The organism is Williamsia soli (assembly GCF_017377795.1).
GTDB classification, from domain to species: Bacteria; Actinomycetota; Actinomycetes; order Mycobacteriales; family Mycobacteriaceae; genus Williamsia; species Williamsia soli.
On the sequence record NZ_JAFRDR010000002.1, the window covers coordinates 807,402 to 859,222 of the forward strand.

Here is a 51,821-nt window from a genome sequence, read left to right on the forward strand (position 1 = left end):
AACCCGAGGCTGGTCAGCAGACCGGCCTTGAGCGCGAACCGCTGTCCGAAACGCAACGGGGCGGTCGGCCAGACGAGGTGCTTGTATTCCTCCATCGCCTCGTCGACACAGTCCAGGCTGCGGTTCGGCGGGATGACCCCGTCGCGCAGAACCTGGCACAGCCCGATGAGCTGGAAGGCCGCGGCACCGCCCTTGGCGTGCCCGGTGAGCGACTTTTGTGACACCACGAACAGCGGCGCACCTTCGCTGCGACCGAGAGCCTCGGCAAGGCGCTCATGCAGATTTGCCTCGTTGGGATCGTTCGCCTTCGTGGAGGTGTCGTGCTTGGACACCAACGCCACATCGTCAGGGCTCACACCCAGTTGACGCAGCGACTTGGCGAAGCCGGAATCCTTCTGTCCGCGAGCCGCTCCCAGAGCACCGATACCGGGCGCCGGGATGGAGGTGTGGACACCGTCACCGAAGCTCTGCGCCCAGCCGACCACACCGAGCACGGGCAGACCCATCTCGGCCGCGACATCACCTCGGGCGAGCAGGATCGTGCCACCGCCCTGCGATTCGACGAAGCCGCCGCGACGGCGATCGTTGGCGCGGGAGAAGCGGCGGGCGTCGATACCCTGTGCTTCCATCTTCGCGGACTCCGCGGTGGCGGACATGTCACCGAATCCGACAATGCCCTCGATGCCGAGATCGTCGAAGCCGCCCGCCACCGCGAACAAGGCCTTGCCCAGCTTGATCTTGTCGACGCCCTCTTCCACCGACACGGCGGCGGTGGCGCAGGCGGCGACCGGGTGGATCATTGCACCGTAGCTGCCGATGTACGACTGGACGACATGAGCCGCAACGACGTTCGGCAATGCCTCTTGCAGGATGTCGTTCGCCTTCGCCTCGCCGGTGAAGGTGTCGAGGTAGAGCGAGCGCATGGACGTCATGCCGCCCATACCGGTTCCCTGAGTGTTGGCAACCAGTCCGGGGTGCACCCAGCGCATCAGTTCCGACGGCTCGAAGCCCGAGGCCAGGAACGCGTCCACGGTGGCGATCAGGTTCCACAACGCGACCCGATCCACAGACTCGGCCATGTCGGCCGACACGCCCCAGCGGGTGGGATCGAAGCCGGTCGGGATCTGACCACCGACGGTGCGCGTCAGGTTGAACCGGCGCGGGACGCGAATCTCGGTGCCCGCCAGGCGGGTCACCTGCCACTCGCCGCTCTCGGCGTCGACCTTGATCTTCGTCTTGTCGGGGCTCGACGACTGGAACGCCCTGGCCTCGGTCTCCGACGACACCGTGAAGGTGAGGTCGTCGTCGAGGAACACCGAGGTGAGCAGCGGCGAGGTGTTGTCGATCATGTCGCCGTCATCTGCGTACTTCCGGATGCCGCAACGCTCGACGACCGCATCGTGATAGCGATCGGCGATGTCCGCCTCGGCCACCGGTTCCGACGTCTCAGCGTCGTACCAGCCCGGCTTCGGAGTGGACTCCCAGACGATGAGCCCGGTGCTCCACGCCAATTCGAGGACACCGGCCGCCGACAGTTCGTCCTCGACCTCCATCTCGAATCGGGTACGCGAGCTGCCGTACGGGCCGAGCTCGCCGGCACCGACGATGACGACCAGGTCTTCCGGCCGGGCATCGATCTCGCCCCAGGTCGGAGTAGTCGACTCAGGCGCGCGGGCCGGTGCGGGCAGAGCTGCCAGCGTCGGCTCGTCGTCGGTGTCGTCGTCCTCCGTGCTTGCGACCGCATCGGCCTGGGCCCGCGCCAGTGCCTTCATGTCGAGAGTGGCGTCCGCGAGCCCACCGGTCAGATCCAGCTGGATCGGCTCGGTGCGCGCCTGCTGACGGCTGTCCGGGGTGACGGCCTTGAGCAACTCGGTCGCCATATCGCCCGTCGACCAGGTCTTGACACCCGCGGCCTCGACCGCTTCGACCAATCCGTCGTTGCCGCCCATCAGTCCGGTGCCCGTGACCCAGCCGATGAGGGCATGCGCCAGAGTCACCTTCGAGTTCCAGGAATCCTCAGCGCTCCAACGCTTCACGAGCGCGTCGAGAGCCGCCTTGGCCTCGCCGTAGGCGCCGTCTCCACCGAACATTCCGCGGTTCGGTGAACCCGGGAGCACCACGTGCAGTCGCGCCGCGAGATGGTGATCGGCCGCGATGTCGCCGAGACCGGCTGTCAGCCGCTCCACCGACCACAGGAGCACCTTCATCTCCAGTTCGGCGCGAGCGCCGGCGTCGGTGAGGTCACCGGCAACCCGCGGCGCGGCGAACGGGAACAGCAGGGTCGGTTTGAGAGCCGGCTTGACGACTCCGGTCTTGCCACCGAGGTTCTCGGTCTGCTCGCTACCGATCCACTCGATCAGCTCGTCGACATCGGTGTAGGACGACAGGTTCGCCGGGACGACCCAGAGCGCCGCGTCGCCGCGAGCACTGCGTCGGTACAGCGCCTTGAAGAACGCCAGCCGTGTGTCATCGAGTCGCGAGGTGGTGGCCACCACTGTCGCCCCGCCTGCCAGCAACTGCTCGACCACCGCGGCGGCGATCGAACCCTTGCTCGCGCCGGTCACGACAGCAATGTCCTCGGCATAGGTCGCGGGCTGCGGATCCTGTGCGGCATGGGCGATCTGGGCGTAGACCCGGGCATGCACCCGGTGTCCGTTCGCCAGAGCTTTGCCCTGCCACCATGAAGCCTGGTGGCACACCGTCTCGCCGGCGCCGATGAAGCGCGCGCTGATGTCGTAGAAATCGTTGTCCACGACGTGCTCGTCCTCGAGCCAGACCCGCGCGAGATCCTCGCGGGCACTGGCCCACCGGTCGTCGATCAGCACCGCCCGGCGCTCGTCGAATGCCGGTGCGACGACCCTGAGCCAATCCGAACCGAGTTCGGCGCTGACGCGTTCGAGGACGGCGGTGTTGTCTTCGGCCGGGGCGCCGACTTCCTGCTCGTCGGCCAGACCCAGCTTGGTCAGGATCGTCTGTGCAGCGGAGGCCAGGGCGCCCGAGCGACCGATGAACTGCTCTGTCAACTCTCCGAGGGCCGCGGCGTCGACGGTGCCGCCACCGCCGCCTCCCCCGACCGCCGGCTTCGACACCGAGATGCCCTTGTTGGAACCGACCTTCGAGACCGCAGCGTCGATCAACGCGTCGATCGCGTCGGTGTTGGCCGGGGCAGCGGAGATCAGATCGCCCAGGTCGCCGCCGCGAACACTCACGCCGTCGCGGCTGCCGAGGGCGACCGCGAGGCTGGTGTGCAGCGCCCAGCCGGGACCGAGCTGCCAGACCGAGGTGACCCGGTCCTCGATGTACGACGCCCGCTTGTTGATCGGTCCGAAGACCTTGCGGATCTGGTCGCCGATCGCATCGGTCAGCACCGAGCCGAACGGCTTGTAGCCGCGGGCGAGTGCGTTCACGGTCGACGCGAGCGCAGGCATCTCGGCCTCCGCGGCGCCGTCGATGGCGCCGAGACCCAATTCGCCGCCGATGTCGAGCAGCAGCTGATTGCGCCGCGACGACACGCCGTCGCACAGTGCCTCGATCGTGTCGGCCGTTCCGATCTGATCGATGCGGATCTTGGTCCACAGCGCGATCACCGCGTCCACCGCGTCGGCCGGGGTGAAGGAGATGTCATCGGGACGTGGACCCGAATCGACAGGCGCAGCGACCGGAGCCGGTGCAGCGGTGGCGGTTTCGGTGGCCGGGGAGGCCTCTGCCGCTGGGGCCTCGCCGGTCGCCTCGTCCTCGTCCACATCGGGCGCGGTGTCCTTGGCCAGGATGACGTCGGAATCGCGCTCGATGTTGAGGACCTGCACAGCGGACTGCGCGTAGTCGTCGAGCTTGAGGGTGTTACCCGCCAGACCGCTGAGCGTCGGAGCCGACTTGACGCCGACCTCCACGAAACGTTCGATGCCCGCGCCGCCGCGTTCGGCGGGCGTGAACAGCAGGTCCTGCGTCTCGATCCAGCGAACCGGGCTGGCGAACTGCCAGGCCAGCAGCTCGACCAGGATCACCCTGGTCAGCTCACCGGGCTTGGCGCTCCACGCATCCCAATCGGCGAGCACCTCGTTCAGCGGATCGGACGGTACGAGATCGGCGATCTCCTGGACGAAATCACGGCCGAGGTTGAACATCCGGGGCACCAGGTTGGGAACGTAACGTCCCACCAGGATCTCGGGGTCGATGTGCTCGGGAAGCAGGTCCTGTAGACGGGTGCGGAAATCAGGCACTCCGGCGCGCAGCACCGTGGAGTGGAACGGCACGTCGATGCCGGGCACCACGATGAACGAGCGTTTGCCGCCCGTCTTCGCCCGCAAGATCTCGATCTCGGCCTCGAGGGCTTCGAGACCCTTGACCGTGCCGGCGATCGCGTACTGCGAGCCCAGCAGGTTCAGGTTGACGACCTCGACGAACTCACCGGTCCGCTCGCCGATTCCGGCGACGAAATCAGTGACGTCCTCATCGGCCAGACCGAACTGGCTCGGCCGAATGGCAGCCATCTGGTAATCGCTGCGACCCTTGGCATCTCGCGGCACCAGGTGATGCATGGCCTCACCGCGCTGGAACACGACCTCGAGAACGGCCTCCAGCGGGAGAACCCCCGCACACGCGGCCAGCGCGTTGTACTCGCCCACCGAGTGTCCACAGGTGATCGCACCTTCGACGAAGGCCCCGGATTCCTTGAGCTCCGCGATCTGCGCGACGCCCAGGGTCGCCATCGCGACCTGGGTGAACTGGGTGAGGAACAGGACGCCGTCCGGGTGCTGGTAGGTGGTACCCCCGGCCGACAGCGTGGTCGGATTGTCCCGCACCACGGCCAGGATCGAGAAGCCCAGTGCATCGCGGGTGTGCTTGTCCGCTCGATCCCAGATCTTGCGGGCGGCCTTCGAGCGCGAGCGGGCGTCGAGACCCATGCCCTTGCTCTGGATGCCCTGGCCGGGGAAGGCATAGACGGTCTTCGCCGGGGCCAGCAGGCCGGTGGCGTTCATGACCAACAGGTCACCCACCTTGGCGCTGACCTCGATGACGTCGCGGCCGGCATCCATGCCGACGCGGTCGACGCGGACGATGATCTCGTCTCCCGGACGGACCATCCCCAGGAAGCGGGCGGTCCAGCCGGTCAATGCGCGCGGCACCGGGACGGGGTTCTTCGCGTCGGTGGCGGTCGCCACGTGCTGCGCGGCCGCCGAGAGCCACATTCCGTGGGCGATGGGACTGCCCAGACCTGCCATCTTCGCAGCCGACAGATCGGTGTGAATGGGGTTGTGGTCACCGGAAACCAGTGCGAACCCGTTCATCCGCGACGGCGCCGTGATGGTCGCCTGGCGGATCTTCTTACGGGTGGCTTCGCCGGTGCGAGCGCTCAGCGCACCGCCCGCCCGCTTCGGATCGCTCAATTCGCCACTGCCGGTGCGTCCGCGAACCGCGAATCGCTCGGTCATGGTGGCGACCTCGCGGTCTCCTTCTGCGATGCTCACATCGACTGTGACGACCCGACCGAGGTCGGTGTCGGTCACATCGGACAACGCGGCGGTGACGGTGAACTCGGCCTGTGTGCGGGGCAGCTCGGCCAACGTCGTCGCCACGTGATCGAGGTGGACCAGGTCGAGCAGACCTTCCACGACAGGCGCGCCATCAGTGGTGGTTGCCGCACCGATCACGCTGAACACAGCGGGCCAGCACAGGCCGACCAGCGTGTCCGGGTTGGCGAAACCGGTGACGCCTTGGGGAATCGAGGCACTGAGATGCTCAGGCAGGGTGTAGGCGGTGACGGCCGCGTGGTCGGCGACGAGGTCGGGGTCCCAGGTGGCGGTGCGCGTTGCGCTGCCATCGGTCACCTCTGCGAGCGAGCCGCCTGCGGCGACGGCCAGGAGCTGCCGCATGGCACCGGCCGCGGCATCGACGGTCACCGTGGGTGCTCCGCCGTCGAAGATCGAGTTGTCGACGATCATCGGGATCGAGACCGTGGCCTTGCCGATCGGAACGCTCAGCAGCACACCGTCTTCGGTGCGCTCCAGCACGGCGCCGGTCGGCTCGTGTTCGCCTCGGTCGGTGGACGGGAACTCCCACGCATCGCGATCCCCCAGCTGCGCAATCGGGTTCGGCACGAGCCGGCCCGACCACTGGACGCTGAGAGCCTCGATCGCGCTGCCGAGGACACCGTCGACATCAACCAGTCCGGCGCGCAGCCGGGCGCTGATCGCAAAAGGCTCGGAACCGATTCCGTGGAGATCGGTGACGACCTGTGCTTCGAAACGGTCGAGCAGTTCGCCCACCGGCTCGTCGACGCGGGTGATGCCGGCAACGGCAACGGGGCCCGGGATGATGCAGACCTCGTCGGCGCCATAGCGAGCATCGTGTGCCTGCCACAGCGAGTCGCTGCGCCACCAGCGCCGCACGTCCTTGTCGATGACGGGCACGAAGTTGACGGGCTTGCCTGGCGTACGGCAGAGCTCGAGGAAGAAGAGCAGGTCGGCCGGGTGCAGCACATCGGTGTCCGCAGCCGGGTACACAGCGACGAGCGCGTCGATGGCAGCACCGGGATTGTCGGTGGCCGCGGTGTGCCCGAACAGCGTCGGGATCTGGCCGCGATCGGCAACGTTCAAGCGGGCCTCGGCGCGCTGCAGCATCTCGATGAAGCGCTGACGCCAGGTGATGTCGACCCAGGTGTCGGGTCCGGTGGCCTCCCCGACGGCGAGCTCGACGTAACGGTCGAGCCACTGGCGGTAGGTCATCTGCGCCACATCGCCGAAGTGCGGCTTCGCAGTGCCGCTCAGGGCCTCGATGATCTCGTCCCTGCGCTCGGCCACGGCGTCCTCGTCGCCGGCCACCTCATCGAGCAGGCGGCCACAACGCGATGCCGCGTTGTCGACCTCGTGGATGTCGGCGCCGAGTTGGCTTCGACCCGAGGCCATTCCGGCGGTGGCGTAGCCGGCGCCGATCCACTCGTCGCAACCCGGGGTGTTGACGAGCAGTTCCTTGACCGCGGGTGAGGTGGTTGCTTCCTTGGTGGCCATCGCGGCCGTACCCACCAGGATGCCGTCGAGCGGCATCAGGGGGTAGTCGTGTGCCGCGGACCAGACGCCGGTGAGGTATTCGCTGGCGCGCTCGGCGGTACCGATGCCGCCGCCGACGCAGATGACGACGTTGGGCCGCGCCCGCAGCTCGGCGTAGGTCGCCAGTAGCAGCGAATCGAGGTCCTCCCAGGAGTGGTGTCCACCCGCGCGGCCACCCTCGATCTGGACGATCACAGGGTAGTGAGGAACCTCGGCGGCGATCCGGATCACCGAACGGATTTGACCGATGGTGCCGGGCTTGAACGAGACGTAGGGAATCTGCGCCTCGGCGAGCTCGGAGACGAGGGCAACCGCCTCGTCGAGCTCAGGGATTCCTGCCGAGACGATGACACCGTCGATGGGGGCGCCGTTCGCGCGCGCCTTCTGCACCAGACGCTTGCCACCGATCTGCAGTTTCCACAGGTAAGGGTCGAGGAACAGCGTGTTGAACTGCGCCTGGCGACCGGGCTCGAGCAGCTCGGTCAGTTTGGCGATGTTGTCGGCGAAGATCGCCTCGGTCACCTGACCACCGCCGGCGAGCTCGGCCCAGTGGCCTGCGTTCGCGGCGGCCGCGACGATGGCGGGGTCGACGGTGGTCGGAGTCATGCCGGCGAGCAGCATCGGGGACCGCCCGGTCAACCGGGTGAACGAGGTCTCCACGACCTGGCGTCCGTCTGGTAGTTCGACGATGCGCGGGCTGTAGCTGCTCCACGGACGCTGGACGTCGGGGATACCGCCGGGGGCGAACAGGTTGCGCTGTCCGCCGCGCTGGCTCACCGAGATGAGTCCGACACCCTGGCCGCGAACCACGGGAACGCTGAGACGGGTGGCGACATCGCCGGGGCCCAGGTCGAGGATCCACTTGGCGCCGGCACTCACGACGTCGTCGAGTGCGTCCACCCAGTCGACGCGGTCGACGAGCACGGCTGCGGCCAGGCGGCGTGCCGCCACCGGATCGATGTCGCAGGCCTGTGCCCACTCGGCGACCAGGTCGGCCGCGGCGTCGAGCGCAGGGTGATGGAAGGCGATGGACACCGCGAGGGGGTCGAAGACAGGCGCGAAGGCGGAACCACCGGTGGTCTTCTTCTTGCGCTCGGCTGCCTCGGCCTCGGCGATGGTCTCGCACTGGGCGACGAACGCGGCGAGGTGGCGGGGAGCGCCCGACAGCACCACTGAGCGGCGACCGTTGAGGATGGAGAGGACGGGGGCCGACTCGCGGTCGCCGTCGCGCAGCGACCGGGCATAGTCGTCGACCAGTGTCTGGATCCGGGCCGGGTCGACGTTCGCGATCGACAGCATCGGACTCCCGGCGGCTTCGGCGGTCAAACCGCGCCGACGAGCCACCAATGCGCCTGCGGCGCCGATCAGATGCGCGACGGCCAGCAGCGCTCCGTCACCCAGTCCACTCTCGATGGTGGCGGCTTTGATCGCTTCAGTGGCGAGAACGCCCTGCGAGTGTCCGATGGCGGCGACGGGAGGCATCGCGGCGAGGTCGAGACCCTGCTTGCGCATGGCGCTCACCGCAGCCAACTGGGCGAGCAGGATGCCCGGCACGGAGACGGGGGCGGCAGCCAGCGCGGAGTCGGCCGGAGTGACCTCTTCGGCGTTGTAGGCGCGCACCCAGCTCAACGGATGGAATCCGTCGGGGCGCACTGCGGACAAGCGGTCGGCCACCGGCTCGATGAGCCGCTCGGCGGCTTCGACGATCTTGGCAGTGCTGCGATCGAGATCGGCGTCGATGACCAACTCGGCGAGAACGGGCAGCCAGGGGCCACCCTGTCCACCGAAGCTCACTGCGTACGACTCACCATCCCGCAGCCAGTCGATCAGGGATCCATCGGGCCGGGTGGCCCAAGCAGAGTTTTCTTCGGATCCGGTGCGGAACTGATGAATGGTCACGAGGCTCCCTCATGTAGCTGGTTGCGTGTGTTTTCTGCGGATGTGAGGACCGCGCTGTCTGTGGGCGGCGCAGCCCGGAGATTTCCACCCGCTGGTGGACCGAGCGACTCGCGTTGCGAATCCCTATGCAGCCCACTACGTTTCATCTCGACCGACAGGCATCATTGCCCGCCCCCTCCAGATGCGCTCGAAGACCATGTTGGCACACAAAAATGAGGTTTTCCTCATGTTTCGAAGTGACCCATGGGTATACCCGTCAGTAACATTCGACACCGGGGCACTAGCGATAATTAGAATTATGCGAGTAATAGTTCAACAAGCAGTTCACACCGCCCGAACGAGCGCTCACCTGGGAAAACGACGGGCTGTCGGCACCGTTATGCAATCGTGACAAACTAATTTGTCACTCCCGATGAGCGGGCTGTCCAAAGAAGCGCCACTAGGGTGGATGTATGAGTGACTGCGTCTTCTGCGCGATCGTTGCCAGAACCTCTCCCGCCCACGTCGTCTACGAGGACGACGACGTTCTCGGGTTTCTCGACATCCGTCCGGTACGACCTGGCCACACGTTGCTGATCCCCAAGCGTCACGCCACAAATCTCGCTGAACTCAGCCCCGATCAGGGCGGCAAACTGTTCCAGGCCGGCCAGCGCGTCGCCGCCGCCCAACGTGCATCAGCGATCGCCGCGGACGGTGTCAACCTGCTCGTCAACGATGGCCGCGCAGCGTTCCAGACCGTCTTCCATTCGCATCTGCACGTGGTGCCGCGACACGACGGGGACAAGCTAATCCTCGCCAAGAGTTTGCTCATCAGGCGCGACAACGACCTGCCGGGTACGGCCGAGATCCTGCGTTCCGAGCTGCAGGGATCCTGACGCCCATGGGCGCCACACACCTCGATCCGGCCGTCGCCGCGCTGGTCCGCGGGGCGCACTGGGTGACCGTGTGTTCGGGTGCGGGCATGTCGGCAGAGAGCAATGTCCCCACCTTCCGCGACGCCGAGACCGGACTGTGGGAGCGCTTCGACCCCACCGAGCTCGCAACGCCCGAGGCGTGGTCTGCCGACCCCGCGCTCGTCTGGGCCTGGTACCAGTGGCGCGCCCGACTCGTCCGCGGCGCTGAACCGAACGCGGGCCATCGCGCACTGGCGCAGTGGGCGCGGCGGCGAACCCTGATGGTCGTCACCCAGAATGTCGATGATCTCCACGAGCGTGCGGGCAGCACCGTGACCGCACACCTGCACGGCAGTCTCTTCGCGCCGCGCTGTTCCAACTGCGGGACCCCCTACGACGGCACCGATGCCGACCCGGATGCAGCGACCGAGACCCTGCGCGTCGAACCGCCTACCTGCCCGCGGTGCCTCTCCCCTGTCCGGCCGGGTGTGGTGTGGTTCGGCGAACCGCTACCACAGGATGCGTGGGACCGGGCCGCCGATGCCGCGGCCGGATGCGACCTGTTGATCGTCGTGGGGACGTCCGGGCTGGTGTATCCGGCCGCCTCACTTCCGGAACGGGCTCTGGCCGCAGGCATTCCGGTGATCGAGATCAACCCGGACCCGACACCTCTGAGTTCATCGGTCACACACTTCCTGCAGACCACCGCAGGTCAAGGCCTGCCGGCCTTGCTCGAGCACGTTCGAGCGGCCGACGACTGAGCGCCTGACAAATGAGCACCGGTCGGGTCGCAACCACCCCCTCGACCGTGCCCTTGTCGCCATCGAGCGTGCCCTTGTCGCCGTCGAGCGTGCCTTAAAGGCGCTCGACCGTGCCAGTACTCGCATCGACTGTGCCGAAAGCTCTGGTCTGCGTGGGGTATAGACACGCTCGACGGCCAGTTCGGCACGCTCGACGAGTGTTTCGGATTGGTCGGCGGCTAGTTCGGCACAGTCGACGGGTGTTTCGGATCGGTCGGAGGTCTAGTCTCCGCCGGCCAGCGCGAGAGGCTGCCAGGGCTCGACATCTGACGGGCCCGACAGCTTTGATGACACCGAATTCGGTGAGACGCCCCGTCTTTCGAGTTCATCCCACAGTCCGCGCATCGCGAGTTCTGGATCGAGTAGATACTCCGACTCGCGCACTCGCCAGAAACGCCAACCGCAGCGGCGTAATTCGCGTTCGCGCTCCATGTCGGCTCGCGCTTGTTCAGGCGTGCTGGTGAACTCGTCTCCGTCGCATTCGACGGCGAGCCTGGCGTCGCTACCGGTGACGACCAGGTCGATGACGCGGTTGTTGACGACCACCTTCGGATTCACATAGAAACCACGCTCGGCCAAATCGACGAAGATCTGCTGCTCGAACAGCGAGTCGAATGGTTCGTTGCGCGAGGTGGTCGTGATACCGACAGGCATCGGATCGACCAGCGCACCTTCGGTTTTCTGCATGTAGGTCAAGAGCGAGTACCGCAGATCGTTCGCCTTGAGGTCAGCGGCCTCGACCGAATGGACCAACCAGAGCTGCTCCATCGCGCGGGAGGCCGCCACGTTGATACGGCGCTGGGATTCACTGCGGGTCAGCGCATTCACGTTGGTCTCTGGGCACACAACCATCGACAGGAAGATGACGTGCCTCTCGTCGCCCTGGAAGTCGGGCGGAGTGCCCACGCGAAGCGCCCGCACGCGCCAGGTCTCGGGATCGATTGCATCGCGTAGCGACTGGCTCACGAGGTCGACCTGGCGCTGTCCCTGCAGCACCACGACGCCGAAGGACATTCCCGCATACCGCGGGTCGGCGTCGGCCTCCTTCAGGAGCTGCACCAATACGGCGGCTTCGTCCGGATTCACGAGCGATGAGTTCGACCCGGAACTCCTGGCCCCTTCGATATGTCGGGTCTGCAACGGTGGCAACCGATCTGCACCGAATTGTCGCACCGGGATCAGCGGGGAGTCGGGATAGAACTGCCGACTGGAGAACTCGATGATCTCGGGCATCGACCGGAAATGCTCGCGGAGCCGCACCACGTGTCCGAATCGGGTACGCAACATCGAGAACAGGCTCGAACGCGGTGTGAGGCTGTCCCGCATGTACTGCGGGATGTCGAACAGGTAGGTGTCGAGTTTGGTGAAGACCTCGTCCATGCCCGATCCCCCGAAACCTCCCGGAGCACACTGCCGATCGTCTCCGACGACGATCACACGGGGGGCAAGCCACAGCAGGAACAGACTGGAGATATCGGCTTGGCTGGCCTCGTCCACGATCACCACATCGAACGAATTCTGCTGGGGTGCAACAGAGCTGAGCACCTGTGAGATCGGCATGATCCACGCGGGTACCGCGGTCTGTGCTTGTGCCATCGCAGACCGCGCGGCGAGCCTGAAGCGCTCCGCGTGCTTTCCCGAACCCTTACCGATGTTCGTGATGTGATCTCTGTACGACTGCAGAGCCTGGACCTGGCTGACCGTCATGTGCTCGAGGCACTCGCGCCACGCGCAGGCGGCCGCCAGCCGCGCTGTGAAGTGCGCGATATCGGCTTCGACCTCGTCGAGATCCGCTTCGAGCCTCATTTCACGTTCGGGGTCGCTGCGGTCCTGCGCCCACTGATAGGCCCGGCGCCACGACCACGCGGCATCCATGTCAGTGAGACGGTCATCCCAGATGGCCTCACTCGAGGTCTCGATCAGCAGTTTGACGAGGTTGGGGGCCTTCTGCTTCAGGCGCAGCTCGAGCAGGTCCAGTGCTCCCTGACTCTCGCGCTCGATGCGGGCGGAGTTGAAGGCGCGGCGGGTCTCGAGGATTGCGTCGGGGTCGGCGGCACGCACTGCCGCGAGCAGTGCATCGCCCTCGCGCGACGGGCCCTTCTCGATCTCCGCCGACAACACGCGTGCAATGTCATCGAGTTCGCGGCGAGCCAACGTGCCGTCGTTCGCCGCTGCGATGGCACCTGCCTGCCGCGCCACCTCCTCGACCTCATCGATGCTCTTAGGACGGGGGCCACCTGGACTGATCGAGTTCAGCTCGCGCACCAATTGGTCTCGGCCGGTGAGCAATTCGGACACCCAGGCGAGTTGTCCGTCGAGCCGAACGAGACGTCCGAGCTGCACCGAACGAGTTCCGCTGGTGTCCATCGGAACGTTGACCTCGGCGAGGATCGACTGCACCCGGGCCACCGCGTCGAGCACCCCGAGGTGGTCGGCGACGAGCCTCAGCGACGGAGCATCAGTCGGCACACGACCATCGACCGTGTAGGACGCTCCCAGGTCCTCGACAGCTTTCTGCTGGGGGGCTTTCCGGAATCGACCGCGCCACACGCCACCCGATTCCAGGTACTCCGCGGCCTGTTCGAACAACACCGAATCGCCCGTGGCCGCACCGTCAACTTCGACGGTGTGTGTCCCGATGCGCTTGTCCCGCTCGGTCGCATCATCGATGACCTCCGACAATGCCGTCACGCGATTCCACAGATACGAAGCCTCGCCGGAGAGCAGACGCTGCGCCATCTGCTGTAGGTGTGGGGGGAATGTCCGGACTTCGCGTACCGCTGCACCGAGACGATCGCACCTGGTCTTGACCCGCAGCAGTCGCGCACTGTCCACATCGGCGAGAATCGCGAGAAGCGAACCGCTGCCGACCATGCCTTCAGAGGGGCGCTCTTGCACCCGCTTACAGATCTGCTCGAGTTCCACGGTGCCCGGCAGCACATCGTCCAGAGGGGGCAGATGCTGAGCCAATCGATCAGACCATCCGTCGCCCCGCGCACGCAGCAGTTCGAGGAGCCGCTCGAACTCTGCGGGCTCCAGTGCCGGCAGCGCACTGCTCAACGGTCCTGGAAGCCAGTCATGCTGCTCAGCAACCTCGTTGCACTGGCGCACGATGTGGGCTGCGGTTCCGCTGTACCCGGCCGCGACCCACTCGTGCTTCTCTGTTTCCGACTCCCGGAGCTGCCAGATCTCTCGCAGGATCTGTTCGCGCTTCGCGCGTGCCTGATCACGCTTGGACCGCAGGTTCTTGATCTCGCTGGTCGCAACTCGCGACTGGAAGCTGCCCTTACGGGTGGCGATCGCCTCCACGCTGTCGATCAGCGACTGGGAACCGTCCTTGGTCACATCGGTGATCGAGACCGCCAGTTCCTGGAGTTCGACGGGAAGCTTGTCTCGGAGTACGTGTAGGGCCTGAGCCTTTTCCGAGACGACCAGCACCCGCTGCCCCTTGGCCAGGAGAGCAGACATGAGGTTCGCGATCGTGTGGGTCTTGCCGGTTCCTGGCGGACCTTCGACGACGACCCCGCTGTCGAGGCCGAGTTGCGCGAGGATGTCGCGCTGTTCGACGTTCGACGGCAACGGGTAGAGCGCGTCTTCGACGAGTTCGGCCGCGGACATCGCGCCGGCCTCGCGCAGCCGATCGACCCGCTCGGACGCTTCGACGGGCTCGACCAGTTGCGCAAGGCCGATCGGGATGTCGTTGGATTCATCCCGAACCGTGGCCATCATGGCCTCGTAGTAATCGAGCAGCGGCGCCGAGCCGCGACGACGCAGGACGAGGGCAGGCGCCAAGTCCACCGTCACGGAGGCAGGGTCGTCGACGACCGCGCGTCGCCACTTGGTGAAGAATTTCTCGACCGATTCCGCGATCGGCGAGCGCGTGGTGCCGAGGGTGTCCGAGAGCGCTGTCGCCGCCGCTAGATCGAACCCGTCGAGGCCCGTGAGCAGATGGCCTGCGTGCAGTTCCGGTTGGGACCCTCCGGCGAGCCTGACGCTGATGACGCCGGTCGCATGGTCATGGTCGGCGATGACCGGCTGGGTCAGGAGGTGCTCGCGGATGGTCGTGGGCCCATGCGCCGTCAGCAGCCCCGACGCAACCACGAGCTCCAGCGATTCGGGACGCTCTGCCAAGTCGTCGATGGCCTGGGCCAGCAGGTCGTACGCGGTGTTCTGCAGAGCATTGCTGCGGGACAGTTCAGTGATCACCTGACCCACCGCTGCATCGCGATCGATCGGGATGTCGTAATCAGGCCCCAGCCAGACCACTCCGGCGTGATCCGAGACGTCCCGGATGACCGAGGATTTGGCCCGAACCAGCTCATGCAGGAACTGCAACAGGCGCAGTACCCTGCCGCGCCGGTCTTCGCCGGGCACAGAATCGGTCATCATGTCCTCGAGTTAAGCCTCAGGTTGATACTCACTAACCCAGAACGCTACCCGCTGCAGCGACCGTCTTCACGAGATGGCCGCCGAATGTCGGACTCGACTTCCCTACGTTCGCGCCGTTCTTCCCTCAGGCAGTTGTCGCGGAGCGCAAGGCGCGGAACCCGCCGTCGACATAGTGCACGTTGGTGTAGCCCAACGCGGCGATCCGCTGGGCGATCTGGGGTGCCTGAGAACTCACCGATACAACCGCGATCTCGGTGTCCAGGTCGTCGATCACAGGAATGCGACGCTTCGAAGACGGGTCGAACGCTGCGAGGAGTTCGTGGGGTTCGACCACCACCGCTCCGGGCAGACTGCCCTGGTGCCGGACGACCTGAGGTCGCATGTCGACCACGATTGCATCTCCGCGATCGCGATGCTCGGCACATTCTTGCGCCGAGATCGGATCAGCCATCATTACTGGACTCATCACCGTTCCTCTTACCTGCAGCTTGTGTGCGCTCTCAGTATGTCGTTCGCCACACCCGAATTGTTACGGGAGGATGACGCCGACTCTAATTTCGCACCACGAGAATCACGCCGCGGGCGATACTACCGATCGTCCTGGATGTTATCCACCCGGTGATCTCACAGCTCACAGCAGGTGATAAAGAGGAGTGATCTGGCCAGTTCGGACCCTATGGGCGGGCCCGGCCTGCAACTTTCTGTGACCCGCGGCGCTCGCGTCCGTACGACTTCCCGCCGCCGGCGCCCTTGTTGCCGTAAGACGATCGCGAGCGTGGAGCCCCGTCGTCTTTCTTGATGCCGATGGGCACGCCACCGATACGGGTACCACGAAGGCGTGTCAGCGTGTCCCGGTCGAGATTGCGTGGCAACTCGACCAGCGAGTGGTCTGCGCGGATGCTGATGTGGCCGAAATCGCCTCGCGAGAGGCCACCTTCGTTGGCGATCGCACCGACTATCGCGCCAGGGGTCACGTTGTTCTGACGACCGACGGCGAGCCGGTAGGTCGCGAACTCGGTGTCGCCGCCGCGGCCGGAACGCTCGGAACGCTCCTTGCGGTCACGATCCTTGCGCTCGCTCGCAGGCGGATCCGGCGACATCAAGAACCCGCCATCGCGCGTTTCAAGTGCGAGTGCAGCCGCGATGTCGGCCATCGTGACGTCGTTCTCTTGCGCGTAGCCCTCGATCAGCTTCCGGAACATGTCCAGGTGGTCAGAGCCCAGATTCTGGGTGATCGACTCGGCGAACTTCGTCTTGCGCTGGGCGTTCACGTCGTCGACGCTCGGCAGGCCGATCTCGTCGAGCGGTTGGCGTGTCGCCTTCTCGATGGCGCGCAACAGGTGTCGCTCGCGCGGGGACACGAACAGCAGCGCAGTACCGGACCGGCCCGCGCGGCCGGTGCGGCCGATGCGGTGCACGTAGGCCTCTGTGTCGTGCGGGATGTCGTAGTTCAGCACGTGGGAGATGCGATCGACGTCGAGTCCGCGGGCCGCCACGTCGGTGGCGACGAGGATGTCGACCTGACCGTTCTTGAGCTGTGCGATGGTGCGCTCACGCTGAGCCTGGGCGATGTCACCGTTGATGGCCGCCGCTGAGAACCCGCGTGAACGCAACCGTTCTGCGAGATCTTCGGTGGCCTGCTTCGTGCGGACGAAGACGATCATCGCGTCGAACTGCTCGACTTCGAGCACGCGCGTGAGAGCGTCGAGTTTGCGCTGGTGCGAAACCTGCAAGTAGCGCTGCGTGATGTTCGACGCGGTGCCCGTCTTGGCCTTCATGGTGACCTCGACGGGGTCCTTCAGATACTTCTGCGACAACCGACCGATGGTCTTCGGCATCGTCGCAGAGAACAGTGCGACCTGTTTGGTGTCCGGAGTGTCCTTGAGGATTCGTTCGACGTCCTCGGCGAAGCCCATGTTGAGCATCTCGTCGGCCTCGTCCAGCACGAGGTAGTCGAGCTCGGAGATGTCGAGCGTGCCTTTGTCGAGGTGATCGATCACGCGTCCGGGGGTGCCGACTATGATCTGTGCACCGCGCCGCAACCCTGACAACTGGACGGTGTAGCTCTGGCCGCCGTAGATCGGCAGCACCTTCACGCCGGGCAGGTGTGCTGAGTACCGGCCGAACGCTTCGGCGACCTGCAGCGCGAGCTCACGGGTCGGCGCGAGGATCAGCGCCTTGGGCTTACGGGCGGACGCATCGATTCCCGACAGGATGGGAACGGCGAACGCCGCGGTCTTACCCGTTCCGGTCTGCGCAAGACCGACGACGTCACGGCCCTCGAGGAGCGGCGGAATCGTCGCTGCCTGGATCGGTGACGGGGTCTCGTAGCCCACGTCTGTAAGCGCTTGGAGTACCCGGGCATCCATCCCGAGGTCTGCAAACGTGATGGTTTCTTCACTCGCAGCGGCCGCATCACTCACGGCGGCCGCATCAATACTGTCGGTCATTACTGTCCACTGTAGCCGTGAACAGCCCGAATCCGTTATTCGCAGCGTAGGGTGCCGCGGTCGGCCGTAGTGGCTTCGCAGGTCCCTTACTGACGAGTAATGACAAAAGGTAATCTATCGCACAGTTGCCGGTGTCCGATTTGGTCAGTCACCGGTTCTCCGCATTCCATGCCGCAGGAGGCCTACGTGCAAGAGATCACCGTCCCGTCCGACTTCGTTGTGCCGGACAAGGCATCCATCGTCGATTCGATGTTGCGGCACCGCGAGGAATCACCGACCAAGGCGCTGTTCAAGCGGCGCACCGATGACGGCGCCTGGGCCGACATCAGCACCAAGGAGTTCGCCGACCTCGTCGACGCGGTGGCCAAGGGCTTCATCGCCTCCGGTATCGGCCCCGGGGACCGGGTGTCGATCCTGAGCGCCACCCGTTACGAGTGGACCGTGATCGACTACGCCGTGTGGCGTGCCGGCGGCACCACGGTCGCCATCTACGAGACCTCGTCCTCGTCGCAGGTCCAGTACATCGTCGACAATTCGGAGACCTCACTCCTCGTGGTCGAGACCGAGGGCCAGAAGTCGGAGCACTCGCCTGCCCTCGCCGAGGCGGCGAGCCTGAAGGAGACGCTGGTCATCGATTCGGGTGCGATCGACGAACTGAAGAAGCGCGGCGAGACGATCGACGACGCGGAGCTGGACCAACGACATGCGAACACGCTGTCGAGCGACATCGCGACCCTCGTCTACACCTCCGGGACCACGGGTAAGCCCAAGGGCGTTGCGCTGACCCACGCCAACTTCCTGCACGAGTGCCACGCGGTGCGGGTGACGCTGGGCGACCTGATGTCCGAGGGCAGCTCCACCCTGCTGTTCCTGCCCCTGGCCCACGTCTTCGCGCGCATCATCTCCGTCGCGTCGATCGTGCACCTGGTGCAACTCGGCCACACCACTGTCGGCCCGACGCTCATGGATGATCTCGCCGCCTTCAAGCCCAGCTATCTGCTGTCTGTGCCGCGCGTGTTCGAGAAGGTCTACAACAGCGCCAAGCAGAAGGCCGAAGACGGCGGTAAGGGCAAGATCTTCGGCAAGGCCGCCGATACCGCGATCGAGTACTCCAAGGCTCTCGAGACCCCGTCCGGCCCAGGGCTCGCACTCAAGCTCAAGCACAAGCTGTTCGACGCCCTCGTCTACTCCAAGCTGCGCGCCGCGCTCGGTGGCGAGTGCACCAGCGCGGTGTCCGGTGGCGCAGCGCTCGGCGCTCGGCTCGGGCACTTCTTCCGCGGGATCGGGATCCCGATCTACGAGGGCTACGGCCTCAGCGAGACCACCGCCGCGGTGACCGTGAATGCCGAAGGTGCACAACGCATCGGGACGGTCGGACGGCCCATCTATGGCCAGTCGGTCGCGATCGCCGACGACGGCGAGGTCTTGCTCAAGGGACCGGTCGTGTTCGGTGGTTACTGGAAGAACGAGCAGGCGACTGCCGAAGCCCTCAAGGACGGCTGGTTCCATACCGGCGACATCGGCACGCTCGATGACGGATACCTCTCGATCACCGGACGCAAGAAAGAACTGATCGTCACCGCCGGCGGTAAGAATGTCTCGCCGGCACAGATGGAGGACGCGGTCCGCGCTCATCCACTGGTCAGCCAGGCGTTGGTCGTCGGTGACAACAAGCCGTTCATCGCGGCCCTGATCACCCTCGATCCAGAGGCCCTCCCGGGCTGGCTCGAGCGGCACGAGCTGCCCGCGGACACCTCGATCGCGGATCTGCTCGAGAACAAGGACATCCTCGCCGACATCGACGACGCCGTGAAGACTGCCAACACCCTGGTGTCCAAGGCGGAAGCGATCAAGAAGTTCCGGATCATCGACACCGACTTCACGATCGAGTCCGGAGAATTGACGCCCACGCTCAAGCTCAAGCGCAACGTCATCCACGACTCACATGCCGACGAGATCGAGGGTCTCTACACGAAGTAGACAAGAACCCGAAAGCGACGGGAGGCAGGCCACCGCGGCCTGCCTCCCGTTTCGCATTTCTGGGTTTACCAATGAACGTTGTTACTGTTACCGTTCGTTACATAGATCGATTGGTCTATCGAAACGGGGGTTGACATGGCGGGCGGGTACAGCGGGACGGGTCCACTACGAAAGTTGGGGACATGGTGCGCGCGGCATGCGTGGTGGATCGTCGCATTCTGGATCGCAGTTGTGGGAATGCTCAATATCGTTGTGCCTCAACTAGAGCAGACGGTGTCAGAGCGCTCGGCCCCCTTCCTGCCCGGCAACCTGCCGTCGGTGGACGCGCTGCGCGACATGTCCACCGACTTCGGTTCCCCGCCGTCGACCGCGGTCGGACATGTCGTACTCGCATCGGAGACCTCACTGGGCGAGGCCGAGGGCCAGTACTACAGCGAACTGGTGGACGCTCTCCTTGCCGACCGCACCGACGTGGCGTACATCCTCGACACCTACGGCAATCCGGTCACCCGCGACATCAGCGTGAGCCCGGACGGCAAGGCTCTGAACCTCATGGTGGTGGCCGAGGGTGACGTCGGCTCGACACGAGCGCACCACAGCACCCTTGGAATCCGCGAGATCATCGACTCCATCCCCAAACCTGCAGGGTTGCAAGCGTATTACACTGGCGCCTCCCCCACCCTTGCCGACCTGTTCTCGTCCATCGACTACTCGTTGCTGATCATCACCGCGGTCTCGGTGGTCCTCATCACCGCGCTTCTGCTCCTCGCCTACCGGTCCTTCGTCACCGCACTCATACCGCTGCTCACCATCGCGATCGCATTGGCCGCGGCCCGCCCGGTGGTGTCGGCGCTCGGGATGCACGACATGCTGCCCGTCTCCAACTTCACGATCGCATTGATGACCGCCATGGTCCTGGGCGCCGGCACCGACTACGCGATCTTTCTCGTCGCCGGATTTCACGATGCCCGCCGCGCGAAGCAGAATTCCGACGATGCGGTGGCCACCGCAAGTGCCAAGGTGTCCGGCATTCTCATCGCCTCCGCCCTGACGATCGCCGCCGCGGCCTGCGCGATGATCTTCACCCAGGTCGGTATGTTCAAGACGGCCGGTCCGCCGACTGCCATCGGCATCGGGATCACCCTGGCCGTGTCGCTGACGCTGACCCCGGCCTTACTTGCCATCGCCGGACGCCGCGGCCTGATCGAACCGAAACGATCCACCGAACGACGCTGGCGGCGTCTGGGTGCGCGCGTCATCCGCCGCGCCGGTCCACTGACCGCGCTGGCCCTGGCTTTTCTGCTGGGGATCTCGCTCCTGATACCGACATTCACGGTGAACTTCGACGAGAATGCAATGCAACTGCGAGATACCGGCTCGGCCAAAGGGTATGACGAGGTACTCGACCACTACGGCGTCAACGAGGTCCTTCCCGAATACCTGGTGATCCGCGCCGACCACGATCTACGCAACACCGGAGACCTGGCAGCGCTCGAGATGGCCGCGATGTCGGTGTCCAATCTCCCCGACATCGCCTACGTGAGGTCCATCACGCGTCCTGACGGAAAACCGTTACCGGAGGCCGCAATCGGCACGCAGACGAAGATCGTGGGCGACGGTCTCGGCGACGCTCACCGGCAACTGGTCGATGCGGCACCGGAACTGCGGCGGCTCGCCACCGGCGTCACACAACTGCGCGACGGCGCGGGCGAAGCCCAGGCCCGCATGCCTGAACTCGTCGCCGGCACTCAGCAGGTGGTCGGGATGGCCGATGGGGTATTGGCGGGATTGGAGACGGCCACTCGCATCGCGACCATCGCGTCGGACGGGCGCAGCACACTGCCCGACGGCATCGCACAGCTGTCGACGCTCACGGGCACGCTCGGCGCCCTGATCGAGTCGATCAACACCAGTGACGTGCAGACGGGCGCGGTGATCGGGCAGCTCGGCGCGGTCTTCGACCCGTTGCTCGAACCGTTGCCGGGCCCGGGCTGCGTCGCCGATCCGAATTGTCTTCGCGCGCGAACGGCCTTCGCCGAACTGGACAGGGCGACCGGTGGCAGGGCCGCCGCAGCCCTTCGGCAGAGCGCAGCCTTGGCGGGAGTCCCTGATGTGGTGTTGGCGAAGGCCCAGGCACTGTTGCCCGAACTCCAGACGGGGCTGGTGCAGCTGCAGTCGATGGTGGAGGGCCTCGGTGGGCGCACTCCGGAGCAACTACGCGCCGACCTGGACCGCCTGAGTTCCGGCGTCACCGAGTTGTCCACCGGCATGACCACGTTGGCCGACGGGCTACGACAGGTGAAGGACGGTACGGACACCACCGTCCGGCTCACCGGACAGCTGGCCGGCGGACTCGCGCAAGCATCTGACTATCTCGCCGAGATGAGCAAACACACCTCATACGGCCCCGGCGCCGGATTCTATCTGCCCGCGCAGGGCTTTTCCGATCCGAGGTTTGTCGAAGGCAGCAAACTCCTCATCTCCCCGAACGGCAAGACGGCTCGAATGCTCGTGGTACGCAGCATCAATCCGTACGGCGACGTCGCGTTGGACAACGTCGGCCTGATCACCGACGCCGCGCGAGCCGGGCTCAACGGGACGGTTCTCGCAGACGCGGAGGTGAGCAGCACTGGGCTGACGTCGCTGTCCGCGGACATGAACGAACAGGTCAAACGCGACTTCGCGTTGTTCGCTTCCGTCGCTGTGCTCGCGGTGTTCCTGATCCTGGCATTACTGTTGCGAAGCCTGCTGGCACCGGCGCTGCTGGTGGGCGCGGTGGTCCTGTCATTCGGAACGGCGATCGGCACGTCAATTCTGGTGTGGCAGCACATCATCGGAATCAACCTCGACTGGTCGGTGATGCCCATCTCGTTCATGGCACTGGTTGCGGTCGGAGCGGACTACAGCATGCTGTTCGCGTCCAAGATCCGCGATGAGTCGTCCCTGGGGATGCGTCGGGGAATCGTGCGGGCGTTCGGCACCACCGGCAGCGTCATCACGACGGCGGGAATCGTGTTCGCGATCACCATGTTCGCCCTGATGAGCGGGACCGTCGTAAATCTGCTGCAGATCGGTTTCACCGTCGGCGTCGGACTCTTGCTCGATGTGGCCATCGTCCGGACCGTCTTGGTCCCCGCTGCCATGTCATTGCTGGGCAACCGGGTGTGGTGGCCCTCGCGAGCGTGACAGGAACGAAAGCCTGAGGCGGGTGGGCTACTTCAGTATCAGGACAGCGACGACGAGAGCCAGCAATGCGACCAGGATCAGCCACTCCCATTTGTCGCCGCGACTCTTGCGCGGCGGCGGGATGTGGTCACTCGCGGCCTTCTTCGCTGCCTGCTGGGCACGGAAACCGGCCGTCCACGGTGGTGGCGGCGGAAAATCGCTCACTGTCTTCTACTCCTCGAACGCACTGCGTAAAACCTGCTCAGCTCTGAGCTTTTCGGTCAACGACCGATGCCGGGGTTCCGTTCCCCGCTACGGCGGCGGGGCGACCGAGATCACAGCCGAACGCACTCCAGCGCGTGTCAGTGCACTGAGGTTGCGGTGTCCAATACGTCACGGACGGCGGAGGCCACCGCGGTGAGGCGGCCCCTTTCCAGTTGCCAATCCTGGTCGAATGGTTGGCGACTCAGGAGCACCACCACGAACCGGCCGTCGTCACCGACGAGCCCCGCGCTGTGCAGGTAGCTCGTCTGATCGTCACAGCACATCCAGCCCTGCTTGGCGACGGCGATCCCGACCTGCCGTGGAGCAAGAAGCCCGAAGTCTTGCGCGAAGCCGTCGGCCGCGACGGGCGGCGCGGCGGCGAGAGCACCGATGATCAGATCTCGATCCATCCCCGGCATCGAGAGCACATGCCGATAGACCGTCGCGAGATCGGCAGCCGTGGTCGTCATCTGCCCCCAGTACGACGGGTCGACGGGCGCAGTCGTCCCGACCAACCCGAGTCGAGCACTTACGCGTGCCGCAGCACCTTGTCCATCGAATCTCTCCCACAATTGATTCATCGCAAGGTCATCGCTCGGCCCGAGGGCGCGCCGTAGCAACTCGAGGTCTGACTCCCCCACCACGAGGGCGTCGTCTCGCCGTCTGTCGATCACGTCCACGGTCACAACGAGTTTGGCGAGCGACGCAGCAAACATGGGCACGTGTGCAGGGGTGGTGGACGCACTCACCCCGGTCGTCGTGTCGAGCACCGCTGCCTCGAGGTCGATTCCACCCTCGGCGGTCGCGCTGGCCCGCGCCGCGGCGAGCGCTGCAAACGAGTCATCGGCTGACACAGGTCCTGATGGTGCCATCAAGAGAGAATTGGTGGGCACGGGGGCGGCGGCCCGTGCCGACCCGCACACGACAGCCCCGACCGACGCAGCAACGAGCATCTGCGCGGCGATCAGCGACGCCGCCACGACGGTGCGTAGGGGCGGTGCAGCGGGGGAAGATCGACCGAACATCGTAGGTCCAGCATCCGCCTGTCCGCTCCTTGCTGCCACTTCGCCGCCGGTGTACTTGACCACTACCGGGGACCGGGCTGCTCGGCAGGCCGCAGCGCCCACCCGGGAACCCAGTGCGTCACCTTCTCCTCGCGACCTTTTGCCGGGATCGTATAGGTCACCTTGCCGAACCACTCCCCCCATTCAGTCATGCCCCACTCGGTCAGGACCCCCAGCGTCTTCTTGCGAAATTGCAGTCCATCGGGGTGGTATGAGCCCGAATGGTGCGGCTGATAGGCGTAGAGCGTGATCAGGTCGACGGTCACCGCCATATGGCCTACGCGGACGAACGCCGGTCGTCGCGGTTGACCGCTGTCTCCACCGATGCTCGCCGTTTTCATCATTCGACCATACGTTCGAAGTACTGATAGTCTCAAGCGCGGCGGGGCGGCGATGCCTGCGGAGTCCGAATGGAGACGTGGAGACGCCGCTCTGCCTATCGACCTGGTCTTCTACCGACTGACCGCGGTGGTACGGAGAATCTCAGCGGGCAAACCAATCCCTACCCAGCCGGGGACCGAATGACTCGATGCCGGGGGACCCCCGACCCTCCCGGCACTACCGCCCCTCGGCCTTCGCTGGCCGGGGGGCGGTCATCTTGTTCCTGGTGCGCGAGGGGGGACTTGAACCCCCACGTCCTGAGACACTGGAACCTAAATCCAGCGCGTCTGCCAATTCCGCCACTCGCGCGTGTGCAGGGGACAGACTACCGGCTGACCAGCGAGTTGCGGCACTTAGGTACGGTCAAGACATGGCATCGAACAAGCAGCGGCACCGACCAGCACTCATCGCGCTGGTCATCGTCGCAGCTGTTGCCTGCCTGGCCATGGCCTGGTGGCAGCTCGACCGGTTCGAGTCCAGCGCGGGTACCGGGCAGAACCTCGGCTATGCACTGCAGTGGCCCGCGTTCGCGGCGTTCTTCGTCTACGCCTACCACAAGTTCGTCGTCCTCGAGGACAATCCGGACGAAGTCGAGAAGATGCATGCGGCGAACAACGGAATCAAAGAGATCCCCGCGGGCATCCTGCCGCCGCGGCCGAGTGCCGCGCCCACGCCGACGGTCGAGGACGGCACCACCGAAGGCGATCAGATCGCCGAATACAACCGGATCCTCGCCGAACTCGCAGAAGCGGACGCGGCCCGTCTGGCGCGACTGCAGGCCCAAGCGGCCCCATCCGACAATTCGCAACGGAGTAATCAGTGACCGAAACACCCGCCGAGTCGACCACCACCCCGAGGACGATCACCCCACCGAACAAGATCAAAGGGGCACTGCTGCGATATCGGGTGATGGCCTGGATCACCGGCCTGTGGCTGCTGCTGCTGGTTGCCGAGATGATCCTGCTCTACGGGTTCGACAACCACTCACTCGACTTCGTTCCGTTCGTGCACGGGTGGGTGTACTTCATCTACCTGATCATGGCGATCGACCTCGGCATCAAGGTCCGCTGGCCGATCGGCAAGGCGATCTTCACGCTGATCGCCGGAACAATCCCGTTCCTGTCGTTCTGGGTGGAACACAAACGCACCCAGGAGATCCGGGCGCAGTTCAGCCTCTGAACGCTACCGCGTCGCCAACTCGCGCAAGGCGGGCAACAGCTGCGCCAGTGCCCGCCCGCGGTGACTGAGCGCGTCCTTCTCGGCCCCCGACAACTCGGCCGAGGTGCGCCCCTCGCCTGCTGCGTCATCGGGTACGAAAACGGGGTCATAGCCGAACCCGTTGTCGCCGCGAGGTTCTGCGATGATCCTCCCCCGCCACTCTCCGCGGACAACGACCTCCGAGTCAGCCGTGACCAGCGCGCACGCAGAGACGAACGCGCCGCCACGCCGCTCCTCAGGTACATCTCTGAGTTGACCGAGCAGCAACGCAGTGTTGGCAGGATCATCACCATGCCGACCGGACCAGCGCGCCGAGAGCACCCCCGGCATGCCGTTCAGCGCATCCACCTCGAGGCCGGAATCATCGGCAACACATGGCAATCCGGTGGCGGCGTATGCGTCCCGGGCCTTCGCGAGGGCATTCTCCTCGAACGTGGCGCCGGTCTCCGGTGCCTCCTCGAACGGGGGCACCTCGTCGAGACCGATCACCTCGAGGCCCTCGATGCCTGCCTGCTCCACCACGCGCCGGAGCTCGGCCAACTTCTTGGCGTTGCGACTGGCAACCAGTAGACGACCACCCATCAGCTGCCGAATGCCTTGCGCTTGCCCGGGGTCTCGGCAACCGGTAGCTCACCCGGGTACGGAAGCGCCAACGCCGCACGCTGCACCTCGAAGAGTTGCTCGGTGCCCGCCATCGCCACGTCGAGCAACCGGTCCAGGGTCGACCGCGGGAAGGTCGCGCCCTCCCCCGTGCCCTGGATCTCGACAAGAGTTCCTGTGTCGGTGGCCACCACATTCATGTCCACCTCGGCACGAGAATCCTCTTCGTAGGGCAGGTCCAGGCGCACGCGACCGTCGACGACGCCAACGCTGACGGCGGAGATCATGCAGGAAATTGGCTGCGGGTCAGCGAGTTTGCCTGCGGCGTTCAGATAGGTCACCGCATCGGACAACGCAACGTAGGCGCCGGTGATGGCTGCGGTTCGTGTTCCACCGTCGGCCTGGAGCACGTCACAGTCGAGCGCGATCGTGTTCTCCCCCAACGCCGCGAGGTCGATGCAGGCACGCAGCGACCGACCGATGAGGCGGCTGATCTCCTGGGTGCGACCGCCGACCTTGCCCTTGACGGACTCGCGATCGGAACGGTCGTGGGTGGCGGCGGGCAACATCGCGTACTCCGCTGTGAGCCAGCCGAGTCCGGAGCCGCGGCGCCATCGGGGAACCCCCTCGGTGACACTCGCGGTGCACATCACTCGCGTCTGCCCGAATTCCACCAACACTGATCCGGCGGGGTGATTGGTGAATCCGCGGGTGATGGTGACCTTCCGCAGCTCGTCATCGACTCGGCCATCTACACGTCTACTCACACCGCCTACCCTATCGACTCTGGCCAGACCTGTGGTCGGGTGGCCGATACGCGGGTCGCCGGCGTCAGTCGATGTCGATCTGTTCGCCTTTACGGACGACCGTGATCGGGCCGTCGTACACCTCACGTGCTTCGGCGAGTACGTCATCGGGCCAGGTCCATGGCGGAAGGTGGGTCAGCGCAAGCTTCTTGACCCCCGCTTTGGCGGCGGCTTCGCCCGCTTCACGCCCGGACAAGTGCAGGTTCGGCGGCCGGTTGGCCGGATCGTGAGTCCACGATGCCTCGCACAAGAACACGTCAGCGCCCTCGGCCAGTTCGATCAGCTCATCGCACACACCGGTGTCCCCCGAGTACACGAGGACTTTCCCCCCGGGCGCGGTGATCCGAAATCCGAAGGTCGACGGCGGATGGTTGACCTTTCGCGCCAGGATCCTCATCCCGCCCAAGTCGATCTCTTGTCGGTCAGCCCATTCGCCCACCTCGAAGGTATCGGTGATGTCGTCGAGCTGACCCGCGTATTCCGACGACGCGGCGCCGATCCGCGCGGCGGTACCCGGAGGCCCGATGAGCGTGCCCTTGCCTGTCGCAGGCACCGGACTGTACCGGCGCCACACCAGCAAACCCGGGAGATCGAGGCAGTGATCGGCATGGAGGTGGCTGAGCACGATCGCCACGTCGTTCGGGTTCGCGTGCTGTTGCAGGGACCCGAGGACGCCCGGGCCGAAATCCATCACCACCGGCTGGTGCCCGGGCACGGTCAGGAGATACCCCGACGCCGGAGAGTCCGGGCCAGACAAACTGCCCGAACAACCCAGCACGGTCAAACGCATGCCGCCATGCTGCCACGCCTGAGGACCGTGGCGCCGCCGGACGGCAGATCAGGCGTGTTGAACTGCTCCGATGGCGGGTCCGAGGAACCTCGTCGCCAACCGCGCGAACGAGTCCGGGTCGCCGGTCGCCTGGAAGACGCGCTGCGCGGGCAGTTCCGATGGTTCGCGAAGCAGATCGTTCGCGGTGAGGACCCGTAGCACGTCCTTCGCCGTCTCCTCCGCACTCGACACCAGCGTCACGTCGTCGCCGACCGCCAACTGGATGACCCCGGACAACATCGGATAGTGGGTGCAGCCGAGGACGACGGTGTCGACCCGGGCGGCGGCCAACGGCTCGAGGTAGCCCTCCGCCAAGCCGAGAACCTGGCGACCGCTGGTGATGCCCCGCTCGACGAAGTCGACGAACCTCGGGCACGCAACGGACGTGATGACCGCGTTCTGCGCGGCGGCGAAGGAGTCCTCGTACGCCCGAGAGGCGATGGTCGCCTCGGTCCCGATCACTCCGATACGTCCCGACCTGGTCGCGGCCACAGCGCGGCGCACTGCCGGCAGGACCACCTCGATCACCGGAACCGGGTAGCGCTCACGCGCATCTCGCAGACACGCCGCCGACGCGGTGTTGCACGCGATCACCAGCGCCTTGACACCTCGCTCGACGAGTTCGTCGCCGATGGCGAGTGCGTGGGCCCGAATCTGCGGGATGGTCAGCGGCCCGTAAGGACCGTGCGCGGTATCGCCGATGTAGATGATGTTCTCGGCGGGCAGTTGGTCGATCACGGCGCGCGCCACCGTCAGGCCACCGACCCCGGAATCGAAGATCCCGATCGGTGCGTCCACATCTGTGATCACTGGGTCAGTGCCTTCTTCTCGTCGCGCTTGCGATCCTTCTTCGACAGGTACCAGGCGGCCAGGACGCCTCCGATCGCACCGAACAGGTGCCCTTGCCAGGAGACCCGGCCGTCTGTGGGGACCACGCCCCACAGCACACCTCCGTAGATCATGAAGACCACGACACCGAGGAGGACCTGCCAGATGTCGCGATTGAACAGCCCGCGCACCAGGATGTAGGTGAGCCAGCCGAAGATGATGCCGGACGCTCCGACGGTCACGGTGTACGGCGGCGCGAACATCCAGACGCCGAGGCCCGACACGACCCACACGATGGCCGTCGTGATGATGAAACGCCTCGCCATCAGGACCAGGAAACCCAGCACCATCCCGGGAAGTGTGTTGGCCGCCAGGTGTTCCCAGTCGGCGTGCAGAAACGGCGAGAAGAAGATGCCGGTGAGTCCGTCGGCCTCCCGCGGTTCGATACCCGCACTGTCGAGGTCGTGTTTACTGACGGCGTCGATCGCCTCGACGACGTAGAGGAGCGCAGTCAGGACGGCGATGGTGACGGCCGAGCGCGCCCACAGCGGCCACGACGTCCGCGCAGGCGCAGGGGGTCCGGCGGACGGCAGTCCACCGCCGTAAGAGCCGAGCGATCCGGTCATGGGTCTCCGATCAGATATCGCCGCGACCGTCAGGCCCAGAGCTGGCCCTCGAGATCGTCACTTGCCTTGTCGAGGCTACCTTCGTACGCCCCCGTGGACAGATACTTCCATCCGGCGTCGCAGACGACAAAGGCGATATCGGCGCGCTGACCAGCGGACATCGCCTTGCGAGCGACACCGAGGGCGGCGTGGACGATCGCACCCGTCGAGACCCCGGCGAAGATGCCCTCGGTGTCGATCAGCTCACGCATCCGGCGGACCGCGTTGCGGCCCTCCACGGAGTACCGCATGGTCAGGATCGACTCGTCGTACAACTCGGGAACGAAGCCCTCGTCGATGTTGCGCAGTCCGTACACCTCTTCGCCGTAACGAGGTTCGGCCGCGACGATCTGGATCTGCGGCCGCTGCTCACGGAGAAACCTGCCGGCACCCATCAGGGTCCCGGTGGTGCCTAGCCCTGCCACGAAGTGGGTGATCTCCGGTAGGTCTTCGAGCAGTTCGGGGCCGGTGCTCTCGTAGTGCGCCAGCGCATTCGAGGGATTCCCGTACTGGTAGAGCATCACCCAGTCGGGGTTGGCCGCGGCCAACTCCTTGGCCATGGCGACCGCCTTGTTCGACCCACCGACCGCGGGCGAGGAGATGATCTCGGCGCCGTACATCGTCAGCAGCTGTCGCCGTTCGACCGACGTGTTCTCAGGCATCACGCAGATGACCCTGTAGCCCTTGAGTTTTGCGGCCATCGCCAGCGAGATCCCGGTGTTGCCGCTGGTCGGTTCCAGGATGGTCGCGCCCGGCGTCAACAACCCGTCCGCCTCGGCCTGCTCGATCATCCGCAATGCCGGACGATCCTTGATGGAACCGGTGGGATTGCGATCTTCGAGTTTGGCCCACAACCGTACGGCGGGGCCGTCATCAGTGTCACGCCAGCGCGGTGACAACCGTTGCAGACCGATCAGCGGGGTGTGGCCGACCGACTCGATCAGCGATTCGTAGCGTGGCATGGACTGCTGGTCTCAGCCGCCGGCGACGGCAGGCAGAATCGTGACCTCGTCGCCGTCGGCAACGGCGGTGTCGAGTCCGCCGGAGAACCGGACGTCCTCGTCGTTGACATAGACGTTGACGAATCGGTGTAGCTTTCCGGAAGCGATGAGGCGGTCCTTGAGCCCGCCGTGGCTCGCATCGAGATTGTCGATCAGTTCGGCCACCGTCGCACCGGTGGATTCGACGCGCTTGTTCCCGTCGGTGTATGTCCGCAGGATCGTGGGGATGGAAACGGTTACCGCCATGGCGAACTCCTAGTTGATGTCGATCTCTTCTTCGGTGACCACTCCGTCGGCGATCCGGTAACTGCGGATCTCCTCGGTGTCGGGATCTCGGGTGGAGATCAAGACGTAGTGTGCGTTCGGTTCGGAGGCGTACGAGACATCGGTACGGCTCGGGTACGCTTCGGTCCCAGTGTGAGAGTGATAGATCACCACCGGTTCCTCAGCCGCTCTCTCCATCTCGCGCCACACCTTGAGCTGCTCGCCGGAGTCGAACCGGTAGAAGGTCGGTGAGCGTTCTGCGTTGACCATCGCGATGAACCGCTCCGGCCGATCCGAACCCTCCGGGCCCGCGATCACACCGCAGGCTTCGTCGGGATGGTCCGTACGAGCATGCGCGACCATCGAGTCGACCAGCGAACGGCTGATGGTGAGCACTGCTACCTCCGTAGTCGGTTCGGTGTAGGGCTACGTCGATGACGGGGCTCGTGACTCAAACGCTGATGGCAACGTCTGCCGGTAGGTCGGTATTCCGGCGACAGGAGCTGCCGCGATCACGGCTGTGACGATGGCCCGTTGCACGACGGTCGCCGCGGCCTCTCCGATTGCGGCGACGAGGGCGACATTCGGGTTCATGCCTCTCGGGATGACCGGGGTCTCTCGCGGTGTCGGGTTCACCGAACCGGTGGCGACCGCGAAGAGCGTGTCGCCGTCGAGCGGCGAATGTGCCGGACGGATGGCGCGGGCGAGCCCGTCATGAGCGGTCATCGCGACCCGCTGGGTTGATGCCGGGTCGAGGTCGGCGTCGGTTGCCACCACCCCGATCGTGGTGTTGAGCGGACTCGACTTCGCGGTCAGTTCTGACAGAGCGGCGGTCTCGACGTCCGAGGGCTTGCGCAGTCCGAAGTAGTCGAGCTCGATCGGCAGCGCACCCCAGGGCAATCCGCTGGCGGGGTCGATCACCGCCCCGACGGGGTTCGCGACGACCAGGGCGCCGACCGTGATCCCCGTCGCCGGACCCGAGGTGAACGTGATGCTCGCCGACCCGACACCGCCCTTGAGCGCACCCGCCCGTGCGCCGGTCCCCGCACCGACCGATCCCAGTTCCACGCCCGGGCCGGCCGCCTGCGCCGCGAGCCTACCGAAGTCGCGGTCGGGTCTGGCCGTCCATCTCCCGACCGCGAGATCGAAGATCACCGCAGCCGGGACGATGGGTACCACCGACCCACGGGTGTCCATGGCCAGACCGAGGCCGGCATCCTCCAGGTGGGTCATCACCCCGTCGGCTGCTGCCAGTCCGTACGCGCTACCGCCACTGAGCACGATCGCGTGCGCCGTCTGCACCGTGTTCGCGGGATCGAGCAGGTCGGTCTCCCGGGTGCCCGGTCCCCCGCCCCGCACGTCGACTGCCGCAACCGCACCGTCGGGAAGCAACACAACCGTGGTGCCCGTCGCCCAACCTTCGCCCGCCACGTCGTCTGTGCCCACCCGGACCTCGTCGTCGAGGCGATGATGGTGCCCGACCTGCACCCCTGCGACGTCGGTGATCGAATCGGATGCGCCGGGAATCACTTGTGGTGCCCTACCCTTCGAAGATGTCGCCGCGTGCCGCGAGGCGCGGCCGGAAGTCACTTACCGATCAGTGCGACCACCAGCAGTTCCTGCACCACCGTGAGCCAGTGGTACACGTCGAGATGAGCCGCCATCGGGTCCCCTTCCGGAAGTTGATCGGGGGTGGACTCGTCGATACCGATCATCGCGCCGAGCGCCAGCCGCACATCGTTGATCGCCGAGAGCCACTGGTCGGCCTCCTGCGGACTCAGCGAGATCTGACCGCCGCCGGCCGGCAACGAATCCAAGACCACCTGCGCCGCTTCCTGTTTCGCGTTGATGATGTGCGGTTCGTGCAAACTGCGCAATGCGCCGTTGAGGTCCCCGGTCACCGCGTCCACGGTGGTCGTCTCGTCCTGGTCGGGGCGGTGGAAGTCGGGGAACAGCCTCCCGAGAGTCGCATCCGTCGGCGGTGTCGAGTGTCCAGCCTCGATGCCTGTCAGGTCTGCCAGCGAATCGGTCGGTGCGGTCGACTGCCGCTCGTCGAGCAGCTCGGTCATCGACGTGACGAGTGAGGCGATGAGGTCGGACTCATGAGAGTCGAGTTCCGAGGTTATCCGCAGCCGCTCGCCCGATCCGCGCCGTTTCCAGTTGCGCACTGGTCAACTGTCCCGCTGCATGGTGGCCCACAGGCCTGCGGCATGCAGTTTCTGGACGTCGAGTTCAACCTTGTCCCGATCGCCGGTGGAGACGACGGCGCGGCCTTCGGTATGAACCTGCATCATCAGTTCCGACGCCCTCGTCTCGCTGTATCCGAAGAGCTTCTGGAACACGTACGTGACGTAGCGCATGAGGTTCACGGGATCGTCCCACACGATGGTCACCCACGGCCTGTCCACTGCCTGGTCACGTTCGGCAACGGCGGTACTCGACGGGGTAATCTCGTGCTGACCGTCGCCCGCCGCCAACCATGGTTCGCAGCGGGGCGGTGCGGTCATCATCTGTCCGCGCATGACGCCTAGGGTACCGATAGTGACCGCTTCGAAGACAGCCTGCTGCGCCCACACGCCGGTACGCGCCGCGGCCTAGGGTGTTGACGGTGACCTCAATGAACACAGCATTGTTGACAGACCAGTACGAGCTCACCATGGTTGCAGCCGCGCTCGCCGACCACACCGCCCATCGCACGTGCACGTTCGAGGTGTTCGCGCGTCGATTGCCGGATGGACGCCGCTACGGTGTCGTCGCAGGGACCGGGCGTCTGGTCGAGCAACTCTCGCAGTTCCGATTCGGTCCGGAGCAACTCGCAGTCGTGGAGAAGTTCCTGGACGCCGACACCCTCGAGTGGCTGCGCAACTACCGGTTCTCGGGAGACATCGACGGCTACCCCGAAGGCGAGCTGTACTTTCCCGGTTCTCCGATTCTCACAGTGCGCGGGAGCTTCGCCGAAGCCGTGGTGCTCGAGACCCTTGCCCTGTCGATCCTCAACCATGACAGCGCCATCGCCTCCGCGGCCGCCCGCATGGTCACCGCAGCCGGATCTCGCCCGATCATCGAGATGGGGTCGAGGCGTACCCACGAGCAGGCCGCGGTCGCATCGTCGCGGGCCGCGTATCTCGCGGGCCTGTCGGCGACGTCCAACCTCGAGGCGGCGCGCCGGCACGGCGTGCCCAGCGCGGGCACCAGCGCTCATTCGTTCACCCTGCTTCACACGAGCGCCGACGGCCCCGACGAGAAGGCCGCATTCGCGGCGCAGGTCGCAACACTGGGCGTGGGTACGACGTTGCTCGTCGACACCTACGACATCACCCAGGGCGTCGCCAGCGCGATCGAGGTCGCGGGCACCGAGCTCGGCGCGGTCCGCATCGACTCCGGTGACCTCGGGGTGCTCGCCCGGCAGGTTCGCAGGCAACTCGACGACCTGGGTGCGAGCAATACCCGCATCGTGGTCTCCGGCGACCTCGACGAATATGCGATCGCGTCATTGCGCGCCGAACCCGTCGACGTCTACGGGGTCGGGACGTCCCTGGTGACCGGGTCCGGGTCACCCACTGCGGGCATGGTCTACAAACTGGTCGAGGTCGACGGGATTCCGGTGGCAAAACGCGCCAGTCACAAGGAATCGCGGGGCGGTGCGAAAACCGCGATACGCACCGCGAAGGCCACCGGCACCATCGTGGAAGAGATCATCTACCCCACCGGTACCGCGGCGCCGGAGACGACACTCACCGCACGGCCGCTCCAGATCCCGCTGGTACGCGGTGGCGAGCCCGTCGTGGATCTGCCAACCCTCGATGACTCCCGAGAACACCTCGCTGCTGCCCTTGTCAGTCTTCCGTGGGAGGGTTTGGGACTATCGCGGGGGGAACCGGCAATACCGGTCCGGTTCATCGCGCCAGAAACGCACCAACCGGAGGGGTATCGACCGTGACCCAACACATTCGAACAGCTCTGCTCATCGTCGACGTCCAGAACGACTTCTGCGAAGGTGGCTCGCTGGCGGTGTCCGGAGGCGCCGCCGTCGCCGCAGCGATCGCGGCCTACACCGACCGCGATCATGGTTATCTGGCGGTCGCCGCAACCCGCGATCACCACATAGATCCCGGCAATCACTTCTCCGAGACGCCCGACTTCGTCGACAGCTGGCCGCCGCACTGTGTCGTCGGCACGCCCGGTGTGGATTTCCATCCCGCGTTCGACGCCGGCGTCGCCGATGAGGTCTTCTCCAAAGGTGAATACAGTGCGGCCTACTCCGGTTTCGAGGGCACGAACGCAGCTGGCGTCGCGCTCGGTGACTGGCTCCGCGAACGCGATATCAACGCCGTCGACGTCGTCGGACTGGCGACCGACCATTGCGTCCTGGCCACCGCACTCGATGCTCGGAAGGCGGGTTTGACGACCCGCGTGTTGCTCGAGTACTCCGCCGGTGTCAGCCCCGAGACGACCGGGGCGGCCATCGCGACGATGACCGGGGCCGGGGTCTCTGTGGTCTCCGCTGTCGCGGCCCGGCCGCTGTGACGCTCCCGGTGCTACGGACCACCGGGGCGCGATGACAGACATCCCCGAGGTGCCCGACCTGCTGTCGTCTGCGGTCGAGGCGCTCGGTGGGGCCAGGCGCGATGGACAGCTGAAGATGGCATCGGCCGTCGCCCACTCCATCGACACCGGTGAGCACCTGGCCGTCCAGGCCGGCACCGGCACCGGCAAATCTCTGGCGTATCTGGTGCCGTCGCTCCGTCATGCGGTGGACACCGGCAAGACGGTGGTGGTCTCGACCGCGACCATCGCGCTACAGCGTCAGCTCGTCGAACGCGACCTCCCCCGGACGGCCACGGCACTCACCGGTCCCCTCGGCCGCGCGCCCGAGTTCGCGATCCTCAAGGGTCGCGGGAACTACCTGTGCTTGAACAAGATTCACGCGGGCACCATCGAGGAACCGGATGGCGACCTGTTCGAGGCGATCGGCGGCGCAAAAGCCGACCCGTTTGCGGCTTCACGGCTCGGCCGGGAGGTCACCCGACTCCGCGAGTGGACGTCGGACACAGAGACCGGCGATCGAGACGATCTGACGCCCGGGGTGACCGACCGGTCGTGGCGCCAGGTCAGCGTCTCGGCACGCGAATGCCTCGGCGCCACCAACTGCTCCTACGGCGCGGATTGCTTCGCCGAGAAAGCCAAGGCCAGAGCGGGAAAGGCCGACGTCGTCGTCACCAACCACGCGCTGCTGGCCATCGACGCGATGAGCCCCGCCGCGATCCTGCCCGAACACGACGTGGTCGTCGTCGACGAAGCCCACGAACTCGCCGACCGCATCACCTCGGTCGCGACCGCCGAGATCTCCGGTGCGTCGGTGGCCGGCGTGGCCAGGCGGTGCGCAAAACTCGTCGACGACGAACTCGCGGACGACATCTCCGGCAGCGGCGAACTGATCGAATCACTACTCGAGGACAACGCACCGGGCCGGTGGACCGGGCTCCCCGACGGAGCACCCCTCGCCCTCTCGTCGTTGCGTGACCGGCTGTGGAGAGCGCACACCGCGATCGGACCGGTGCGACGCAGTGGCGAGGTCGACCCCGAGGCCAACGCGGCCCGGTCGGCAGCACTGACCAGCCTCGAGGAGATGCATGACACCGCGGTACGCATCCTCGCCGCGTTCGACGACCCCGACGAGGCAAAGCGACCTGACGTGGTCTGGATCGGCGAAGACCTCGTCCGCGGCGACCGCAAGCGCGTGCTGCGAGTAGCGCCACTGTCGGTCGGCGGACTGCTGCGGGCTTCGCTGTTCGCGCACGCGACAGTCATCTTGACCTCGGCGACGTTGACCGTCGGTGGATCGTTCGATGGCCTGGCCGCGAGCTGGGGACTGCCACCTCATCGCCCCAGCGCCAGCTCTGCCGACCAGGACTCGGACCCGGAGACGGAGGCGACCAGGTCCGCGCAGAGCATCACCGCGATCGGCAAACCCCCGCCGGCCGACGACAAGAAGGTCACGTGGAACGGTCTCGACGTGGGTTCGCCCTTCGACCACCAGAAAGCAGCCATTCTCTACGTGGCCAAGCATCTGCCCGCGCCGGGCCGCGAGGGGATGTCGGCCCGCACTCTCGACGAGGTGGTCGAACTGATCACAGCCGCGGGTGGGCGGACGCTTGGCCTGTTCTCGTCCATGCGGGCGGCAAAAGAGGCGGCCGAAGCGGTGCGCACGCGCATCGACCTACCCGTCCTGTGCCAGGGTGACGGCGCCACGGGCGCCCTGGTGAAGGAGTTCGCTGCCGACGAGAAGACGTGCCTGTTCGGGACTCTGTCGCTATGGCAGGGCGTCGATGTGCCCGGTCCGTCGCTCAATCTCGTCCTGATCGACCGGATCCCTTTTCCCCGACCCGACGATCCGCTGCTGATGGCCCGCCAGCGAGCGGTCGCCGCACGCGGTGGCAACGGTTTCATGGCCATCGCGGCAGGCCATGCTGCACTGCTGCTCGCGCAGGGAACGGGCCGCCTCTTGCGCGGCACGTCGGACCGCGGCGTGATCGCGATACTCGATTCACGTTTGGCCACAGCTCGCTACGGGAACTATCTGCTCGCGTCGCTGCCGCCGTTCTGGCGCACGACCGACGGACAGCTGGTGCGCGGCGCGCTGTCCCGACTGCAGGGGACGAACACCACCGATGGCGGCAGAGCCTGAGCCGGATACCTCGATGTCGCATACGGTGGGAAGCAGCACGACGACGTGAGCAACGCTGGCAACAACACTGTGAGAGGTGGCCGACAAGGTGATTGGGCGCATCGGGATCGATGACATAGCCCCAGTGGTTTCTTCGGGTCAGTTCGCCGCGAAAGCGGTTGTCGGAGAAATCTTTCCAGTCAGTGCAACCGTATGGCGCGAGGGCCACGACGCGGTGGCCGCCACCCTGCATGTCGAGGGTCCGAGTCGCGCGGGTGCTCTGGATGTTCGAATGTCGCCGGGTGCGGAGCCCGACACGTTCAACGCATTCTTCAGTCCCGACGCGACGGGCTACTGGTCTTATCGCATCGACGCGTGGAGTGATCCCTTCAGTACCTGGCGCGACGCAATGGACAAGAAGCTCGCGGCAGGTCAAGGGAGCGCGGAGCTCGCGAACGACATCGAACGGGGTGCACGGCTACTCGATCGCGCCCTCGAACTCACACCCCCGACAGATCGTGACACGTTGACGAACGCGGCCACGGCGCTGCGCGACTCGCATCTGGCACTGCCGGACCGCGTCGGACCCGCATTATCGGCGCAGACAGCTCACCTGCTGACGACCTATCCGGTCCGCGAACTCGTGACCAAGAGTCGTACCCACCGGGTGTGGGTCGACCGCACCCGGGCCCTGTTCGGGTCGTGGTACGAGCTGTTCCCACGCTCCACCGGAGGTTGGGACAACGAGGGACGCCCCGTACACGGGACATTCCTGACCGCTGCGGAGGATCTCCCACGGATCGCCGACATGGGCTTCGACGTCGTATACCTCCCACCCATCCACCCGATCGGTGAAGTCAACCGCAAGGGGCCCAACAACTCGGTGACCGCCGGCCCGGACGATGTCGGTTCACCGTGGGCCATCGGGTCGAAGGACGGTGGGCACGATGCGATTCATCCTCGCCTCGGTTCTTTCGAGGACTTCGAGTACTTCCGGCATCGCACGGAAGAACTGGGCATGGAGGTCGCACTCGACCTTGCTCTCCAGTGCGCACCAGATCACCCGTGGACCACCGAGCATCCGGACTGGTTCACCGCCGAACCCGATGGCAGTATCCGGTACGCCGAGAATCCCCCCAAGAAATACCAGGACATCTACCCCCTCAACTTCGACGACGACCGCAACGGAATCTTCCGGGGTGTCCTCAAAGTGGTTCTCGGCTGGGTTGCCAGGGGCGTCAAGATCTTTCGGGTCGACAACCCTCACACCAAGCCACCGGACTTCTGGGAGTGGCTCATCGTCGAGGTGAAGAAGCGCGATCCCGACGTCTTGTTCCTGGCTGAAGCGTTCACCCGCCCGGCCCGCCTGTACGGACTGGGCAAGCTCGGTTTCACGCAGTCCTACACGTACTTCACCTGGCGTACCGCGAAGTGGGAGATCACCGAGTTCGGGAACGAGATCGCGGGTAACGCCGACATCGCCAGGCCGAACCTGTTCGTGAACACGCCCGACATCCTGCATGAATCGCTGCAGCACGGCGGTCCAGGGATGTTCGCACTGCGCGCGGCGTTGGCCGCAACCCTGTCCCCCACGTGGGGCGTGTACAGCGGGTACGAGCTGTACGAACACCACGCCGTCCGAGAAGGCAGTGAGGAGTACCTCGACTCCGAGAAGTACGAGCTGCGTCCCCGCGATTACAAGGGTGCATCGAGCCGGGGCGAGTCACTCGAAGGCTGGATCCGGTCGCTGAACGAGATCAGGCGACGACATCCCGCGCTGCAGCAGTTGCGGTATCTGAAGTTCCACCACGTGGACAACGATGCGTTGATCGCGTATTCCAAGTTCGACCCGAAAACCGGGGATACCGTGGTGGTCGTGGTGAACATCAACCCGTACGGTGCGGAAGAATCCACGCTGTGGCTGGACATGCCGTCCATCGGATACGACTGGCAGGACCGGTTCAGCGGGGTGGATGAGGTCAGCGGCGAGAGTTTCCACTGGGGTCAGGCCAATTTCGTTCGACTCGAACCCTGGCGATCGGTGGCCCACATCGTCGCGCTGCCCCCCATGCCCGAAGCCGCCCGCCGTAACCTCGCGTTCAGGACACCCTCATGACAACATCATCTGACGCTGTACCCGACGCACTGCTGCCCGCAGCAGACCTCGACCGGTTACTCGCGGGCACCCACCACAATCCGCACGGCGTCCTCGGCGCCCATCCGGTCGGTGAACATACCGTGCTACGCACCCTCAAACCGGATGCGAGCGCGGTGAGCGCGATCATCGGCGGCACCGAGTACCCATTGACACAACAAGATTCAGTGCTGTGGGTCGCAGCGGTGCCGATCACCGACCTCATCGACTACCGCTATCGGGTCACCTATCCGAACGCCGACGACGGCGGCTCCGACCGCGAGTTCGTCGTCGCCGACGGCTACCGGTTCCTCCCCAGTCTCGGCGAGTTGGACATCCACCTGTTCACCGAGGGCCGTCATGAACGGCTGTGGGAGATCCTCGGCCCTCAGGCTCGGCTCTACACGACAGCCGACGGCGACGTCGGCGGCACCAGTTTCGCCGTGTGGGCGCCCAACGCCCAGGGCGTGACGCTCATCGGCAGTTTCGACGGCTGGCGCGGACACACCGCACCCATGCGTTCGCTGGGATCGAGCGGCGTGTGGGAGGTGTTCGTGCCCGACGTCGGACCCGGGACCACCTACAAGTTCCGGATCACGGGCAACGACGGCATCGTGCGCGAGAAGGCCGACCCCATGGCACGCGCCACCGAGATCCCCCCGGCGACTGCGTCGGTGATCCCAGAGACGTCGTTCGAGTGGACAGACGACGCGTGGATCGCAGACCGTGAGCAGATCGTGGCCACCGACGAGGCGATGAGCGTCTACGAGGTCCACCTCGGATCGTGGCGCCAGGGTCTGGACTACCGCGAGCTGGCGCAGCAGCTCGGCGACTACGTCATCCAACTCGGTTTCACGCACGTGGAATTGCTGCCGGTATCCGAGCATCCCTTCGGCGGCTCCTGGGGCTATCAGGTCACCTCGTACTACGCACCGACGTCGCGGTTCGGAAGCCCCGACGACTTCCGCTACTTCGTCGATCATCTCCATTCCCTCGGAATCGGTGTCCTCGTCGACTGGGTCCCCGCCCACTTCCCGAAGGATGCCTGGGCGTTGGCGCGGTTCGACGGCACCCCACTCTACGAACATGGCGACCCCCAGCGCGGCGAGCAATTGGACTGGGGTACCTACGTTTTCGACTTCGGCCGCAACGAGGTCCGCAACTTCCTGGTCGCCAACGCGCTCTACTGGTTCGATCAGTTCCACATCGACGGACTTCGCGTCGACGCCGTGGCCTCCATGCTCTATCTCGACTACTCCCGACCCGAGGGGGGCTGGTCCCCCAACATCTACGGCGGGCGCGAGAATCTCGAGGCAGTTCAGTTCATCCAGGAGATGAATGCCACCGTGCACAAACACCATCCGGGTGTCGTGACTGTCGCCGAAGAATCCACGTCCTGGCCCGGCGTGACGCGCACCACCACTCTGGGTGGCCTCGGTTTCAGCATGAAGTGGAACATGGGTTGGATGCACGACACCCTCGGCTACCTCGGCCGTGACCAGATCCATCGGAGTTTCCACCACCACGAGATCACCTTCTCGCTGATGTACGCCTGGAGCGAGAACTTCGTCTTGCCGATCAGTCACGACGAGGTGGTGCACGGTAAGGGCACGTTGTGGTCACGGATGCCTGGCGATTCCCGGGCCAAGGCCGCGGGCGTTCGATCACTGCTTGCGTACATGTGGGCGCATCCCGGCAAGCAACTGTTGTTCATGGGCCAGGAGTTCGCGCAGACACCGGAGTGGTCGGAGAACCGCAGTTTGTCCTGGGATCAACTCGAGGGCTGGGAAGGTGAATTGCACTCCGGGGTCCAGGCACTGGTCACCGATCTCAACAGCGTCTATCGGGCCCACCCCGCGCTCTACAGCCAGGACATCACGCCCAACGGCTATTCATGGATCGACGCCAACGACACCGCGGGCAACATCATCAGTTTCCTGCGCTGGGGATCGGACGGTTCGGTGGTGGCATGTGTGTTCAACTTCTCTGGCACCACCCGCACCGAATATCGCGTGGGACTGCCGTCGGCAGGCACGTGGACCGAGATCCTCAACACCGACGCACCGGCATACAGCGGCAGCGGCGAGGGCAACCTCGGTCAGGTGATCGCAGCGGAAGAGGAGTGGCACGGACGTCCTGCCTGCGCCCGGTTGACCCTCCCGGCCAACGGGGCCATCTGGCTCACCCCGGCCTGACGGCCGAGGCGCTAGATGACAACCGGTCGGGTACTGATCGGGCCGCTGATCGGCGTTGTCCTACTGGTGTTGGCGGCATGCGCCTCCGACGATCGCCGCGAGCAGGTCACCGGCGATGCGGTGTCCGCCTTCAGCGATGCCTTCACCGTTGCCGGGATGCCGGTCACGACCGGGCCCAATGGGCTGCGATCGGGCACCACCGGACCTGATCTGGACATTCGCGGAGGCACCGGCGACCAGATCGACGAACTCATGGCCGCTGCCTTGGCCGACCTGGACACGTACTGGAAAAAAGCCTTCGAACCCGCGTTCGGCCAGAGCTTCAAGACCGGCCTCAGCTTCGTCTCGTGGGATGCCGAAGCGTCCGAGTCACTGTCGGAGTCGTTCTGCGGGCAGTCCACTTTCCGCCAGGTCAACGCCGCGTTCTGCCCCGATCGCGTCGAAATCGGCTGGGACAGAGGCGTGCTGATGCCGGCACTACTCGAGGAGTTCGGCCCGATGGCCCCGGTCACCGTGATCGCGCACGAGTACGGCCACTACATCCAGATGATCGGCGGCTTCGACAAGTCCGCCTCACCCATCGTCAGCGAGCAACAGGCCGACTGCCTGTCGGGTACCTTCATCCGCTGGCTCGCCGAGGGCCACGGCACGTATCTCGAGATCAACACCGGAGACGGGTTGAACACCGCCATCGCCGCACTCATCTCGGCGCGAGACGGTCGTCGCGGCCAATCCGATCACGGCACCGCCTTCGAGCGCGCCGATGCCTTCGAGACGGGATTCAGCTCCGGGGCCGCCTTCTGCGGCGCGATCGGCCAGCTCTACGTCGACGAAAAGCGTGATCAGATGCCCCCACGATTCGACAACACCGGGTCGATCGACTCCACGCCGTTCAGTGAGGCCGGTTTGGAGTCTGTGGTGACGTCGGTAGAGAGCTTCTTCGACCTCTCCGAGGCGGTTCGGCCGGTGGTTGAGCGCACGGCACTCGACGGCTCATGCGCAGACGTCGATCTGGCCGAGGTCGCGCAGGCTCCGGTCGCATTCTGCCCGAGCACCAACACGGTGTCGATGGATCCCGATCAGCTCGCGCTGATCGCCACGAACGGCACGAACGGGCCGGCTGGGTTGCCCAGCTTCATCGGCGGCGATTTCAGCGCCTACTCGCTGGTGGCGTCGCGGTATTCGGTCGCTGCGCAGAGCGCCCGCGGGCAGGTGATCGACCGGCCGGTCACCGCTGCGAGGGCGGCGTGCGACACCGGCCGCTGGGCCCGTTCCACCGCCGATTCCGGCACGTTCACGTTGCGTGGCGGTGACCTCGACGAGCTGGTGTCAGGTCTCCTGGTCAGCGGCGCGGTGGCGAGCGACGTCGCCGGCCGCTCACTGCCGAGCGGATTCGCGCGGATCGACGCCTTCACAGCCGGGTACTTCGACCCTGAGGACGGCTGCTCGCGCTACGACCCGTGACGTAGCGCGACGTCGCCGACCCTCGGGAGTCAGTACAGAGCTGTCGCCAGTTTGCGCCGGGCCGCGACCACGAACGACTCGGCCGGATCGAAGAGTTCGAACAGCTCCAGCAGTCTGGTCCTGGCTGCGGTCCGCTCGTCGCCCGCGGTTCGTGAGATCACCTTGATGATCCGATCGAACGCGGCTTCGGGCTGCTGGTTGAGCAACTCGAGGTCGGCCGCCGCCAACTGGGCCGGAACATCGTCCGGTGCCGCGTCGGCGAGGGTTGCGGCATCGTGCTTCTGGGCGCGGGCGACGAACTCGAGGTTGCGCACCAGCGAAGCGGCTTCGACGTTCCCGGGTTCGGCTGCAGCAATTTCCTTGTAATCGGCAAGGGCGCCGTCGATGTCGCCGTCGTTGAGCTTGGTCTCCGCGGCGATCATGCGCGGGTCCTCGGGCTCCGGTTCAGGTTCGGCACCATCCGCAGCCGGAGCACCGGTCAACTCTGCTCCGTGTTTGGCGAGGAGGTCGTCGATCCAGCCCTGGATCTGCCCCGCAGGCTGGACCCCCGCGAATGCCGACACCGGTTGCCCGGCGACGATCGCGACCACGGTCGGAATCGACTGCACTCCGAACAACTGCGCGATCCGCGGATTGGCATCGACATCCACCTTCGCCAGCACCCACTTGCCACCGGACTGCGCAGCCAGCGCCTCCAGGGTCGGCGAAAGCTGTTTGCACGGCTCGCACCAGGTCGCCCACAGATCGACGAGGACCAGAACCTGTCCGGATCGCGCCACTACGTCGGCCTCGAAGTCGGCCTCGGTCACGTCGTACACCGCAGGAAACGCGCCGCCGGACGACGGCGCTGCGGCGCCACCGGCGGGAGGTGCCGGCGACGCGGGACGATTCGCCTGCGCGCGCCCGGCATCGGCGCGCTCCTTCAACACCGAGAGGTCAACTGCACCGGACATCGCGGCGGCTGCTCTCACTGCGGACGCGGAAGCGGGATTACGTTGTTGCGGTCTGCTCACCAGTCCAGTTTGGCACGACCTCGAAGCGATGTGTGCTGAGGTCTTCCAGCGTTCGCCACAAGCTGACAGCGCCAGAAACCGACATAGCAGATTGTCGAGTCAGTGAGACGTCGTGCGCACGGGTTCGGTCGCGGTGTCGCGCGGCCGGACGATGGGGGCGGCCACCGCGGCGAACAGCATTCCCGCGGCCGCGATCCACAGCGCAGACCCGAGCGACCACCAGTGACTCAACGGGCCGATGACGGCCGGGCCGGACAACATCCCGACATAGCCGAAGCCCACCACCAGCGAGATGGTCTGACCGCTCGATCGCTTCGAGAGATTTCCTGCAGCGGTGAACAACTGCGGTACTCCCCCGGCCACACCGAGGCCGAAGATCGCCCACCCGACAACACTCAGCAGCGGCGTCGGAGAGCAGATGACGACGGCGATTCCGGCGACTGCGACCAGTGCCCCCACCCGGACCACCGCCACCGGACCCAGCCTCGCGCTCACAGCGTCCGCCGAGAATCTCGCGATCACCATCGTGGCGCTGAACGCCCCGAACGCGACGGCGCCCATCGCTTCGGGCTGGTCGAAACGCTCGACCAGATGCAAAGCACTCCAGTCATAGGCAGTGCCCTCGGCGAGCATCACGCTGAAGGCCACCGCAGCCAGCAGTGCGATCCGGCCCCACGGTTTACGCTCCACGCCGTCTGCGACGATCTCCGCATCGGACCGTCCATCGCCCGGACGTCCGGGGAGTAACGACCCTGCCAGTAGCAGTGTCGTCGCGACACCGAGCGCGCAGCACACGAGCAAGGTCGCAGGCAGTGGGACGTCGGTTGCCACCGTGGCGGCGACCACACCCGATCCGATCAGGCCTCCGACGGAGAAGAATCCGTGAAACGACGACATGATCGGGCGGCCGTATTCACGTTCGGTGAGAACCGCCTGTGAGTTCATGCAGACGTCGAGTGCGCCATTACAGAAACCGAACGCCACCAGCGCCAACGCGAGTGAGGTGGTCCCGGTGGCCAGGCCGGGCAGGACGATGGCGCCGGACAGTGCGATCGCGCTGATGACGGTGGGATACCGGGACCCGAACCGGTCGGTCAGCGGTCCCATCACCTGCATGCCGATGAACGCGGACCCGCCGAGCGCCAGCAACAGGCCACCGAGGGTGGCATGATCGACGCCGGTCCGCGACTGCACAACCGGAATATGTGCCACCCACATGGCAGCGAGCAGGCCGTTGAGAGCAAAGATCCCCGACACCGCCACCCGCACCCGCGGGTGCAGATGGGTGGCGGCAGCCGGGGATGTCGTCAGGAGGCGGCAGCCTTGGACGATGACCCCAGAGCGTCAAGATGTCCGTTTCGCTTTGCCCACACCTCGAAAAACAGCGTGCCGAACGGCGGGATGCTTGCAGCCAAGGCCCAGATCGTTATCGGAAGCCTCAAACGAAAGGAAACTTTCGGCAGCGGCGTCTCCACGATTGTGCGGTTCCACCCGAACACGAAAGCGGTGGCGATCGTGATCAATACATAGACGACGAACACGATGCCGTGCACCATGCCCGGCACGGCAACGGCCTCCTCATGGCCCAGCACCCACTTGAAGAACATCGCGATCAGCAGCGCCAGCCAGGTGATGGCCTCGGCGATCGCCACGATACGAAACAGCAGTGCTGTGGCCGACCTGCTCATTTCGCGGGCACCGTGATGATGAGGGCGTCGCCCTGTCCGCCTGCGCCACACAGCGCCGCAGCGCCGGTTCCGCCTCCGCGCCTGGCCAATTCCAAAGCGAGGTGCAGCGTGATCCGTGCACCGGACACACCGATCGGGTGGCCGACCGCGATTGCGCCGCCGTTCACGTTGACCTTGCTCTCGTCGACACCGAGGTCGGCGGCGGAAGACAAACCGACCGCGGCGAAGGCCTCGTTGATCTCGAGGAGGTCGAGATCCTTGGGGTCGATGCCCGCACGCCCGCAGGCCTTGCGGATGGCGTTGGCCGGTTGATGCTGAAGAGTGGAGTCGGGGCCGGCGACGACACCGTGCGGTCCGATCTCGGCCAGCCCCTCGAGTCCGAGGGCCTCGGCCTTGGTCTTGCTCATCACGATGACCGCGGCTGCGCCGTCGGAGATCTGCGAGGAGTTGCCGGCGGTGATCGTGCCGTCCTTGCGGAACGCAGGGCGCAGGCGACCGAGTGAATCAGCGGTGGTGTCGGCTCGGATGCCCTCGTCCTCGGAGAACTCGATCGGGTCGCCCTTGCGCTGAGGGATGCTCACGGGCACGACTTCATCGGCAAAGAGCCCGTTCTTCCACGCGGTGGCCGCACGCTGATGCGACTGGGCGGCGAACTCGTCCTGCTGGACACGGGTGAACTTCTCTACGTCGTTCTGCTGCTCGGTGAGAGCTCCCATGGCCTGGTCGGTGAACGGATCGTGCAACCCGTCGAACGCCATGTGATCAACCAGCTCGGTGTTGCCGTACTTGAAGCCGCCGCGGCTGCCCGGCAGGATGTGCGGGGCCTGAGTCATCGACTCCTGGCCACCGGCCACCACGCAGTCGAACTCGCCGGCGCGGATGAGCTGATCGGCCAGCGCGATCGCATCGATCCCTGACAGGCACATCTTGTTGATGGTGAGAGCTGGAACGTCCCAACCGATTCCGGCCTTGACCGCCGTCTGCTTCGCAGGCATCTGCCCGGCGCCCGCGCCCAGCACCTGACCCATGATCACGTACTCGACCTCGGAGGCGGGAACGTTCCCCTTCTCGAGTGCCCCGCGGATGGCGATCGCGCCCAGGTCCACAGCGCTGAAATCCTTGAGCGAGCCCATCAATCTCCCGATGGGGGTGCGCGCTCCCGACACGATTACCGACGTCGACATCTCTTCTGACCTCTCTTGACAAAACCGCCGGAGTTCTCCGGCAACCGGGAGCAAACGTCTCCCGGCCAGTGGCTGAATGGTGTAATGGCCTCCCCCAACGCTACCTTTAGACCATGAGTGCCTCTGAACAGAACCCCCAGTCAGCGACGCTGAGCGCCATCGGCGATCTGGTCACCGCCATCGATCACGTGGGCATCGCCGTGCCCGACCTCGACGCCGCGAAGGCGTGGTACCTCGAGAACCTCGGTCTGGTCACCCTGCATCAGGAGACCAACGAGGCGCAGGGCGTCGTGGAAGCAATGGTCGGCCCCGAGGGCGCCGAGAAGACGCATGCGCTGATCCAGTTGCTCTCCCCCATCGACGAGACCTCCACGATCGCGAAGTTCATCGACCGCAACGGCCCTGGCCTGCAACAGATGGCCGTGCGCGTCACCGACGTCGAAGAGGTGACCCGTCGCCTGGTCGCGAATGGTATCCGGGTGCTCTACGACACCCCCCGCCGCGGCACCGCGAACTCACGCATCAATTTCATCCACCCGAAGGATGCCGGTGGCGTTCTGCTCGAATTGGTCGAGCCTGCCGCCGACCCCCACTGAGTGGTGCGAGGACACCGAGCACCGCTCAGCGGGCACCTGCTCTCGTGGATGGTTGCAGCACGGTAACTCCTCGCCGGCGCCTGGCCGTCGTGGCAGGTATGGCGTTCGGAGCAGCGTAAAATCTCCACCATGCCAAACCACGAGGCCACCTCTGCTTCCGGCTTGCCTTTCGCCACCGTCATGCGCGGCTATGACCGCGATCAGGTCAATGACTTCTTCCGGCGTTTCGATGCCGAAATGCGGGTGATCGCGGCAGATCGGGATGCCGCGACCGCCAATGCACGTGAACTCGCCGACAATCTCGAGATCGCCCGTGATGAGATCGACGCGCTGCGCCGGGAGGTCAACAAACTCTCCGTTCCGCCGACCACGGTCCAGGGCATGAGTGAGCGCGTGTCGAGCATGCTCCGGCTGGCCTCCGACGAGGCTTCAGAAATTCGTGCTCGTTCCGAAGCCGAAGCAGCAGAGACACTGTCGATTGCGAGACAGGAAGCACAAGAGCACCGCGACGAAATCACTCGCCAGCGCGAGGAGATGGCGCGGCGTCGTGAGGCGATGGAATCCGAGCACGAGGCCACCATGAGCGCTGCCCACGAACAGGCGAAGCGCATCATCGCCGAGGCTACTGCGCAGGCCGAGGAACTCGATGCCCGCGCTCAGAGCAACCGGGAGCGGATTCAGGAAGATTTCGATCTGACGATGGCCGCCCGGCGCTCGGAGGCTCTCGAGCAGGCGAAGGAACTCGATCGCAACAGCAAGGCGGAGGCCAAGGAGCGCCTCGACACTGCTCGTGCAGAGGCGGAGAGCACGCGGCAACGCGCTGCATCGGCTGCCACCGAGCGGGTCACTCGCGCGCAGGAGGTCACTGAGCAGATCCGGGTGCTGCGCAGCCGGATGCTGGCTCAGCTCAGCGAGATCCGCAGTCAGCTGGACGAGGTTCCCCAACTCCTGGCAGAGGCCGAAGCCGAACCGGAACTCCTCGATCCCGACACCACTGGACTTCTGAACAAGGAGCTGTCGGACAACGCGCTGCTGCACAAGTCCGGATCGCAGGCACCATCGGATCCATTCGAGAACGATGACGAGCCCTCGACCGAGGCGAGCACCACAGACGCAGAAGCCGACGCGGACGCGGACGACGCGCCAGAGGAGATCAGCGCTTCTTACCGCTAGCGATGTTCTTGCCGCGACGCCAGCATCCTGTGTGCCAGTGCCTGCGCTCGGCGACGAGGCTGCCACCCCCGTACTCGTCCGCGGGCCAGACGACCACGTGTGGGGTACGGGCAAAGATCACCTGGTTGCAGCCGGGGCACCGATACTCTTTGACCGCGCGCTGGCCGCTGATGGGCCGGACGTAGTGGTCGTACCCGTCCGGTCCCGACTCGATGATCTCCACGGTTGTTCGCCTGGGCTCTAGAAGAGCTTGAACTCAGTGCTCTCGGTTCCCCGGAGCTTGTCGTAATCGAGTGTCACACAACGGATCCCTCGATCATTCGCCAGGGTTTTCGCTTGCGGTTTGATCTGCTGCGCCGCGAACACTCCGTGCACGGGCGCCAGCAAGGGGTCTCGATTCATCAGTTCGAGGTAGCGGGTCAGCTGTTCGACGCCATCGATCTCGCCGCGGCGTTTGATCTCCACGGCGACCGAGACGCCGTCGGCATCCCGGCATAGCAGGTCGACCGGCCCGATGGCGGTCATGTATTCGCGTCTGACCAGCGAGTAGCCACTTCCGAGTGTCTCGACATGCTCGGCGAGCAGTTCCTGCAGATGCGCTTCGACACCGTCCTTGATCAGTCCCGGATCCAGGCCGAGCTCGTGGCTCGAATCGTGCTCCACAGCAAAGATCGTGATCTGTAGTTCCTCGCCCGCCTTGTTCGTGACGACCCAGAGTTGGGGAGCCTCCGCTGTGTCCGGCTCGGTCTCCACCAGCCAGCACGGCGGACTCATCCAGTTCAATGGCTTGTACGCACGGTCATCGGCATGCACGCTCACCGAACCGTCGGACTTGATCAACAGGAGTCGACGCGCTCTGGGGAGGTGGGCGGTGAGCCGACCAACATAGTCGACTTGGCACTCGGCAATGACTAGACGCACGACGTCCACCTTAGGCCCGTGGCACCGGACGCCAGCGGCCCCCTGCCGCGCGCCCGCCATATTCTGGTGTGGTGTCGATCATGCGAGTGTCCTCCACCGAAATCTATGCCAATCCCTGGCTGTCGCTGCGTGAGGACGAGATCGTCCGGGCCGATGGCAGCCCGGGTATCTACAGCGTCATAGACAAGCCTGCCGGCGTGATCGTCATCCCGCGCGATGACGATCGCCTCTACCTCGTCGAACAGTTTCGATACGCGGTGCAGGCTCGGCGTTGGGAGTTTCCCGCAGGCACCGCGCCTGATCGGCAGAGTCTTCCTCCGGAAGAACTCGCCGTGAGAGAGCTCTCGGAGGAGACCGGATTGCGGTCGCAGTCGATGACGCAGATCGGGTCTGTCGATGTCGCACCGGGTTTCAGCAGTCAACGACAGGCAGTGTTCCTGGCGGAAGCCCTGTCGCCGGGTCCACCCGCGCGCGAACACGAGGAACAGGACATGGACGCACGATGGTGGACCGTCGAGCGGGTGTGGGCGGCGGTGGCGTCCGGCGAGATCTGCGACGCGCAGACCCTCGCTGCTCTGGCGTTGTTGATCACGCACGATGCCGCGAAGACTAGCCCTCCTCGACCGCCAACTTGAGCAAAAAATCCTCCGCGCGGATGAGCGCCTCGTGCATGGTGGTCACCACATACTCGAGACCGGGGCCAGGCTCACTCCGGTGGGCACTGCGGCGGACCACGACGCCGTCAGGATCCACGATGACCGCGCTGCGCTGAGCACCCTTCAAGTTGCGACTGGCCCCGACGAACATCGATCGGGACACCTCGTCGACGTGGTCCACCCTGGTCATGTCGAGGATCGCAACCTCGAACTCCTGCGCGGTGGCACGCAGTCGTCGCAAGACGCTCTCGGTGCCCGAGAACGTGAGGTCGCCCTGGAGCTCGAAGATCCTGATCCGGTCACGTTTGCCACGAAGGTACCGGCGTTCGGTGTCGGTGCGATCGGTGTCGGGGCGATCGGTGTCGATGTCGAGTTCGGCCGCAGTGTGGAAAGACCTGACGGTCACCCTGCTCTCGCGAGCAACGTTGAACATGTGCAGCCCCAGGTCCGCCGACAGCCGCTTGCATGCGGCCACCCCGCGAACACTGTTTCCGTGTTCGTCGAGCAGCGGCGAGTACACACCGATACCGAGTTGGCCGGGCAGGACAGCCATGATTCCGCCGCCGACGCCGCTTTTCGCCGGCAGTCCGACGGTGGTGACCCAGTCTCCGGCTCCGTCGTACATGCCGCACGTGGTCATCACACTCAGTACCCGCTGGACCACCGCCTGCCCGACGGCACGTCTGCCGGTCCGCGGGTTGACCCCGCCGTTAGCCAGTGTTCCGCCGATCACAGCGAGGTCATCGGTTGTGACGATCAATGAGCATTGCCGGAAGTAGAGGTCGATCGCAGCTTCCGGAGAAGCCTGCAGAACCCCGAAGCTCTGCAGCATGTACGCGATGGCCCTATTGCGGGCCCCGCTCCGCATCTCTGAGTTGTAGACATCCGAGTCGAGGACCAGCTGCCGACCCGCACACGCCGAGTAGAACTCCAACAGTTCCGCGAAGGCGCGATCGACATCGGGCTCCACCTCGAGGAGCATCGACGCCGACAAGATGGCACCGGCGTTGATCATCGGATTGCGCGGCCGCCTCTTGCTGTCGACGCTGATCTCGTTGAACGCCTCGCCGGAGGGCTCGACTCCGATTCGCTCGTCGACCAGTTCGAATCCCTTGTGCGTCAGGGCAAGCGCATAGGTCAGCGGCTTGGATACCGACTGGATGGTGAACCCTACATCCGCGTCGGCAATGGAGTACACGTAGCCGTCGTGCAGGGCGAGAGACAGTCCGAACTTCGTCGGATCCACACGCGCCAATTCTGGGATGTAATCGGCGAGCTCGCCATCCGTGCCGACCAGACAGGTGTTGCGTATGTGTTCGAGGTAGGCCTCCACCAGAGAGGGGCCGGCGACCAAGGATGACATGTGTTCATCTAAGCAAACGTGGACATATATCGGCAGGTCAGGAGCGGATCTGTGCCAAACGCACTGAAGGCCCCTCACGAATGAGGGGCCTTCAGCGGAAATTGTGTTCGGCGGTGTCCTACTCTCCCACACTGATTAGGGTGCAGTACCATTGGCGCTGGTGGGCTTAGCTTCCGGGTTCGGAATGGGACCGGGCGTTTCCCCACCGCTATAGCCGCCGTAACT

40 protein-coding genes, 1 tRNA gene and 1 rRNA gene (1 of these 42 only partly in view) are annotated in these 51,821 nt (G+C 65.5%); 15 read left to right on the forward strand and 27 right to left on the reverse strand.

Features of this window, described 5'->3' with window-relative positions; all coding sequences use genetic code 11:
- On the reverse strand, positions 1 to 8,945 hold the 5' portion of the coding sequence (locus J3S28_RS08365) for a type I polyketide synthase (RefSeq protein ID WP_207839416.1). It extends 280 nt beyond the left edge of the window; only the first 8,945 of its 9,225 coding nucleotides appear in the window; its start codon is at positions 8,943 to 8,945; its stop codon lies off the left edge, out of view.
- A gap of 452 nt (positions 8,946 to 9,397) precedes the next feature.
- Here J3S28_RS08365 and J3S28_RS08370 point away from each other — a divergent pair, with 452 nt between their 5' ends.
- Both J3S28_RS08370 and J3S28_RS08375 read left to right on the forward strand, forming a co-directional pair.
- Entirely contained in the window at positions 9,398 to 9,820 is a 423-nt protein-coding gene (locus J3S28_RS08370) for an HIT family protein (protein WP_207839418.1), read from the forward strand.
- Between the two features lie 5 nt (positions 9,821 to 9,825).
- Complete coding sequence (locus tag J3S28_RS08375; RefSeq protein ID WP_207839419.1) at positions 9,826 to 10,599, forward strand: SIR2 family NAD-dependent protein deacylase; 774 nt, start codon at positions 9,826 to 9,828, stop codon at positions 10,597 to 10,599.
- A 261-nt stretch (positions 10,600 to 10,860) separates the two neighbouring features.
- Here the strand turns inward: J3S28_RS08375 and J3S28_RS08380 are convergent, their stop codons facing one another.
- The 3 genes from J3S28_RS08380 to J3S28_RS08390 form a co-directional block, all read right to left on the reverse strand.
- The gene (locus J3S28_RS08380; protein ID WP_207839420.1) at positions 10,861 to 15,024 is read right to left on the reverse strand and encodes a PDDEXK-like endonuclease domain-containing protein; all 4,164 of its coding nucleotides are present in this window, start codon (positions 15,022 to 15,024) and stop codon (positions 10,861 to 10,863) included.
- Between the two features lie 127 nt (positions 15,025 to 15,151).
- Positions 15,152 to 15,493, reverse strand: a complete 342-nt coding sequence (locus J3S28_RS08385; RefSeq protein WP_372435960.1) for a rhodanese-like domain-containing protein — start codon at positions 15,491 to 15,493, stop codon at positions 15,152 to 15,154.
- Positions 15,494 to 15,701: 208 nt separating this feature from the next.
- The gene (locus J3S28_RS08390; RefSeq protein WP_207839421.1) at positions 15,702 to 17,477 is read right to left on the reverse strand and encodes a DEAD/DEAH box helicase; all 1,776 of its coding nucleotides are present in this window, start codon (positions 17,475 to 17,477) and stop codon (positions 15,702 to 15,704) included.
- A 168-nt stretch (positions 17,478 to 17,645) separates the two neighbouring features.
- Between J3S28_RS08390 and J3S28_RS08395 the strand changes: the two genes are divergently transcribed.
- Both J3S28_RS08395 and J3S28_RS08400 read left to right on the forward strand, forming a co-directional pair.
- A complete protein-coding gene (locus J3S28_RS08395; RefSeq protein ID WP_207839422.1) occupies positions 17,646 to 19,457 on the forward strand; it encodes an AMP-dependent synthetase/ligase in 1,812 nt (603 codons plus the stop codon).
- Positions 19,458 to 19,730: 273 nt separating this feature from the next.
- A complete protein-coding gene (locus tag J3S28_RS08400) occupies positions 19,731 to 22,643 on the forward strand; it encodes an MMPL family transporter (protein WP_307796957.1) in 2,913 nt (970 codons plus the stop codon).
- 27 nt (positions 22,644 to 22,670) lie between these two features.
- Here the strand turns inward: J3S28_RS08400 and J3S28_RS08405 are convergent, their stop codons facing one another.
- The 4 genes from J3S28_RS08405 to J3S28_RS08420 form a co-directional block, all read right to left on the reverse strand.
- Entirely contained in the window at positions 22,671 to 22,847 is a 177-nt protein-coding gene (locus J3S28_RS08405; RefSeq protein ID WP_207839424.1) for a hypothetical protein, read from the reverse strand.
- A gap of 137 nt (positions 22,848 to 22,984) precedes the next feature.
- On the reverse strand, positions 22,985 to 23,911 hold the full coding sequence (locus J3S28_RS08410; RefSeq protein ID WP_207839425.1) for a serine hydrolase family protein: 927 nt from the start codon (positions 23,909 to 23,911) through the stop codon (positions 22,985 to 22,987).
- Between the two features lie 62 nt (positions 23,912 to 23,973).
- Positions 23,974 to 24,291 (reverse strand): hypothetical protein, encoded by a 318-nt coding sequence (locus tag J3S28_RS08415; RefSeq protein WP_207839426.1) that lies wholly within the window; start codon positions 24,289 to 24,291, stop codon positions 23,974 to 23,976.
- 264 nt (positions 24,292 to 24,555) lie between these two features.
- Positions 24,556 to 24,640 (reverse strand) — tRNA-Leu (locus J3S28_RS08420).
- A gap of 61 nt (positions 24,641 to 24,701) precedes the next feature.
- On the opposite strand from J3S28_RS08420, the gene J3S28_RS08425 reads away from it, so the two are divergent.
- Positions 24,702 to 25,154: a transcriptional regulator gene (locus J3S28_RS08425; protein ID WP_207839428.1), complete on the forward strand. Its 453-nt coding sequence runs from the start codon at positions 24,702 to 24,704 to the stop codon at positions 25,152 to 25,154.
- Entirely contained in the window at positions 25,151 to 25,510 is a 360-nt protein-coding gene (locus J3S28_RS08430) for a DUF3817 domain-containing protein (protein ID WP_084834383.1), read from the forward strand. Before J3S28_RS08425 ends, J3S28_RS08430 begins: the two co-directional genes overlap by 4 nt.
- A gap of 3 nt (positions 25,511 to 25,513) precedes the next feature.
- Here the strand turns inward: J3S28_RS08430 and rdgB are convergent, their stop codons facing one another.
- From rdgB to clpS, 11 genes are all read right to left on the reverse strand, one after another.
- A complete protein-coding gene (gene rdgB, locus J3S28_RS08435) occupies positions 25,514 to 26,131 on the reverse strand; it encodes an RdgB/HAM1 family non-canonical purine NTP pyrophosphatase (protein WP_207839430.1) in 618 nt (205 codons plus the stop codon).
- Positions 26,131 to 26,916, reverse strand: a complete 786-nt coding sequence (rph, locus tag J3S28_RS08440) for a ribonuclease PH (RefSeq protein ID WP_084891940.1) — start codon at positions 26,914 to 26,916, stop codon at positions 26,131 to 26,133. The genes rdgB and rph overlap by 1 nt, the downstream gene beginning before the upstream one ends.
- 64 nt (positions 26,917 to 26,980) lie before the next feature.
- Positions 26,981 to 27,745, reverse strand: coding sequence for a cyclic nucleotide-degrading phosphodiesterase (locus J3S28_RS08445; protein ID WP_207839431.1), 765 nt, complete (start codon positions 27,743 to 27,745; stop codon positions 26,981 to 26,983).
- Between the two features lie 48 nt (positions 27,746 to 27,793).
- Positions 27,794 to 28,594, reverse strand: coding sequence for a glutamate racemase (gene murI / locus J3S28_RS08450; protein WP_372435961.1), 801 nt, complete (start codon positions 28,592 to 28,594; stop codon positions 27,794 to 27,796).
- Positions 28,591 to 29,238 carry a rhomboid family protein gene (locus J3S28_RS08455; protein ID WP_207839432.1) on the reverse strand — a complete coding sequence of 216 codons (648 nt, stop codon included), beginning with the start codon at positions 29,236 to 29,238 and terminating at the stop codon, positions 28,591 to 28,593. The genes murI and J3S28_RS08455 overlap by 4 nt, the downstream gene beginning before the upstream one ends.
- Before the next feature lie 29 nt (positions 29,239 to 29,267).
- Complete coding sequence (locus J3S28_RS08460) at positions 29,268 to 30,239, reverse strand: PLP-dependent cysteine synthase family protein (RefSeq protein ID WP_207839433.1); 972 nt, start codon at positions 30,237 to 30,239, stop codon at positions 29,268 to 29,270.
- A 12-nt stretch (positions 30,240 to 30,251) separates the two neighbouring features.
- Positions 30,252 to 30,524 (reverse strand): MoaD/ThiS family protein, encoded by a 273-nt coding sequence (locus J3S28_RS08465; RefSeq protein WP_084834378.1) that lies wholly within the window; start codon positions 30,522 to 30,524, stop codon positions 30,252 to 30,254.
- A gap of 9 nt (positions 30,525 to 30,533) precedes the next feature.
- A complete protein-coding gene (locus J3S28_RS08470; RefSeq protein WP_207839434.1) occupies positions 30,534 to 30,938 on the reverse strand; it encodes a M67 family metallopeptidase in 405 nt (134 codons plus the stop codon).
- A 30-nt stretch (positions 30,939 to 30,968) separates the two neighbouring features.
- Positions 30,969 to 32,072: a P1 family peptidase gene (locus J3S28_RS08475; RefSeq protein WP_207839435.1), complete on the reverse strand. Its 1,104-nt coding sequence runs from the start codon at positions 32,070 to 32,072 to the stop codon at positions 30,969 to 30,971.
- Positions 32,073 to 32,128: 56 nt separating this feature from the next.
- Complete coding sequence (gene aosR, locus J3S28_RS08480; protein WP_207839437.1) at positions 32,129 to 32,710, reverse strand: oxidative stress transcriptional regulator AosR; 582 nt, start codon at positions 32,708 to 32,710, stop codon at positions 32,129 to 32,131.
- Between the two features lie 3 nt (positions 32,711 to 32,713).
- Positions 32,714 to 33,049 (reverse strand): ATP-dependent Clp protease adapter ClpS, encoded by a 336-nt coding sequence (gene clpS, locus J3S28_RS08485; RefSeq protein ID WP_237341335.1) that lies wholly within the window; start codon positions 33,047 to 33,049, stop codon positions 32,714 to 32,716.
- A 101-nt stretch (positions 33,050 to 33,150) separates the two neighbouring features.
- Between clpS and J3S28_RS08490 the strand changes: the two genes are divergently transcribed.
- The 6 genes from J3S28_RS08490 to J3S28_RS08515 all read left to right on the forward strand — a co-directional run bounded on the left by J3S28_RS08490 (position 33,151) and on the right by J3S28_RS08515 (position 43,002).
- On the forward strand, positions 33,151 to 34,482 hold the full coding sequence (locus tag J3S28_RS08490; protein WP_207839439.1) for a nicotinate phosphoribosyltransferase: 1,332 nt from the start codon (positions 33,151 to 33,153) through the stop codon (positions 34,480 to 34,482).
- Positions 34,479 to 35,069: an isochorismatase family protein gene (locus tag J3S28_RS08495; protein ID WP_307796960.1), complete on the forward strand. Its 591-nt coding sequence runs from the start codon at positions 34,479 to 34,481 to the stop codon at positions 35,067 to 35,069. Before J3S28_RS08490 ends, J3S28_RS08495 begins: the two co-directional genes overlap by 4 nt.
- 31 nt (positions 35,070 to 35,100) lie before the next feature.
- Positions 35,101 to 37,230, forward strand: a complete 2,130-nt coding sequence (locus J3S28_RS08500; protein ID WP_207839440.1) for an ATP-dependent DNA helicase — start codon at positions 35,101 to 35,103, stop codon at positions 37,228 to 37,230.
- 88 nt (positions 37,231 to 37,318) lie between these two features.
- Positions 37,319 to 39,325 (forward strand): maltotransferase domain-containing protein, encoded by a 2,007-nt coding sequence (locus J3S28_RS08505; RefSeq protein WP_207839615.1) that lies wholly within the window; start codon positions 37,319 to 37,321, stop codon positions 39,323 to 39,325.
- Positions 39,322 to 41,538, forward strand: coding sequence for a 1,4-alpha-glucan branching protein GlgB (glgB, locus tag J3S28_RS08510; protein WP_207839441.1), 2,217 nt, complete (start codon positions 39,322 to 39,324; stop codon positions 41,536 to 41,538). The genes J3S28_RS08505 and glgB overlap by 4 nt, the downstream gene beginning before the upstream one ends.
- 15 nt (positions 41,539 to 41,553) lie before the next feature.
- Positions 41,554 to 43,002, forward strand: a complete 1,449-nt coding sequence (locus tag J3S28_RS08515) for a neutral zinc metallopeptidase (protein ID WP_207839442.1) — start codon at positions 41,554 to 41,556, stop codon at positions 43,000 to 43,002.
- 29 nt (positions 43,003 to 43,031) lie between these two features.
- Here the strand turns inward: J3S28_RS08515 and J3S28_RS08520 are convergent, their stop codons facing one another.
- From J3S28_RS08520 to J3S28_RS08535, 4 genes are all read right to left on the reverse strand, one after another.
- On the reverse strand, positions 43,032 to 43,955 hold the full coding sequence (locus J3S28_RS08520) for a tetratricopeptide repeat protein (RefSeq protein ID WP_207839617.1): 924 nt from the start codon (positions 43,953 to 43,955) through the stop codon (positions 43,032 to 43,034).
- A gap of 159 nt (positions 43,956 to 44,114) precedes the next feature.
- Positions 44,115 to 45,278 (reverse strand): MFS transporter, encoded by a 1,164-nt coding sequence (locus J3S28_RS08525; RefSeq protein WP_307796962.1) that lies wholly within the window; start codon positions 45,276 to 45,278, stop codon positions 44,115 to 44,117.
- A gap of 44 nt (positions 45,279 to 45,322) precedes the next feature.
- On the reverse strand, positions 45,323 to 45,703 hold the full coding sequence (locus J3S28_RS08530) for a DUF3817 domain-containing protein (RefSeq protein WP_207839445.1): 381 nt from the start codon (positions 45,701 to 45,703) through the stop codon (positions 45,323 to 45,325).
- On the reverse strand, positions 45,700 to 46,887 hold the full coding sequence (locus J3S28_RS08535; RefSeq protein ID WP_207839447.1) for an acetyl-CoA C-acetyltransferase: 1,188 nt from the start codon (positions 46,885 to 46,887) through the stop codon (positions 45,700 to 45,702). Before J3S28_RS08535 ends, J3S28_RS08530 begins: the two co-directional genes overlap by 4 nt.
- Before the next feature lie 113 nt (positions 46,888 to 47,000).
- Here J3S28_RS08535 and mce point away from each other — a divergent pair, with 113 nt between their 5' ends.
- Both mce and J3S28_RS08545 read left to right on the forward strand, forming a co-directional pair.
- Complete coding sequence (gene mce / locus J3S28_RS08540; RefSeq protein WP_207839449.1) at positions 47,001 to 47,483, forward strand: methylmalonyl-CoA epimerase; 483 nt, start codon at positions 47,001 to 47,003, stop codon at positions 47,481 to 47,483.
- Positions 47,484 to 47,612: 129 nt separating this feature from the next.
- Complete coding sequence (locus J3S28_RS08545; protein ID WP_207839450.1) at positions 47,613 to 48,656, forward strand: coiled-coil domain-containing protein; 1,044 nt, start codon at positions 47,613 to 47,615, stop codon at positions 48,654 to 48,656.
- On the opposite strand, the gene J3S28_RS08550 is transcribed toward J3S28_RS08545, so the two are convergent.
- Together J3S28_RS08550 and nucS are read right to left on the reverse strand one after the other, a co-directional pair.
- Entirely contained in the window at positions 48,637 to 48,879 is a 243-nt protein-coding gene (locus J3S28_RS08550) for an Rv1322 family protein (RefSeq protein WP_207839451.1), read from the reverse strand. The genes J3S28_RS08545 and J3S28_RS08550 overlap by 20 nt on opposite strands.
- Positions 48,880 to 48,896: 17 nt before the next feature.
- Entirely contained in the window at positions 48,897 to 49,577 is a 681-nt protein-coding gene (nucS, locus tag J3S28_RS08555) for an endonuclease NucS (RefSeq protein ID WP_207839452.1), read from the reverse strand.
- 68 nt (positions 49,578 to 49,645) lie between these two features.
- Here nucS and J3S28_RS08560 point away from each other — a divergent pair, with 68 nt between their 5' ends.
- Complete coding sequence (locus J3S28_RS08560) at positions 49,646 to 50,212, forward strand: NUDIX domain-containing protein (protein WP_207839453.1); 567 nt, start codon at positions 49,646 to 49,648, stop codon at positions 50,210 to 50,212.
- Here J3S28_RS08560 and glsA read toward each other — a convergent pair.
- Positions 50,187 to 51,596 (reverse strand): glutaminase A, encoded by a 1,410-nt coding sequence (gene glsA, locus J3S28_RS08565; protein WP_207839454.1) that lies wholly within the window; start codon positions 51,594 to 51,596, stop codon positions 50,187 to 50,189. The two genes, J3S28_RS08560 and glsA, sit on opposite strands and share 26 nt — an antisense overlap.
- Before the next feature lie 105 nt (positions 51,597 to 51,701).
- A 5S ribosomal RNA gene (gene rrf / locus J3S28_RS08570) occupies positions 51,702 to 51,818 on the reverse strand.
- Positions 51,819 to 51,821 lie beyond the last annotated feature (3 nt).

Coding starts and splice junctions, on each gene's coding strand:
- J3S28_RS08370 (WP_207839418.1), top strand. CDS start 9,398: ATGAGTGACTGCGTCTTCTGCGCGATCGTTGCCAGAACCTCTCCCGCC.
- J3S28_RS08375 (WP_207839419.1), top strand. CDS start 9,826: ATGGGCGCCACACACCTCGATCCGGCCGTCGCCGCGCTGGTCCGCGGG.
- J3S28_RS08380 (WP_207839420.1), bottom strand. CDS start 15,024: ATGACCGATTCTGTGCCCGGCGAAGACCGGCGCGGCAGGGTACTGCGC.
- J3S28_RS08385 (WP_372435960.1), bottom strand. CDS start 15,493: ATGAGTCCAGTAATGATGGCTGATCCGATCTCGGCGCAAGAATGTGCC.
- J3S28_RS08390 (WP_207839421.1), bottom strand. CDS start 17,477: ATGACCGACAGTATTGATGCGGCCGCCGTGAGTGATGCGGCCGCTGCG.
- J3S28_RS08395 (WP_207839422.1), top strand. CDS start 17,646: ATGCCGCAGGAGGCCTACGTGCAAGAGATCACCGTCCCGTCCGACTTC.
- J3S28_RS08410 (WP_207839425.1), bottom strand. CDS start 23,911: ATGTTCGGTCGATCTTCCCCCGCTGCACCGCCCCTACGCACCGTCGTG.
- J3S28_RS08415 (WP_207839426.1), bottom strand. CDS start 24,291: ATGAAAACGGCGAGCATCGGTGGAGACAGCGGTCAACCGCGACGACCG.
- J3S28_RS08425 (WP_207839428.1), top strand. CDS start 24,702: ATGGCATCGAACAAGCAGCGGCACCGACCAGCACTCATCGCGCTGGTC.
- rdgB (WP_207839430.1), bottom strand. CDS start 26,131: ATGGGTGGTCGTCTACTGGTTGCCAGTCGCAACGCCAAGAAGTTGGCC.
- J3S28_RS08445 (WP_207839431.1), bottom strand. CDS start 27,745: ATGCGTTTGACCGTGCTGGGTTGTTCGGGCAGTTTGTCTGGCCCGGAC.
- J3S28_RS08455 (WP_207839432.1), bottom strand. CDS start 29,238: ATGACCGGATCGCTCGGCTCTTACGGCGGTGGACTGCCGTCCGCCGGA.
- J3S28_RS08460 (WP_207839433.1), bottom strand. CDS start 30,239: ATGCCACGCTACGAATCGCTGATCGAGTCGGTCGGCCACACCCCGCTG.
- J3S28_RS08465 (WP_084834378.1), bottom strand. CDS start 30,524: ATGGCGGTAACCGTTTCCATCCCCACGATCCTGCGGACATACACCGAC.
- clpS (WP_237341335.1), bottom strand. CDS start 33,049: ATGACCGCACCGCCCCGCTGCGAACCATGGTTGGCGGCGGGCGACGGT.
- J3S28_RS08500 (WP_207839440.1), top strand. CDS start 35,101: ATGACAGACATCCCCGAGGTGCCCGACCTGCTGTCGTCTGCGGTCGAG.
- glgB (WP_207839441.1), top strand. CDS start 39,322: ATGACAACATCATCTGACGCTGTACCCGACGCACTGCTGCCCGCAGCA.
- J3S28_RS08515 (WP_207839442.1), top strand. CDS start 41,554: ATGACAACCGGTCGGGTACTGATCGGGCCGCTGATCGGCGTTGTCCTA.
- J3S28_RS08520 (WP_207839617.1), bottom strand. CDS start 43,955: ATGTCCGGTGCAGTTGACCTCTCGGTGTTGAAGGAGCGCGCCGATGCC.
- J3S28_RS08530 (WP_207839445.1), bottom strand. CDS start 45,703: ATGAGCAGGTCGGCCACAGCACTGCTGTTTCGTATCGTGGCGATCGCC.
- J3S28_RS08535 (WP_207839447.1), bottom strand. CDS start 46,887: ATGTCGACGTCGGTAATCGTGTCGGGAGCGCGCACCCCCATCGGGAGA.
- mce (WP_207839449.1), top strand. CDS start 47,001: ATGAGTGCCTCTGAACAGAACCCCCAGTCAGCGACGCTGAGCGCCATC.
- J3S28_RS08545 (WP_207839450.1), top strand. CDS start 47,613: ATGCCAAACCACGAGGCCACCTCTGCTTCCGGCTTGCCTTTCGCCACC.
- glsA (WP_207839454.1), bottom strand. CDS start 51,596: ATGTCATCCTTGGTCGCCGGCCCCTCTCTGGTGGAGGCCTACCTCGAA.